Origin of the sequence: Candidatus Nitrotoga arctica (assembly GCF_918378365.1) — a bacterium.
Taxonomy (GTDB): Bacteria; Pseudomonadota; Gammaproteobacteria; order Burkholderiales; family Gallionellaceae; genus Nitrotoga; species Nitrotoga arctica.
On record NZ_OU912926.1, the window covers coordinates 1,323,031 to 1,380,701 of the forward strand.

Below are 57,671 nucleotides of genomic sequence, written 5' to 3' on the forward strand. Positions count from 1 at the left end.
TTTAATTTCAGGATCCAATGGTGCGGGGTTATATAATCAAGTTACTGGAGGTGCTAACCTTACAATCCCTGAAGGTGGAACTCCTCCGCCTAAATGGGGTTTCCTTGTTGATGTTCAATTTTCTTGTTATGTCAAGATACAGAACGATTTAAACTTTTCTTTAGTGGGCACACTCTATGGAGGCAATGGAACGACACCCCTTCCACCTATCAACTCAAAAGACCCCAACAACAACCCGAAAGCCAGCTGTCAAGCAGCAGGTACCGATGCCAATGCTCCGGGCATATACCCCGCTCCGAGCAGTGCATCTAAAGACCCGGTGGATTTAGCGACTGGCAACTTTTACGACACCCTTAACCTCCTGGAAGTCGCTGCGGCAGGCACGCCATTAAATATGGCCCTGAGCTACAGCTCAATAAACCCATTAGCGGGTACCACCGGGTTTGGCTGGGCACACCCCTACCAACATAGCCTCGTCGATCTCACCAGTTCCGTCAAAGTCATTTGGCCCGACCGACATGTTTCCACTTACAACTCGAATTACAACCCGAGTGGTTTGGGATATACCAATCCTGCCGCCGATATCTCAGACATCTTGGTCAAGAACGTGAACGGCACCTACACCCTCACCGACCGTAGACAAAAGACCTACACCTTCAGCGCAACGGGCCAACTGCTCAGCACCAAAGATCGTTTTGGTTTTATTAAGAACCTCTTAAGAAACACCTCCCAACCAACTGATTTTAAAAAGCGGAATTAAGCGGGCTGTTCGTTGACGACGAGCTTCATTCCCATTTTTTCAGCACGCTGGGCTAGTTGCCGCAACACTCTTTCGCGATAACGTTCTTCGTAGTAGCCCTGTCCCTGATCGGTATACTCTTCACCTTTGGTAAGCATGGTGTAGATCAGGCGCGCCAACTTGTGCGCGGCGGCGGTTACGGCTTTAGGTTTGTCCATGCGCCCGCACATCCTGCGGAAATACGCGCCCAGCGCCGATTGGCTGCTGCGCAATGCTGCCGCGGCCAATCTCAAGGCTTGGGCCGCCCGGTTGGCTACGCGCTTGGTCTTGCCGCTCATCACTTTGCCTCCGGTAATCTTGGTACCGGGGCATAGCCCCAGCCAACTCGCGAAGTGCCCTGCCGTGGGGAAGCGTGACATGTCCGCCCCGGTCTCGGAGATCACCGCGAGCGCGGTGGTGACGTCAATGCCGTCGATGCGCGTAAGATCAACTCCGCACATCCTGAACAATTGCGTGCGCAGATCAAACTTCGGCGCGTTGCGGGCGCGACCACGCTTCTTCCCCTTCGCTGGTTCGCCGTCATGAACTTGCAGGCTTTGCAATTGCCCATCGATCTCACAGTCGCACTCGGCGAGCTGTGTGCCGATGAAATCGAACATATCCAGTGCTTGCTTGAGCGCAAACAGATGCTCTGCGCGCCAGTTGCCTTGCAGGCTTTTTGCGATCTCGTCAGCGGTAGCGCGAATGCGCACATTCTTCATCGCGGCCAGCACTTGACCATTGCGCTCCCCGGCGACAATGGCGCGCAGAATTTTCTGCCCCGTCTCGCCGACCACGTCCGAGATGACGTTGGTGAGCTGGATGTTCATCTGCGTGAGCGCCTTTTGCATGCGCTGCACATGCGTGCCCTGACTTCTCAAAAGCATCCCGCGCTGGCGCCACAGTGAGCGCAATACGCACACGGCTTCGATAGGGCGAAATGCGCCGCGAAGCAAACCGTAGGTCATGAGTTGCTGCAACCATTGGCAGTCCAGCACATCAGACTTGCGGCCCGAGACATTTTTAACGTGGCGCGCATTGACCAGAAATACGTTGAAACCGCGCGATTCCAGAAGCTCGAACAAAGGAATCCAGTACACGCCCGTGGATTCCATCGCGACCGTGTCCACGCCGCAAGCGTCAAGCCAATCGGCCAAGGCGTTGAGGTCAACCGTAAAGCTCGAAAACTCCCGGACAGGCTCGTCGTCCCTGTCCGGCGGCACAGATACGTAATGGGACGAACTACCGATATCGACTCCAGCCGCATGGGGATGGGTGATCGTTAAAGGCTCTCTGGATTTGCCGGGTTTGATACTGATTTTTTGCTTGCGTTGCACCATGATTATCTCCATCATTCGTTTTGGAATGTGGTGCCACATCGGGTACGTCGTCAAGCTCACTCTCTTAAACGGGATATCGGCCAAGCGTCCCAACAACGCCAAGCCAATTCATCAATGTCGATGACGTCACCCATGACCACGCTAACCCTCGGGCAATATGCACCATTGCTATTCCGGTCTTCCGTGGCACCTCATTCCACTTTGCCACATTCGGAGAGCGACGTGTTTCTTCGGCGCGATTTGCGGCACGGGGCCGATTACTACGCTAACCTATCTTGCCAATGGTAATCTGGACAAAGTGACGGATGCGTTATCGGGTCGGTTTCTGCAATTTACCTACGACGCCCAGAACCGGGTAGCGAGTGTAAGCAGCGCCAGCGCTGGCGCCGTGACGCTGGCTTATAGCGCGGCAGGTGACCTGGCCTCGGTCACCGATGCACTGGGTCATGCAACCACCTTCACCTACGATTCAAATCATCGCCTGCTGACCAAGGTCAATGCACTGGGTGCGACCGTGGTAACCAATACCTATGGTGCTGCGACCGGAAAGGTAGTCAACCAGGATGACGGCTTGTCCACCACACCACTGGAACTCTTTACCTATGCTACCGATACAACAACAGGAAATCCCTATACCACCTATAAAAACCGCACTGGCAACACCCTCCGTCATAACTTTGATGCAAGTTTCAATCTCCTGTCCACCATCGACCCGCTTGGCAATGCGGTAGTACATACCTATGTACCCGGCACTAACATTCAGAATGCCGAGACGGATGCGTTAAATAACAAGACCCAATTTACCTACGACGCATCCGGCTACGTCCTTTCCCGCACCGATGCGCTGGGCCATGTCGCCAGCTACAGCTACGACGCCGCGCACAACATCAGCAGAATTACGGATGAGGCCGGCAAGGTCACTACCATGGGCTACGATGCCAACCATCATTTGCTGACCCAGACCGACCCTGCCGGCAAGATCAAGACCTACACCTACAATGCTCAGGGGTTGCCGGCGACCGTCACTACCCCCAATGGAGGCGTGACGAGTTTTACCTACGACGTAAAAGGCCAACTTGCTACGCTCACCGACCCGGTCGGGCTGGTAACCAGCTTTACCTATGATGCTGCGGGTCGGGTCTTGACCATCACGGACAGCGCGGGGAAAGTGTGGACGAGAACTTATGATTTGATGGGGCATGTACTCACAGCGGCTGACCCGCTGGGCAACACAACCCACTATACCTACGATGCGTTAGGCAGGCTCGCGACAAAGACCGCAGCGGCAGGCGGCATTACCCAATATGCCTACGACATTCATGACAATCTGGTCGGCATAACCAACCCCTTGGGCGGAATAACCGGCTTTGCCTACGACGCGGATGATCAATTGATCAGCATGACCGATGCGTTGGGTCGGGTGAACACGCTGACCCGCGATGCCAAAGGCCGGATAACCAGCACGACCAATGCGCTCGGTAACGTCAATACACTGGGTTACGATGCCGTGGACAACGTCATCACCTCGAAGGACGCCCTGAACAATGTCACCACGCTGGCCTATGACAAGCTGCATCGGTTAACCAGCATCACCGATCCGCTCAGCAACCGCAATGCAGCCAGCTTTGATGCGGTGAGCCGCGTGGTCAGCAATACCGATGGCAAGGCGGGCGTAACCAGCTTTGCCTACGACGCATTAAGTCGTTTGATCAGCACCACGGATGCACGTGGTGGTGTCGCAGCACAAACCTTCGATGCAAACGGCAATCGGCTGAGCTTTACCGATACCATAGGCAACAAGACTTCCTTTACTTATGATGCGGCCAACCGCATCACGCGTGTTGTGACCGCTGATGGCGGAGCGGTCAACTATACTTACAATACCCAGAACCGCGTCGCCACAGCAACCAATGGACGGGGGCAAGTCGCAACTTACACCTACAACGCTGCAGGCTGGCCGGTTTCAATGTCGGATCCTTCGGCGACGATTAGTATTACTTACGATGCCAACGGCAATATGCTGACCGTAATCGACGCTGTTGGCACCTCTACCAACACCTACGACGTGGCGAATCGAATAACCAGCCATACCGACGTGTTCGGCAAGGTAATGGCTTATGGCTATGATGCAGTCGGCAACCTGATTACCTTGACCTATCCCGGCAACAAGGTGGTGACCTACACCTATAACGCCGCCAATCGCATGACCTCGGTGAAAGACTGGGCAAACCGTTTAACCAGCTACACCTACAATGCCAGGGGCAACATTACTGCGGTAACCCGTGCCAATGGAACCAGTGGTGCTTACACCTATGATTCAAAGGGACAGCTTGCCTCTCTCGCCGAGACGTTTCCGACTGCCGCAAACAATTATGGAATTGCCTACACCTATGATGCCAATGGCAATATCACCTCTGAGGTAAATACACCGCTTCGCACCGCTCCCACTTTAGTCGCCAACACCATGACCTATGGTGCCGACAATCGGCTGGCCACATTGAATGGGCAGGCCATAACGTTTGATGCGGATGGCAATATGACGTCCGGCCGATTAAACGGAGCGGCTTCAACCTTCACCTATGACGCACGGTCAAATCTCACGGGTGTAGGAAGCAGTAGCTATGTTTACGACGCGCAAGGCAACCGGGTTTCCGCAACGAATGCAGGCGTTACCACCCGCTATGTCGTGGATCCGAACGCAGCTCTTTCCCACATGCTGATAGAGACAACGGCTGCTGGGACACCTGTTGCCTACTATGTCTATGGCGCAGCAGGCTTGATCAGCCGGGAGAGTGCGGCTGGCGTCTATCAGACCTATCACTACGACCTGCGCGGCAGCACGGTGAAGCTGGCGAATACCACCGGAACTGTTACCGACAGCTATGGTTACGGCCCATTTGGCGAGCTGGTATCCAACACCGGTACCACCACCAACCCATTCAAATATAACGGGCGTGACGGCGTGATGACAGAGGCCAATGGACTCTACTACATGCGGGCACGATATTACTCGCCTGAAGCCAAACGGTTCGTGAACAGGGATGTGCTGTTGGGAAGTGTGGATCGGGCGCTGACACTGAACCGGTTTGGCTATGTGAATGGAAATCCGATAACCAAAGTAGACCCGTCTGGGTTGTTTGGTATGTATGGAAACTGGGGTGGGGGAAACTGGAGCGGAGGGCACGCAGGGCCGGATATTCCAACAAACCCTGCAGGTCCAATAGATGCGTTGGATGCTGCTTATATGGGCCATGACTATGGTTATGTCAGCGCAGAATCTGGAAATTTCCAGTCAACTTATAATCCTGAGTCTGGACTTTATAGCACAAAACCTAGCCATCGGAGTTGCGACGTAAAACTTGCCAAAGAGGTTAAGGATGTTGATTACTGGAAGATTTTAATGTCGTCGGGAGGGAAGTCTCCTTCTCCTTTATCGCTGTGGGGATTGTTTTTTGGACCTGGCTCAGCGATATGGGCTGTACTCAACTCGCAACTCAACTTGGAAAGGTAGTGGAATAAGGAAATAGGAGATACAGTTTTTCTGATGCGATATTCAAATCGATAGAAAGCAACAAGGTCAGTGTCACTGCTGTCCAAAATGAATCAAGGGCCAGGATCAGATTGAAATATAAAATGATGAAAAATTTAATTGGCTTACTCGTCGTATTCCTGTTGTCGCTCAGCCAACCCTGTGCTGCGGACAGCTTTACCTATGATGCGCTGAATCGCCTCACCAGGGTGGCTTTTGCCAGCGGCACGGCAATTGATTACGTTTACGATGCAATGGGTAACCTGCTGTCTACGACTAACACCATTTTATCTTCTCCTCCGAGTGCACCGACCGCTGTCACTGTCACCACCGGTAACGGTAATGCCGTTATTACCTTCACCGCGCCTGTCAATATTGGAAGCTCGCCCATTACCAGCTACACCGCCACCAGCTCGCCCGGTGGATTCACGGGCTTTTGCACAGCGCCCTGTTCGTCAATCACCGTCAATGGGCTGACTAATGGCACGGCTTACACCTTCACTATTACAGCCACTAACAATGCAGGTCCAGGTGCACCATCCGTTGCCTTGAGCAGCGTGACACCAACAGCGCAAGGCATAGACCATGTCCCGCGCTTCCAACGTGCCTTTGTAGCGTCTCATGGATTAGACGCCAATATCGCCTTTAACTGCGATATCACCCATCCTTGCCGCACCTTTTACACAGCGGTGGCCGGGGTCAATTCAAATGGCGAAGTTGTAGCGGTAAATTCCGCCGGCTATGGCTCTGTCACGCCCATCCGGTCAATTTCCTTGATAGCCGCCCCAGGCATCTATGCTGGCCTGTCCGTCTTTTCCGGTACAAGCGGAGTAACGATTGCCACACCCGCCATAAATGTTGTGCTGCGCGGCCTGACAATTAATGGTCAAGGTGGTGATTCAGGCGTTTTAATGACCGCTGGTGCCAAGCTTTCAATCGAAAACTGTGTCATTTCCAATTTCAAGGGTATCAACCAGCGCGGTATTTTTGTTAACACAGCAGCTACGGTGCGGATGGTTGACACCCTTGTTCGCGATAATAGCGTTGGCATTGGAGTTCAGGGAGGTGCGACGGCCGCAATTTCGAAATCCAAATTTCTCGGAAATGACAGCGGCGTCCTGGCGCAAAGCTCTGCCGGCACGACAACGACCGTTGCTATCAGCAATACTGTCGTGTCTGGAGGCGGTACTGGTTTAGAGGCATTTTCGGATACTTCCGGAAACTCCCGAATAGACATAACCCGTTCAACGGTCACAAATAATACTGTCAAAGGCATCGTGGCATCTGCCACTGCTGGAACTGCCTCGATCACCCTCAACAAAAGCATGGTAGCGGGAAATGCGATTGGGTTTCATAAGGGCACCGGCGGAACGTTGAGTTCGCTGGGTAATAACACCATAACGGATAATGGCTCTAATACGGGCACGCTTACTTTGATAACTCCCAAGTAATTACCAGTCGAACCGGGTATATCCAAAGCCCCCGGACAAGACCGTTAACGATCAGGAAGTGGCTGTCATCTGCGACACAAACAAGCGATGAACAAGTGTTGGCGGCGTAATTGCCTCGACTCGGCGCGCGTATTGAGGAGGAGCATGACCTACATGGCCGATATAGAAGCGGCCGCTATATTCCCGGCCGCCATTTTCGAGGAACGCCTGGCACGCAATAAAGAAGGGCAGGTGATGTTAACGCTGAAAACGCTTTATCGGGATGGCACGATCCATATCGTCTTATCACCATTGGAATTCATGCAACGTTTGGCTGCGTTGGTTCCCCGGCCAAAGTTTAACCTCATTCGTTTCCATGGCGTGCATGCGCCGAACGCCAACCTCCGCAACGAATTATTCCTGGCAGTAAGAAAAAAAGTAATGTATCCGATACGTATGACGATGTGTCGCAATCCTCGAATTTCGTGCAAATCAGTTGGGCGCGTTTCCTAAAACGGTTATTCCATATAACCATCTAACACCGCCCGAATTGCGGCAGAGCCATTCGAAAAAAATGCCGCTTTCGGGGAGGTCGGCGGCATAAGGGAAGCAGTTTAAATATTTGCTATTGCAAATAATTTGTTAACACATCAGGCATTACTTTTTGAGGCATTGTTGGTTTAAATATATTATTTAAGCCAACATCTTACTTAGATTCCATGATTCTAATATCACTGTGGACTGTAACTACTCCTTTTGTATCGCGAGCAATTGAAACAGCCTTGTCCACTTCTGCTTGACTGTGTGCCATGCCGCTCAAAAATACGGCGCCATTTTTATCTGTATCAACTTTAATATCTTTCAAGCTGCCCAAATGGGTTTCAGCGGCCAGTTTGGTCTTTATTTTTGTTGTTATAACGGAGTCCTTGACGAATGTTATGGGGCTTGAGCGATCCGTATCTGAATCTGCGGTAAAACCTACGACAGGTGTCAGCATCATGCCGATAGCAAGACAAGTTGTAGCAAATTTTATTTTCATGATTCAAGTCCTTTCATTAAATGGAGTTCAATGATAATGCTCTCATGCAAATCCATCAGTTCGCTACCGCTCATAAGGCGGAATTTGTGTAAAAAACCATATCAGGATGGTCTATCCAATAATTTTGCACGGCGCAGCATTGCAAAAGAAAGGCACCAGTTTTAGCAAATTCGTTAATTTTATAAATTTAATCTTTATGCCTTCGCCAGCATTAAATTAATTTAGATCAACAAATACATTGATTCAATTAATTGAATATACATAAGTAAAAGCAAATTTTTTTGCATGTTTTATATTAATATAAACTGTTTATATTTTTATCATGTAATATGAGTAGGTGAATCTTCACAGGTAACTATTTTTTTAAATTCTCATTTAATTTGGACCGAGCCATGACGACTAAAGCAAAAAATGCTGTGAATGCTAAACCTGCTGTGAATGCCAAACCTGCTCCTAAATCTAAAACTGCTACGAGATCATTGCCAACTAAAGTGGTAGCAAGTAAAAAACCTGAGCCTGCTCCAACGGTTAAAGCCATGGCTCCCACAAAGGTGGCTGCCAAAGTGGCAAACAAAAATCCTGACGTAAAATCTGAGGTAACAACTTCTAGAGTAGTTAAAGCGAGAAAGATAAAGGCAGATAAGCCTAAAAAAATTAAAATGGTGCGTGATAGTTTCAGCATGCCTGAAAATGACTACTTGCAATTCGCCGCATTAAAGAGAAAGTGTCTGCTGGCTGGTGTTCATGTGAAGAAAAGTGAATTGCTGCGAGCGGGGTTGCTTTGCTTGTCAAAGCTGTCTGATTCTGAATTGGTTAATGTTGTAGGGCAAGTGGAAGTACTCAAAACAGGCCGGCCAACTAAGCATTGAGGGGTTGTTACGATGTTCTTTTGTCCCAAGCGAGATGTCGTTGTTTAGCGTGTTTTGCGCTTTATCGCAGAGTGACTATGCCATTCAGATGCTGCCGTTGGAAAAGCCTATGGACGCGAGGAACTATTATTGTAAATGACGAAAAAAGTGTAGGCGATGGCAAAATTGATTGCAATCCTCCGTGCCGAAATATACTAAAACTTTGATAAGCTATCTATACCCACCGAGTAAGTGGCTACCCTTGTATTGATAGGTAATTACTATGCAAGTATACGATACCATTGCCGCAGTGGATTTGGGTTCCAATAGTTTCCGGCTCCAAGTCGCGCGAGTGGTGGAAGATCAGATATATCCCCTAGATTCCTTGAAGGAAACGGTACGCCTGGCTGCAGGGCTAACGGCGGATAAATTTCTGGATGACGAGTCCCAATTACGTGCCCTTGCATGCCTCAAGCGATTTGGCGAGCGCTTACGTGGTTTGCCAAACCATGCTGTAAGGGTGGTCGGTACAAATACTTTCAGGCTGGCTAAAAACGCATCCGCTTTTCTTGAAAAAGCAGAAGATGCATTGGGTTTTCCGATCGAAGTAATCGCTGGTCGAGAGGAGGCGCGGCTAATTTATCTGGGTGTGGCACATGGCCTGCCATCATCGCAAAATCATAGGTTGGTGGTTGATATCGGCGGTGGCTCTACCGAATGCGTGATTGGCGAGGGATTGGAGCCGCTTCGAATGGAAAGCTTGTATATGGGGTGTGTCAGCTATAGCAAGCGTTTTTTTGGCGACGGTAAAATTACTAAAGATGCCATGCAGCAAGCGGAACTCGCGGCACGCATGGAGCTGCAAACAATTCGTTTTGAGTTTTCCGGCGGAAATTGGCAAGAAGCGATCGGGTCATCTGGTACAGCACGTGCATTGGCAGATTTATTAAAGCAAAACGATTGGAGTAATGAAGGTATAACGGCAGAGGGACTGGCAAAACTGCGTTCCATGTTACTGAAAGCAGGAGAATGCAAGCGGCTGGATACGCTTGGGTTGAAACCGGATCGCATTCCCGTCCTGCCTGGTGGATTCGCCATTATGTCGGCAGTTTTCACTGAATTGAATATTCAGCATATGAGCGTAGCGGGTGCCGCCCTCAAAGAAGGGGTCTTGTATGACCTGTTGGGTCGTTTGCATCATCAGGATATGCGCGATATCACTGTGAGCCAATTTATGCGACGTTATCATATTGATCCATTACAAGCCAAACGTGTGGAGGACTTATCGTTGTCGCTTTTCAAGCAAGTGGCGCAGCGTTCTGACGTTGATGTTGACGCTGCGCAGCAACAGTTGCAATGGGTGGCCAGGTTGCATGAAATAGGTGTTTCTATCGCACATAGTGGTTATCACAAACATGCAGCTTACATTCTAGAAAACGCTGATATGCCGGGTTTTTCTAAAATGGAACAATTTCAGCTGGGGTTGCAAGTAAGAGCGCAACGTGGGTCGCTTTCCAAAGTGCCAAGATTGTCGGGAATAATACAGGATTGGACCGCAATATTAGCATTGCGTCTGGCAGTTTTGTTTTGTCGTAGTCGTACGGACTTGACCTTGCCTAGAATGCAATTGAAAAGAAGCGGCAATGACTATCGCATTAAACTTGATAAAAAATGGATTGAGCAAAATCCGCTCACAGAAAATGCGTTACAAGCAGAGATCAAAGAATGGAAAGCAGTGGGAGTCAATTTTTCCGTAAATAATTAATTATTAATTATAAATAATGTTTTGATAGAGCCTTAAAACTACAGATCCTTGTGACTTAAAATGTTTTGTACTATCTGCTGATGCATACTGAAATTGAATTGAAGCTACTCATTGATAGCTCAAACATTCCCCAGCTATTGCAGCACCCATTGCTTAACTCAGCGTGCAAATCCGGGTCGCAGAGACAAAAGCTTCATAGCATTTACTTTGATACTCCGAAGCTGGAGCTTATGCGCCAGCAAATTGCTCTGCGTTTGCGTCAGGTTGGTGGGCACTGGATTCAGACCGTGAAAGGCGGCGGTAAGGTGGAGGAAGGGCTGCATCAGCGTTCGGAATGGGAAGTGCCTGTTATTGGCGGCATACTGGATTTAGACAAGCTATCCGCATCACCATGGCATAGTTTTTTTACGTTGGATATCCAAAATAGTTTAATACCAATATTTGTAATGGACTTCTGGCGCACGATCTGGCTGATGGAGCTTCCCAATTGTTTAATTGAGCTCGCATTGGATGAAGGCGAAATACAGGCAAAAAATAAGCAGGTTTCGATTTGCGAAGTTGAATTGGAATTGAAGTCAGGAGCCCCTGAGTCATTGTTTGATCTGGCCCGAGAATTGCGAAAATCAATTGTTTTGCAGCCTGAAGATAGAAGTAAAGCTGACCGAGGCTATATGCTCTATAGCGCTCAGGCTCATGCAAAATAAAGTCCAATAAAAATCGGGCTGATGTTCGACATTACCTTGCTGGTAATAGTATTCAAAGCAGCAGAGAATTACATGCTTTTGACATATTGCAATCTATCATCTGAGTTCTGGATACCCACTCCTCTTTAGCCATATAAATGATCAAAAACGACCAACATTCGAAGAAAGTCATGTCCATACAAAGGGTGAACGCCACAATTCATCGGATGAGTTTTGTCGTGCCGGTCGACACAAAAATATCGGACATTAAAAATAAACTTTCTACATGCATGCATTGTGAAGAGTTGCATATTCACGCGTTGCAACGTACCTACTTTGATAGTTTTGACTGGCGAATTTTTTGTGCCGGTGGCGTTATTGAAGAGGAATCCGGAAATGGTGGTTTTACATTGCGCTGGCGTAACTTTGTGTCCAATGAAATTTATGGCAACACCTCAATTAATAACACGGTCCGTTTCGCCTGGGATCTGCCTGATTGTGTTTTGCGCGAACGTCTGGAGCCTATATTGGAAATGCGCGCCATGTTGCCCCTTCTTCACATGAACTGTAAGGTTCATGGCCTGATAGTGTTGAATAAAGAAAATAAAACGGTCGCCAGGCTGGGTATCGAAGAAAATCGAATTTTGGGATTGACCAAATCCAAGCCACGCAAGCTTCCTGCCATATTGTACGTAGAATCAGTGAAAGGTTACGACGCCGTTTTTAAAGAAGTTTTACAAGTAATCAATCAACAGTTGGCTCTTAAAGTTGATAATCAGGGTATGGTACAGAGGGCAATGACAGCAGTTGAATTACGGCCTGGGGCATATTCTTTCAATTTGAATTTGAAGCTGAGTTCGGAGACACCTATCGCGGTAGTGATTCGCAACATTTTGTTGCGCCTGCTCGAGATTATGAAAGCTAATGAGTGGGGCATAAGAACTGATTTGGACACAGAGTTTCTCCATGACTTCCGCGTCGCTATACGACGGAGTCGTTCGGCTTTAGGGCAAATCAGAGGTGTTTTGCCACATTCAATATGGGACCAATTTAGTCGAAAATTTGCATGGCTAGGAGAAATCACCGGCCCCACTCGTGACCTCGATGTCTATCTATTGAATTTCGGAGCTTATAAAAATAGCCTTCCGTTACCTGTCAGGGATGATCTTGACCCACTTTATTATTTTCTGAGAAAACATCGGATAATCGAACATAAAAAGTTAGTTACCTATCTAGAGTCAACGCGTTATAGAAAAATGATGGCTGCTTCGCTAGCTTACTTGAAAGCTCCATTGCCAGCGCGATCTATACTTCCCAATGCTAACCGCCCAGTGCTTGATGTAGCAAATCAGCGAATATGGCGCATGGTTCGACGAGTCATTAGAGAAGGTGAGGCTATCAATGCGAGCAGCCCTCCTGAAGATTTACATGAACTACGCAAGTCATGCAAAAAACTGCGTTACTTGATGGAATTTTTTCAAAGTCTCTATCCATCGGATGAGATCAAGCAGTTAATAAAATCGCTGAAGTTGCTTCAAAATCAACTCGGAGAATACCAGGATCTTCATGTTCAACTTGCTTCATTGGCAACATTCAGGAATCAGATGAAATCCGAAAGCGGAGCGACTGACCGTACGTTGGTGGCAATTGATATTATTCTCCAGACGCTCGAACAACGTCAAAGCCAGGTACGCAAAATGTTTAAGGCACGCTTTGCAATCTTTGCAGAAAATAAGAACCGTATAGCTTTCAGTAAACTATTTAAACCCAGGATTCAAAAGGAAGCGCGCGCTCATGAAGATCATTGCCTGCTACAACATTAAAGGGGGGGTGGGTAAAACCGCAACGGCTGTTAATCTGGCCTATCTGGCAAGTCGTGAGGGTGCCCGCACATTGGTTATGGACTTGGATCCACAAGGTGCGGCTTCTTTCTACTTTCGTGTTAAACCCAAGATAAAAGGAGGCTTAAAAACGCTGATGGATGGCAAGCAAGGTTTGGATGAGCTAATCAAGGGAACTGATTATGCCAATCTCGACCTTATTCCTGCGGACTTTTCCTTCCGCAATATGGATCTATTTTTGGAAGACGCAAAAAAACCAACGCGGCAATTACGAAAATTGCTCCAGAATCTTGATGACGATTATGACGTTGCTTTTCTGGATTGTCCGCCCAGTATTTCACTAGTATCAGAAAATGTATTTCAGGCGGCTGACGTCTTGTTAGTGCCGACCATTCCTTCTACTTTATCGTTGCGAACGTTAGACCAGATCCTGAAGTTTTGCAAAGAAAATAATCTGGATAATCTTCAGGTGCTGCCATTTTTTTCCATGGTGGACATGCGCAAACAGCTACACCGGCTTATCGTTGAAAAGCCACCGAAAACTTTAGCCGGGTGGCTTAATACTACTATTTCCTATGCCAGCGATATAGAACGGATGGGACTTAATCGTGCCCCCCTTGCCAGCTATGCTCCAAAGTGCCGGGCGGCTTTGGCTTATGAGTCGTTATGGGCAGAAATTAAAGAACGCCTGAGTTGAATTTTTCATTCTGTAGTGAGGATAAATTCGCGCAAAATTTAATCTTCAATCTCTTCATCCAGAATATTGTTGTGGTTATAGAAAAATAGCTTGTTCCTAGTGCAATTAGGAGTGGCGAATGATTACCCGAATCGGCCTGTAATGTAATCTTCAGTTTCCTTGCGCTTAGGATTGGTGAACACCGTTCTGGTATCGCCGAATTCGATCAGGTCGCCCAGATACATGTAGGCGGTGTAGTCTGATACGCGCGCTGCCTGCTGCATATTGTGGGTGACGATGATAATGGTGAATTCTTCTTTCAGCTCATCGATCAGCTTTTCGATGTGTGCGGTAGAAATTGGGTCTAGCGCAGAGGTAGGTTCGTCGAGTAACAATATTTGCGGTTTGACAGCGATGGCGCGCGCGATACACAAGCGCTGTTGCTGACCGCCGGAAAGTCCAGTGCCGCTTTGTTTCAGTTTATCTTTCGCCTCTGTCCATAGCGCTGCTTTCTTCAATGCCCATTCCACGCGTTCGTCCATGTCATGGCGGCTAAGGTTTTCATAGAGTTTCGCACCGAAAGCAATGTTGTCATAAATTGACATTGGAAACGGAGTAGGTTTCTGGAATACCATGCCGATCTTGGCACGGAGTGTGTTGAGATCCTGTTTTTTGTCTAGAATATTTTCACCATCCAGCAGAACTTCACCAGTAGCTTTTTGCTTCGGATAGAGCTGGTACATGCGGTTGAAGGTGCGCAGCATGGTGGACTTGCCGCAGCCTGAGGGACCAATAAAGGCGGTCACCATTTTTTCCGGAATGGTAAGGTTGATGTCCTTGAGGGCGCGCTCAGTCCCGTAGTAAAAATTCAGGTCACGTACGACCAGCTTCGGACTAACAGTTTTTTCAGCACTCATCTGCCTGCATCCTTAATAAGTTGTTGATTTTTGGCGGAATAAGACTCGCGCCAATATATTGAGCGAGAGCACGCTGAAAGTGATGAGTAGCGCGCCAGCCCAGGCGAGACTCTGCCAGTCCTGGTAAGGACTCATGGCAAATTGGAAAATTACTACCGGCAAGTTGGCCATGGGCTGATTCATATCGCTGCTCCAGAATTGATTATTTAGCGAGGTAAACAATAGCGGTGCGGTTTCACCGCTAATGCGCGCCACCGCTAGCAGCACCCCGGTAATGATGCCAGCTCGTGCAGCGCGTAACGTCACCAGGTTAATCACCTTCCATTGTGGTGCCCCCAGCGCTGCCGCCGCTTCGCGCAAGGTATTCGGCACCAAGCGCAACATATTTTCGGTGGTGCGAATGACGATCGGGATGACTAAAATGGATAATGCCAATGCACCGGCCCAGCCGGAGAAGTGCCCAATTTTAATGACATACATTTCATATATGAACAGACCGATTACGATAGATGGTGCAGAAAGCAGCACGTCGTTAATAAAGCGCGTGGTCGGCGCCAACCAGCCGCGCTGGCCGAATTCCGCCAGATAGGTGCCCGCGAGTATGCCGATAGGAGTGCCAATCAGTGCGGCGAGAAAGGTCATCATCAGACTGCCGGCAATGGCGTTGAGCAAGCCGCCCGCGCTGTTGGGTGGTGGTGTCATCTGGGTAAGTACTGCGATGGACAGTTGAGGCAGACCGTTTGCCAGTAGCGTCCATAAAATCCAGCCCAACCAGATCAGACCGAACAGCATGGCCAGGGCCGAAATTCCCAGACATATGGCATTAATCAGGCGGCGGCGTGCGTAGAGTGTCAGCATAATCAGGTCGTGGATCCTTCGCGTTTCGTCAGCATATACAGCATATAACGTGCCAGCGACAACACGATGAAAGTGATTAAGAACAGAATTAGTCCAAGTTCGACCAGCGCTGAGGTGTATAACTTGCCCACTGCCTCATTGAATTCGTTGGCCAGCGCGGAGGAGATGCTATTGCCAGGCATTAATAGCGAGGCACTTAATTTATGTGCATTGCCGATGACGAAGGTGACCGCCATAGTTTCGCCCAACGCACGTCCCAGGCCCAGCATAATACCGCCAGCCACACCGATCTTGGTATAGGGCAACACCACATGCCACATGACTTCCCAAGTGGTTGCGCCCAAGCCATAGGCAGATTCCTTGAGCAGGGTGGGAACAACCTCGAATACATCACGCATCACCGAGGCAATAAAGGGAATAACCATGATGGCCAGAATGATACCGGCGGTGAGCACCCCGATGCCCATGGGAATGCCCTGAAACAAAGGCCCCAATATCGGGAGCGGCCCCAGTTTTTCTATGAGCCAAGGCTGAACATAGTCAGCAAACAGCGGCGCAAATACGAACAAACCCCACATGCCGTAAATAATGCTGGGGATGCCGGCCAGCAGTTCGATGGCAATGCCCAGCGGACGACGTAACCAGCGCGGCGACAGTTCAGTGAGGAAAAGGGCAATACCGAAACTGACCGGGATGGCGATCAGCAAGGCGATGGCCGAGGTTACCAGCGTGCCAACGATCGGCACGAGTGCGCCAAACTGTTCAGTGACCGGATCCCATTCCGCGCTGGTTAAAAATGAGAAACCGAACGCCTTAATGGAGGGCAAGCTGCCGATTATCAGCGAAACGATGATGGCAATGAGTAAAACGAGCACGGCGAATGCAGACAAGCGGGTGACATTGCGGAACAGAATGTCCAGCAAATTATGGCGCTTCATATGTACTTCACGTAAAAACGTCGGCATGATTTTTAAAAGTGCTCAAAATTTGAGGGAGCCTGGCCCCCTCAAATTTTATCCGGCAAAAATTATATCTTGCAAATACATGTTGCCAGAGCTTCTAAATAGACTGTTACTTCCAGATCGCCGTGCCCTTGTTATCCTTGACCTCTGTTTTCCAGGCGGCGCGCACCAGTTGCTGAACTTTTTCCGGCATGGGGACATAATCCAGAGCCTCAGCCATCTTGCCCCCATTGATGTAAGCCCAATCAAAGAATTTTAGTACTTCTTTGGCTGTTTCAGGTTTATCTTGTGTCTTGTGCATCAGGATGAAAGTGGCGCCGGTGATGGGCCAGCTTTCTTTGCCGGGTTCATTGGTCAGCAGCTCATAAAAGCCTGGCGCTTTTTCCCAGGCAGCGTTGGCCGCGGCGGCCTTGAATGAGGTGTCATCGGGTTTGACAAACTGACCGTCATGATTCTTGAGTTGTGCGTAAGTCATTTTATTCTGCAGCGCATAAGCATATTCCACATAACCGATGGAATTTTTTATACGCTGTACATAAGAAGCGACGCCTTCATTACCTTTGCCACCCGTGCCCGCTTTCCAGGAGACGGCTGTGCCTTCGCCGACTGCAGATTTCCATTCCGGGCTAGTCTTGGACAGGTAGTTGGTGAAGATGAAGGTGGTGCCGGAACCGTCAGAGCGATGTACGACGGTGATGGTTTCATTGGGCAGTTTAGTGCCCACATTCAGCGCCATGAGCGCTGGATCATTCCACTTGGTGATCTTGCCGAGAAAAATATCGGCCAGCACCTTGCCGTCCAGTTTGAGCTGCCCGGCTGCAACGCCGGCGACGTTGATGACAGGTACTACACCGCCCATGACTGCCGGGAATTGCATCAGGCCGTTCTTTTCCAGCTCTTCGGGTTTCAAAGGCATATCTGAGGCGCCAAAATCGACTGTCCGGGCGATAATTTGTTTGATGCCCCCGCCGGAACCAATGGATTGATAGTTCAGGCTGATACCGGTTTGGGTTTTATACGTATCGGCCCATTTGGCGTAAATCGGATAGGGGAAGGTGGCGCCCGCACCAGTGAGGTTAACGGCCGAAGCATGGGTTGCTAACGACCACGAGGCGGCAAGGCCAAATATATAAAGAAAACGATTTAGTTTGGTCATATTTTTCTCCAAAAATTAAGTTCGCTACAGCGTAGCTAACTATAGCCATTTTCTATTACATAATTATTACACAGACTAGCAGTGTGTCGGATATCCCCTCATTAAAAAATAAAAAACAACAATTTGCTTTTACGAAATTTCATATTAAAGCTTTATAAATAATTTTTGGACGGGCAGATATTTTTTAAATACGGTTGGAAAGTATGACGGTGGAAATATGATTGGTATACGTAAACCAAGCCACGAGTACAAAGCTTAATCAAAACTATCATCAACCGTGGAATTGGCTATGCAGTGTGATAAAGCTCAGCGCACATGCCATGCGGCATTAACTAGATTGGGATATTCCGGTTTGCCTAGGCTGCCGTTGTAGCGTCCTAGAGCACGGTAGAGGTCACCCTTTTCCATATCCAGGTAGTGGCGAAGAATGATACAACCATATCGCAGGTTGGTGCGCAGGTGGAACAAATTGCCCTTACGTTGGCCGATGAGATTCAACCAAAACGGCATTACTTGCATATACCCTCTCGCTCCGGCGCTGGATACGGCATATTTTTTGAAACCGCTTTCCACTTGAATAAGCCCCAATACCAATTGCGGATCTAATCCGGCGCGCGTGGCTTCGTAATACACAGTCTTGAGGAAGTCCACGCGATAGCCCGCGTCCGGGATGCGTCTTTCCAAGCGGCGCGATGTGTCATTCAACCAAGTGTGGTACTCCTGTTGCGATGCAAATGTCAGCTTGGGTGGCGCTTGATCTGAAACGGAGTGATTTAACGAGATCTGCACGCTGGCAGATAGGGGTTGATAGGTTTGTGCGCCGCCATGGGCTGCGTGGGCAAATAGCAAACCCGCTGCCAGCAAGGATGACAAAATGTAATTTGAATGACATTCTTGAATCGGACGCATAGTTTTAAGGGGGGCTCTAGAAACCCGCCTTCGCACCTCATGCTCTTTAAGATAGTTGTTTTACGGCAGGTTACTGAAATACTTTAAGGTGATGTTTATATTCAAGTGACTAGTACATCGATCACAAAACCATTTACACAATAGTCAGTTTGTCATGATGCTGGGTTTCAGAGGCACAGTAGGTCATGCACGTAAAACGGAACGAGCAGTATTGATGTTGACGGAAACGAATGAACTGTGCTTATCTGTTTTACGGATACAGGTGTGTATAAGGCGCATTGACGGCTAATGCAGTCGTATGTCGCTTCGATCCGCTGCTTGACATCAATTCAGTCTAGGACGTTGGATGTGCTAACCGAAAAGCACAGAATGAATTAAATTTAAAGTATGAGATCCGCTCTTGCTTCATGCGTTAAAATGTATTTATTACAGTAGGACTGCATTTCAATGAGAATTTTATTGAAGTGAGGTTAATTGTATGAACTTAACAATATCTTGTAACGGGATTTGTTGCGCTTCTTCGTCGCGTCGTCCCTTGTACTCAACCATGGGCACTTCTTGGCTGAGACCGCGATCCCCGATTACGATACGATGTGGGATGCCGATGAGCTCTAAATCAGCAAACATTACGCCTGGACGTTCGTTACGGTCATCAAGCAATACTTCAATTCCTGCCGCGCCAATGTCAGTGTAAAGCTGTTCTGTCGCTAGGCGCACGGCTTCGCTCTTATTGATGCCGATTGGGGCAAGTGCCACTTGGAACGGAGCCATGGTAGCAGGCAGGGTAATGCCGCGCTCGTCATAATTCTGCTCTATTGCGGCAGCGACGATGCGTGAAACACCGATGCCATAACAACCCATTTCAATGAATTGAGATTTGCCGTTTTCATCGAGGTAATTAGCATTGAGCGTTTCGGAATACTTGGTGCGCAACTGGAAAATGTGGCCAACTTCGATACCGCGACAGAGTTCCAGCGTGCCTTTCCTATCAGGACTGGGATCACCGGCGACCACGTTGCGGAGGTCATACACATTTGTTTCGTCCAAGCTGATGTCGCGTCCAAAGTTTGCGTGAGTGTAGTGAAAGCCGTCATCATTGGCTCCGCAGACAAAGTTACTCATGGCAGCAGCAGCATGATCAGTCAAGATGCGCACAATGGTATTGACCGGGCCAATGTAGCCGGTACGACAGCCCATGTTCTGATGGATTTCATCGTCGCTGGCGAAACGGAATTCGCCCAGGATCTTGGTTGCTTTGATTTCGTTCAGCATATGATCTCCGCGCAGCAGAAGCAGAGTGAAGTTATCACCGGCATCCATTACGGCGATTGCTTTTAGTACTTGTTGCGGCGTCACATTCAAGAAAGTGGCGACGCTTTCGATGGATTTTTGTCCGGGCGTAATGACTTTTTGCAATTTTTCGCTGGCACTCGCGCGTAAGACGTTTGGTGCGATGGCCTCAGCCAGTTCCACATTGGCGGCATAATTGGAAGTGGGACAGAATGCTAACCCGTCTTCGCCGGAATCGGCTAGTACATGGAATTCATGCGAGCCACTACCGCCAATGGCGCCTGTATCCGCCGCAACGGCTCGAAATTGGAGGCCAAGACGGGTGAAAATGCGGCTGTAGGTGTCATACATCACCTGGTAGGTTTGTTCTAGGCTGCTGAAGCTGGCATGGAATGAATAAGCATCTTTCATTACAAATTCGCGTGCACGCATCACACCAAAACGGGGACGCACCTCATCCCGGAACTTGGTCTGGATTTGGTAGAAATTAACTGGTAACTGACGATAGCTTTTTATCTCACGGCGCGCGATGTCAGTAATAACTTCTTCGTGAGTGGGGCCAAAACAAAATAGATTGTCATGGCGATCTTTAATTTTGAGCATTTGTGGTCCAAATACTTCCCAGCGCCCGGTTTCTTGCCAAAGTTCGGCTGGCTGTATGGCGGGCATTAGCAGCTCAATGCCGCCCCCATTATTCATTTCCTCGCGTACCACGGCTTCCACTTTTCGCAACACGCGTAGTCCCAACGGCATCCAGGTGTACAGGCCGCTGGCTAGTTTCTTGATGTAGCCGGCGCGTAACATTAAACGATGACTGACTAGTTCGGCTTCGGAGGGAGCTTCTTTCTGGGTGGAGATGAAAAATTGTGAAACGCGCATGATGGTATGTTTGCCAAATCGAATTATCAGAATGCTAATTTTACAGCGAACGAAGTAAGCATGCTGTACCGATTGTGATAAGTCGGCTTTCAATATGGTGTGAAATGTGAAAAAATCCACCTTATCTAAATTAATTAAACAGGTGACGAAGATGATTGATCGGGATGGTTACCGCCCCAACGTCGGCATCATTCTGTCTAACGCTAAGAATCAGGTATTCTGGGGCAAGCGCATCAGGCAGCATGCGTGGCAATTCCCGCAAGGTGGCATTCAGTGTGGTGAAACACCGGAACAAGCGATGTATCGCGAATTGCAGGAAGAGGTAGGTTTGCAGTCTTGTCATGTCCAAATATTGGGCCGCACGCGTGAGTGGATACGTTATGAAGTGCCGCAACATTGGGTTAAACGTGAGTGGCGTGGCAGTTACAAGGGGCAGAAGCAGATATGGTTTTTACTGCGACTGGTTGGACGCGACTGTGATGTCTGTTTGCGTGCTTCCGTTCATCCCGAGTTTGATGCTTGGCGTTGGAACGATTATTGGGTTGAGATGGAAAGTGTGATTGAGTTTAAACGGGATGTTTACCGTTTGGCATTGAATGAATTAGTACGCTATTTGCCACCAGCCAACAATTTTTCTGGCTGGGATACGTCCAAAAAAATTTCTAGTAATTTTTGAGTTGTCGCTATATTTTTGAATATTACATATTGATTAATGATGACTTGATAGATTAGAGAATATGTTTCATTGAATGTTCATTCCTTCAAATTTGGCACAAGCTTAATCTAGCCGATTCATGTGACGAGTTAGAAGTAAGAGTTTAGTCGGTGCTCAAGTAGCCAAGAGTTATGAATGCTGCTTTGAAATTAGCAGGGGGCACGCTAGTGGTAATGGTCGTTAGTGAGCTATTTTCCGAAACGTAGATTGCGCGTCAGTTAAGTTACAACTTCACCCAAATGGATATTTCATGAACTTGCGCCGAAATTAAGACAGTGCTCGTGAATATTGCCTGTCTTAAAAAAGGGCATGGCTACATGAAACTTGGATGTATACTTGGCTTTAGGTATGCTTTGAATGCGTTAATTTAGTCAAACGGTAGTATTTGCATTTAAATATGAATTGATCGTCGATAATCGATGATAATCGAAATTTAAAGGAGATAAATATGGCAGACAAATCATTTTTGACCGATATTAAAATCCTGCGTGAACGTGCCCGACAGCACATAGAGCAGGGGGCTATCACTGCTGGATATCGTGGTGACCGTGATACTGTTGTCGATCTGTTAAACGAGGCGCTGGCTACAGAGATTGTCTGCGTGTTGCGATATAAACGACATTACTATACTGCTACAGGCATCAATGCGCAAAGCGTAGCCGCCGAGTTCTTGCAACATGCCACTGAAGAACAGGTACATGCTGACCAGATTGCTCAGCGCATTGTGCAATTGGGGGGAAAACCGAACTTTTCTCCTGAGGGTCTGGCAATGCGTAGCCATTCCGAATATCACGATGGTGATGACTTGCTTGAAATGATTCGCGAAGACCTCATTGCTGAGCGCATTGCCATTGATAGCTACGGTGAAATGATAAGCTACTTGGGTAACGACGATCCTACAACGCGGCGTATGCTGGAATCCATCTTGGCGATGGAGGAAGAACATGCCGACGATTTGTCCAGTCTCTTGGCAGAGATGGGAGGGTGAAAGGTGGCGCTGTACTAGAAATGGGGATGCATCTGGTTTATAAGCGCTTCAATCAATCCTGAACTTGTTTTTTCCGCAAAAATAGTAATTCAAATTGACAAGCTGACTTGAGATCTCAGACAAGCCCGCGCGGAGCATTGTTAAATGGCTCAGTGCAGGCTTCATATCTTAGTTCAACTTCGAATCTTGCTTCGGTGTGGTTAACTATCGCCACATGACGGAGATGGTTTTTGCCTACCTTAAGGTTAGGCCTACGTAACGTAATTAGTCCCTTAGCCTTGCTGTGGCACGCGGTAAATTGGTGCAATATTATTGATCAAATCCGTAGGATAGTTGGATAAGTTAAGGTTATAAAAATCTTAAGTAGTAAATTACCTTATCTTGAACGATTGGTTTTAACTAAGTTTTGCTAAAGCTTCACGCTGTTTTAAGTGGCTGTCAATTATAGCGCTGGGATTCATAATTCCATTAGATATTTTTCGAAAAAGTGCACTACATTAAATATTCATTGGCTATTGCACGGTGAGATATAGTTGAAGAGGGAAAATATGCGCTATTTTAGAGTTTCATTTTTTATTGCTTTTGTGGGTATTGGGCTTGCGGCATGGTGGGGTTATAGCCGGGGTGGTTTTGTGGTCGCACTTGAAGCGCTTGGGATTGCTACTATTCTCTGTGTCATGGAGGTATCACTCTCCTTTGACAATGCTGTCGTCAATGCGTCTGTACTTAAAAGCTGGAACAAATTCTGGCAGGACATTTTCCTGACTATTGGAATGCTGATCGCTGTGTTTGGCATGCGATTGCTTTTTCCTCTTGTGATTGTTGCGCTCGCGGCTGACCTCGGGCTAATGGAGGTGTGGGATATGGGGCTACATAATCCTGATGAATATGCACTTCATTTGACTAATCATCATGCTGAAGTGGCCGCGTTTGGAGGGATTTTTTTATTGTTGGTGTTCCTTAATTTTCTGCTGGACTCTAAAAAAGAATTGCATTGGCTTGGTCATATTGAGGAAAAAATTGCCACATTTGGTAAAGTGGCATCAATCTCGGTAATGATCGCGCTGGGTACACTGTTGGCCAGTTTATCCATGGTCGAAGAGGGCAAGCAACTGGTTGTACTAGTTGCCGGCCTTTGGGGCGTGCTGTCCTACGTGGGCGTAGACGTGATTAGTAGTCTTCTTGAAAAGGAAGAAGATGATGCAAAAATCAGTGATGTTATTAAGCGCGGCGGGATAGGTGGTTTTCTTTATCTTGAAGTACTGGATGCTTCCTTCTCTTTCGATGGGGTGATCGGGGCATTTGCCATTACCAAGGATATTGTCATTATCATGATTGGCCTTGGTATTGGCGCGATATTTGTGCGTTCAATGACTGTATTTCTGGTACGTAAAGAAACCCTTGATACGTATGTGTACCTTGAGCATGGTGCGCATTATGCGATCGGAATTCTGGCTGTCATCATGCTTGCTAGTATGAAGTTCCATATCCCTGAGATTTTCACTGGTTTTGTAGGGGTGGCTTTTATTGCCGCCGCTTTATGGTCTTCATTGCGCTATAGGCGTCTCAAGCAACTAAATAAGTAACAAACCATCACAAAATAGTCCTTGGCTAAGGTATTTTTCTTACGTTGTGATCAGTTGCGCTTATCTAGCTCGTGATTCGTAGGCCGTCTTCGTTAAGACATCATCAATTTTTGCCGGTACTGCCGAAACCGTCACTTCCGCGCTGGCTCAAGGGAAAATCCGTGACAATATTGAGCTGCATTTGCAGTATTGGCACAATAACCATTTGCGCTATGCGTTCCAAAGGCATGAGAGTGAATGGGTTTTGTCCACGGTTCCAGATAGAAATGAATATCTGTCCTTGATAGTCGGAATCGATTAATCCGACCAAATTGCCCAGTACAATTCCCTGTTTGTGTCCAAGTCCAGAGCGCGGCAAGATCATCGCGGCGCACTGCGGATCGGCTAGGTGAATTGCAATGCCGCTCGGGATGAGTTCGCATTGGCCGGGCTGAATAATCATGCTCTGGTCAATACAGGCGCGCAAATCTATTCCCGCCGATCCAGTCGTGGCGTAAGCGGGCGGGTGCTTATGCAAGCGTGGGTCGAGAATTTTCACATCTACTGTTTTTTTCATAATTTATTTCCTTGCCGGTAAAGTTTGACTATATGCTGCAACAAAGCTCGCGCCAGTGTGAGCTTATCCGCGCGCGGTAAGACATGCTCGCCCGTATCGTCAAATAAAATCAGCTCGTTGTCATCTGCTCCAATTGCTTGTTGGGCTAAATTGGCTGCGAGTAGTGGAATTTTCTTGGTTTTGCGCTTCGTTGCAGCGTAGTCGTGCAGATTGTGGCTTTCGGCCGCGAAACCCACGCAGAATGGTGGCTTTGGAAGCCCGGCAACATATCCCAGAATATCTGGATTGGGAAATAGTTCCAGCGTTAGTCCGCCCGTACTCTTCTTGATTTTCTGTCCGGTCGGTTGTGCTACGCGATAATCGGCTACGGCTGCCACGCCAATGAAAATATTGGCATCTGCGACATGTTTTTGGACAGCCTCGAACATTTCCGCCGCGCTGGTGATATTCACCAGCGCGGCACCATGGGGGCTGGATAAGGCTGTAGGACCAGAAATCAATGTCACTTCTGCACCTAACTCCAGTGCGGCCTGCGTGATGGCATAGCCCATCTTGCCGGAGCTGCGATTGGTAATGCCGCGTACTGCGTCTATTGCTTCGTAGGTTGGCCCGGCAGTCAGCAGAACTTTTACGCCGGATAGTAATTTTGGCTGAAAAAAGGTGAGCAATGCGCGTGCCAACTCTGTGGGTTCCTGCATGCGTCCCATTCCTTCTTCGCCACATGCTTGCATACCGCTGACAGGGCCTAGAATAGTTACACCATCAGCAAGGAGTTGCTGGATATTGCGTTGCGTGGCTGGGCTTTCCCACATTTGTCGATTCATTGCAGGGGCAACCAGCAATGGACAATTGCGAGCCAAACACAACGCGGAAAGCAGGTCATCGGCCAAGCCGTGCGCCAGCTTGGCGATGAAATCAGCTGTGGCCGGCGCGATCATAATGGCATCGGTGGTACGGCTTAGATTGATGTGTGCCATATGATTAGCAGTGTGTTCGCCCCACTGATTGGTGAATACCGGCTTGCCGGATAGCGCCTGCATGGTGATCGGCGTGATGAAGTGACACGCAGCTTCAGTCATCGCAACCTGTACCTGCATGCCCTGATTGACCAATAGGCGAGTTAATTCGGCGCTTTTATAGGCGGCAATACCGCCGGTGAGACCAAGCACAATACGTTTTGTTTGAATTTGTTCCATAATGCTGTGCATCTTAGCAAAAACTGCTGTTCTTTATCAAAAAACCACCATGCTTAGGCAAGGGAGAGCAATGGGAATTAATAATTGGCCTGAGGGAGAACGGCCGCGCGAGAAGTTAATCCAGCGCGGTGCGGCCTCACTCTCTGATGCTGAACTGCTGGCCATATTTTTGCGCACCGGTGTAGTGGGCAAAAGTGCGGTGGATTTGGCACGTGATTTGCTTACTCAGTTTGGCACACTAACCCGTTTATTCGCCGCTAGCCAAGAAGAGTTTTGCACTATATATGGTATGGGGCAGGCCAAATATGCTCAGTTGCAGGCTGTGCTGGAAATGTCGCGGCGTGCCTTGCAAGAGGTAATGCGCATGGGCGATGCGCTGAACTCACCGAGCGCGGTACGCGATTATCTTCGATTGCTTTTAAGTGGCCGTGAACAGGAAGTGTTCCTGGTTGTCTTTCTTACCGCACAAAACCGTGTAGTTGCATCAGAGGAAATGTTCCACGGCTCGCTCACCCAAACCAGCGTGTATCCGCGCGAAGTGGTTAAACGTGCGTTGTATCACAACGCGGCTGGAGTCATCTTGGCGCATAATCACCCGTCAGGCGTGGCTGAACCCAGTCAGTCCGACCGCCTGCTCACAGACACGCTTAAACAGGCGCTCGCGTTGGTGGATGTGCGCGTGCTAGATCACTTCATCGTAGCAGGAAACGGGTGCTTGTCATTTGCAGAGCGAGGAATGATGTAGTGGATTGTGTTATAGATTGCTGAAAACCCTTCAGTTAGCGTCCTTTCCTCGCTCATGCGGATTATTTCTCAGTTAACTTTCACTTTTTAGTTTCAAAAAATGTCTCTTTATGAATGGGTGAGTTTTCCGCTTTCCCGTCTTGGTGCAAATTTATGGCGCACTACGCCCATAATCGTTTCCTCTTGACTAGGATGGGAAGTGGCTGTTGTTGAAAAGGAATAGCTGGTTCAATAATTTTTTGTCACGAGGCCGTAATTTACGCATCAGGCCAGTGTCTTTCATCCAGCCAAAAAATTCTTTGGTCTGTTTGCGCTCATGGTGCGGTTTCTACACATATGGAGATAGAGTAAGTCGTCTGGGCTATTTTTAGAAAACCATTATTGCGCTACTGTTTGGCCTGAAGTTTAAAACGAACTTTTTGTCAAAATGGGATCCAACTATCAGATTATTTTGATCAGCCAAAGCGAAATATAGGAGTAGTGATGGGTGAAGTGCCAATATGCAAGATAAATATCTTCGTAGCAAAGAAAAATATTTAGTGGCAAAGTAGATATACTTCTTGCAGTTTTCTTAGGCGAATATAACAATGCGTCCCAATTTTTTAGAATGGAGATTTCATGAAATCAATTTATATTTTGTTCCTGCTAATGATGTCTCTCGCGACATCTATTAACGTATATGCGGCCGGGTCCGTGTTGAGCGTTAATTGTCAAGGTGAGGATGTGGGGGCAGAAGTGTTGGTTAACGGCAAATTTAAAGGCGAATGCCCGTTAGACATAAAGGTACCTGTTGGCAAATTGAAGCTGAAGGTGCAAAAGAAAGTTGATTCCTTTAGTGATCGAATATTTGAACAAGAAATTCGTATGGGCGATGACGTAGTAAAAAAGGTCGATGTGATCTTGGGCGCGGCGCAGCTTAACGCCAAAGGCAAACGGCAAAAACCTAAGATTTCAGCCATGGAAGGTAAGGCAAAAACATTACAGGAAGAAAAGAAGAAATGTGTCGAATGTCCCGAGATGATGCCGATTCCAGGCACCAATTTCGCTATGGCAAAATACACGGTCACGTTCCAAGACTGGGATGCCTGCGTGGTTGACGGCGGTTGTAACGGTTACCGCCCCTCGGATAAGGAATGGGGGCGTGATAAACGTCCTGTGATTAATGTGAGTTGGAATGATGCTCAAGCTTATATTCAATGGCTATCGAACAAAACCGGTAAACCTTACCGTCTGCCTACTGAACAGGAATGGGAAATCGCCGCGCGAGCTGGCACTACTACCGAATATTATTGGGGCATTTTTCCTTTTGGAGATTCGGCCTCTAGCGCTAATGCTAACTGTAATGCTTGTGGAAGCAAGTGGGACAACAGGACAACCGCACCAGTTGGCAGTTTCAAGCCAAACGGTTTTGGCTTATACGACATGTCTGGTAATGTTTGGCAATGGACAGACAGTTGTTGGGAAGGGGACTGTAAGAAGCGAGTGCTTCGTGGCGGTTCTTGGAATGACACCACGTCAAACATTCGCATAGCTACCCGTTTCAAGGATGATGTGACTGAACGTTATCATATCAGCGGATTTAGACTTGCTATGACGCTGAAATAAGAAATATGGGTTAGCGTTTGAGCCTAACGTTTTTATAAGTTTCATGACAGATACATGGGTATATAAAAAGGTAATTGTTGAATGGGAATAGTATGGGAAACTAGAATAAATCTGAGTTTGGATCCTTATTAAAAATCTTATGCACTAATGAAGGAAACCTTATTAAAATAGGTCAAGAGTGCTTTAAAAGTCCGCCCATTTTTTATTTTTTAACGGAGATTTCATGAAATCAACTTATTTTTTGTTCTTGTTAGTTCTGGCTGCATTATCCGCCAATGCTTATGCGGCTGGCTCCACGCTAAGTATTGTCTGTAAAGGTGATGACGTGGGTGCCGAAGTTTTGGTTAATGGAAAATTTAAGGGCGAATGTCCATTGGATATAAAAGTGCCTATTGGCGCGCTGAAGTTGAAGGTGCACAAGAAAGTCGATGCCTTTAGTGATCGCATATTTGAGCAAGAAATCCGTGTGGGCGATGGCGTAGTAAAAAGGGTCGAAGTTTTATTGGGCGCACCGAAACTCAACGCTGAAGGCAAACGGGTCAAATCTGAGCACTTGAAAACTGCTAAGACTGAGGAGAAGAAAGTAGAAGATAAGCTTAAGGCATGTACCGTCTGTCCTGAAATGGTGCCGATTCCAGGCGCAGATTTTGAGATTGGCAAATATGCTGTCACATTCGATGAATGGGATGCATGCGTGGCAGAAGGTGGTTGTAATGGTTATAAACCATTAGATGAAGAATGGGGGCGTGGCAAGCAACCTGTGGTTAGCGTGAACTGGAATGATGTTCAGAGCTATATTGAATGGCTATCGCACAAGACTGGTAAAACCTACCGTTTGCCGAGCGAACATGAATGGGAAATTGCCACGCGGGCAGGCACTACCACTCAGTATTACTGGGGAGATGAGCTCGGGTCTCAGAATGCCAATTGCCATGGTTGTGATAGCAAGAGCAAATTTGAGAAAAAAAAATCTGTTCCAATGCCAGTGGGAAGTTTCAAGCCTAATCCCTATGGTTTATATGACATGCTGGGCAACGTCTGGCAATGGACGGACGGTTGTCGGGAGGGCGATTGTGCGAAGCTGGTACTTCGAGGTGGATCTTTTGAATACGGTCCAGAGTATCTAAATGTAAGTTACCGCGAAGGAATCGAAGCGACGGAACGCATTAACAACCTTGGGTTTCGCGTTGCCAGAACACTGCCGTAAATGAGCATCTTATAGAGCTGGCCATCTAAATAGATCGATAGAACATCCGGAGTGTATCGCAGGAATGACGAGTTGCGCTATTTGGTGGCTGGATCTAGAGGGATCCTAAAAATGGATTTTGCTGACAATATCAATTCGATCATCAGCGATTTGTATGAAGGAATACTAGATCAGCAGTCGCAAAATAAAGCGCTACATCATTTGGCTCAACTGTTGGGTAGTAAGCATGTCGCATTAACTACCTGGAACAAGCACACTAATCTCACGCACATCATACAAAGCAGTGGCCTACCAGAGGCATGCACCAGCGCATTTCAAGAGCATTTCTATTTGCTTGATCCAGATCGAATTTTTGTCAAAAAAATTCCACCAGGTCAATGGTATATTGATTACCTCCATTTTGGAAAAAAGGCCATGGGCTGTTGTGAGTTTTATCAAGACTTTATGAAGCCTTTTGGTTTTGGTTCTCTTTCCGTCTCGCCAATTGCTAGCGATGAAGAATTAGACAGTTTTATTGCCATTCAATATAAAAATACCCCTCAGGCACAAAAGATCGATCAGCTCAAACAATTGTCTGGCTTACTCAGTCATTTACGACGTGTACTCAATATGCAATCTCATTTTGAGTCGATCAAAATTCAAAACGCTTTTTTTCAGGCAAGCCTAGAACAAATAAGATTACCTATTCTGATTGCTAGCGGTGATGGAAGAATTAGCCATGTGAGCCGGCTTGCCGATACATTTCTGTCGCATCGAACTGAAATAAAAATGGTCGCGAATAGCATTACCAGCTGCGATACATTTAACAGAAAATTGATCTATGCAATTCGACTTGCTTGTGGTCTCAATGGCCCTAAAATTGCCAGTGGTTTGAGGATCGGTGTGGATAGCAACACTGCTTTGCACCTATTAATAACACCGTTACCTATTGACCATCAATATTGCTATCAAACCCAACAAAATATGGCCTTGATCGTGATACAAGATCTCAGTTTTCCAATGCTACCGAAGAAAATTTTATTAAAGCAAATGTATGGAATAACGCTGGCTGAAGCACGGGTTGCTATCGATCTTCTTAAAGGTATGCCACCAAAAGAAATCGCACATGAAGCGGGTGTTGCGATCTCAACGGTACGTTCACAAATGAAAGCGATATTTAGTAAAACGGGTGCTTCGAGACAGGCGGATTTACAGCGTATTCTCTATCCTCTTTTGTCTATTGATACAAAATGAAGTGTGTAGTCCGGTTGGGCTGAATGAAATGAAATCCAACATCATTACCGAGGTGCCGATGCAGCGGGAGGTACATGTTGTTTCATTGTTAAAGTGGCCAAACGGCGCTCCGATGTATGGTGCGGCATATGGATGACTTGCGTGCGTCATGAAAACGGTGAAAGACTTATATTCGTGTCACCCGCTAAGCCAAGAGTCAGCTCCATGATGAACACGCGGTAAGAAGATAGTGTTTTCAATGTGAGTTATTTATGCCTACACGCTCACTCTTTAGGGTTAATGCGGGGGCCGATAAGCTCGGCCACACTCCAGTAATTACTGAATGGTCTGCATAACTACCTGGGTTTGCAATGCCAACGTTTTAAGCGCTTCAGCGTTTGTCAAATCTCCCGACGACATAGATTTTTCATTGCTTAGCTGTTCTGTGGCATGAGAGGATACCTGATCTGGCGCTAACTGAGAGTGCTGAGTTAAAGATGCTATCGTGCCGTCATTCAACCCTGTTTTTATGCCGCTTTTTGTTTCAATTCGGTTGGCATATCCATTTGAGGCTGAAAAGGAGTTAGTAGAGACCAAGGATAGCGCCACTCCATCTCCTTCGTCACCAGAAATCTTTAGTAAATATCCCCGTGATCCAGTTACTTGCGGAAAATTAAAACATGCAACCGCACCAGCAAACGTTCCTGAAATTTGATACTCACAAGTAAAGTTAGCGGTAGAATTGGTAACTATTCCATTACCAGTCGAAGTTGCCGTTCCAGTTTTAATGCTTAAATTGCGCACTTCAGAAAATGGAGTTTGTCCAACTACCATTGTAAATAGCCATGTTCCCAATAACCCATCAGGGCCTTCAGCATAACCAAATGGCCTTTTGGAAATAGCTCTTTGAGGTTCGCCGGGAAAGGTGATGAATCCATGCTTTCCGCTAGTAAAATTAATTGTGACATTACCAGCGGAGCCAGCTACAACCGCGTCTTGATGAACTCCTCCCATCGAAGTGCCGCCTTGTGTGTTAAGAAGTGCAGAGGTAAATGTATTGTTAATGATCGGGCCGGATGCATAGTGAAACGTGCCACTGCCATCTGGCCGATAGCCAAAATAAGTGAAAACCATTATTTCGTTTTCTGCCTCAATTTGAAATCCTCTGCCGGGAAGTCCATTGTCTTCACTGTCCACGCCCCACATGCCTGCAGCTGGCATGAATGCAAAGACTGAAGAGCTCGCTACAAGCATCAGGCATGCCAATGTGTTTTTTACGGTTGTCATCTCATTCTCCTAAGATGGATTAATTTATTTTCAGCTCTTATTCGCTTTCAACTTTAAGTTTTCGGTCCCTCTCCTTTTCTAATATATCAATTGAATCTCGCAGTCTGCCCTTGGTCAATACCTGTAAAAGGCATGGCAGGTCGGATAAAAATGTTAATTTACTGCAAAAATATAAAGGTCAAGTTCGAGCCTTGTGAGTAAGCATCATATTGATTTTTTTTGTTTTTTTATTGTAATTTCGAATATCTTTATGCCCTTGCCATTTTGTTTCCGCTTCAATAGCCGCTTTTTTGATGCTGAATATCTAAAGTTGAGTTTATTGATCCGGCACAAATTATTCATGAAGCCGCGTAGGCGACTTTTGGGTCGCCGAAATAACGGCGCACGCGTTCGGGGTTTTGCTCAAGCATGGTCATGTGATCAGTCGCAGCAGCTCTGAGTTTTGCCTTGGTGCGCACTGGCACCTTTGAAGTGATGACGTGCTTGAGATCCGCATTCAGTCTTTCTTCGGGGTTGAGTTCAGGGCTGTAGCTGGGCAAGTAGAACAACTCGATTTTCTGTGCGTTCTCGGCAGCCCAAGCCTTTACAGGTTTGCTGTGATGAACTCTCAAGTTGTCCAGTATCAGAAACACCTTGCGGTCTGTATCCTTGATGAGCGCCTCCAGAAATTCAATGAGCTTGTCGGAGTTAAATGCCTCATCAATAATCATCCAGCGCGTTTTACCCTGATTGGTTACCGTCGCAATCATCGATAGCTTGTGGCGCGTGCCGCCTACTGCGAACGTCACAGGTGTCTTGCCCACCGGCGCATAGCTCCTGCCTCTGACATCCGTGTTGACTAGCGCCGTCTCGTCGCCCCAGTGAATTTCCGCACCTTCTGTTTTTGCTCTGGCTTCAATGGCCGGATATTGTTCATCAAGCCAAGCCTGGACGGCTTCAGGCCGCTGCTCGTATGCTTTTTTAATGGGTTTTTGTGGTGTAAAACCCCAACGTGCCAAGTAGTTGCCTACTGCCCGAATAGACAGCTTGATACTGTGCGCCAGCTCAATGTGCTGGCGCACAGCGGGCCTGCTCCATAGCGCAAAATCCATCTTGAGTTGTTCGGGGCGTCTGTCGCAGATGGTTTGTTGAATCGCCAGCTCTTGGCTAATCGTCAAGCGACGTCCACTGCCAGGTTTTTTACCCCGAACGCCGGGCTTGAGTGCCCCCGAACCTTCAGCCTTATACAACCGCAGCGCCGTATTGACTGCCGTCCAGCTCAGTCCCGTTTGCACCACGATCTCCATCACCGCCACACCTTTGCGGTGCATACGAATGACTTGCTTGCGTCGTTCATGCAGTACTTCTCGCGACTGCTTGCGGGCATCTTCTTTTTCCATACTCCATAGACATCGAAAACCAATAAAAATTCATTTATAAATCGTGCCGGGTCTATAGTTAAAAAAGTATCATTTTTAGAATTTCAGCTTATGCCTTTAGACTATATAAAGCATCCTTCAAATGAAGGATAAATTGAGGTAATTTGGTTTTTTTAGAACGAAAAGAGGATGGTTAGTCACAAATGCTCAAGTCAGGCAACGGCGGTCATGCAGTTTGATTTGTTGCGCTTAATTGAAGAGTCGCGTATTGAATGCGGTAAGCGGCACTTCAAAAAATTTTGATGAAGTGCAATTCGAGGTGGTTAGTTCGCTGGCTGCGTTGGCGAAGTGATGATTACCGATTCAAAATATAAGCATATGCATGTCCTGCCGGTTACGCTGAGCTGACCTCTCTCTGGTTAGAGGGTTGTCCTCACGCTCGTGAAGTCAACGTGGATTGGCTAGCTGGCAGCGGGGAGGAAATCGGAATTGTTCTAGGGTAGAATTGACAGCGGGTCGAGTAGAAATAGTCATTTATTATGAAATTGTTTTTAGATAGCTAGAATCGCATCGAATTTACTATGCGCTATTATTATGAAAAATTTAGGATAGCAGGGATGTGTAATATTTCATTGATGCATCGAGCGAAATTCAAAATAGCCGCTGTTGGAAACTTCGTCCATCGGGCCATGTCCTTAACACTATGAAGTGTAATGAAAATCAGCAGTCATGGATATGCCAATTTATAGTTTTGTTTCATTGTGCATTGGATTATTAGTCGGTGCAGGTGTTGTTTGGTTGATTCTGCGTGCCCGCATTTCTGCTACCGAATTGCGCGCAAAAAGCGAAAGCCAGGTGGACATTGCCAGGTTCAATGAGCGTCTGATCGCCTCACAGGAAGATGCAAAGCGTCTCGCCACTCAACTTGCTGATCTGCAAAAGCAAGCAACGCTCTGGCGCGATCAGCTTGATGCAGCCGGAGATGAGCGTGCGCAATTGGCCGAACGTGCGGACCGTGTTCCTAAACTTGTGGTTAGTCTTGAAGGTGCAAATCAAGAGATAAGTACTCTTAAGCAATCCATCGCGGATATTCGTGAAAAGGTGGGTATGGTTAACTCGACCATTGAGTCACAGGCCGAGCATATTGTGCAACTTCAGCAGGAACGCGTCGCACTGATAGAGCGAAGCGATTTACTGACTCGGGATGTCAATCTATTGAATATGCAGGTATCCGAGCTCACTACGGCCTTGGAAGCTGAGCGCAAGCAGTCGGAAGAAAAATTGCAATTGTTGATTGATGCTCGCGAGCAGCTTTCAAATCAGTTCAAGTCCCTGGCCGGTGAAATTCTGGAAGACAAAAGTAAGCGTTTTACTGAACAGAATCAAACTAACATAGGCGCTTTACTTGGGCCACTGAAGACTCAAATTCATGAATTTAAAGCCAAGGTCGAAGATATTCACCTTAAGGATACCGAGCAGCAAGCAACCCTAAAGGCCGAGCTAAATCAGTTGAAAGATTTAAATCGGCAGATTACCGAGGAGGCTCATGGTCTGGCAACGGCACTTAAAGGCCAATCCAAGATGCAGGGAAACTGGGGGGAAATGGTATTGGAAAATATCCTGGATCGTTCAGGATTGAGATCCGGTAAAGAATATCGTCGCGAAGTCAGCTTCAACACCGAGACGGGCAAGAGCCGCCCAGACGTAATTGTTTATCTCCCACAAGTGAAACATCTTGTCATTGATTCCAAGGTATCCCTCAATGCCTATACTCGGTATGTAAATGCAGAAGGAGAAATTGAGCGGCAATTAGCGCTGAAAGAGCACGTTGCAGCTATTTCCAGCCGAATTAAGGAGCTGTCAGATCGCAACTATTTCGAGTTGCCCGGCCTAAACTCTCCTGAGATGGTCTTTATGTTTATTCCCATTGAATCTGCTTTTGTGGAAGCGTTGCGCGCAGACGAAACGTTATTCCAAAAAGCGATTGAACAGAATGTACTGGTTGCGACGCCGACTACTTTGCTTACCAGCCTCAACATCGTGCGCCAACTCTGGAGATTTGAAGTACAAAACGCTCAAACCGTGGAACTCGCGAAACGTGCAGTCATGGTACACAAAAAGCTTTGTACCTTCGTATGCTCTATGGAAGGAGTCGGCAATCAACTCGATAAGGCCAAGGATTCATATAAAATAGCAATGGATCAATTTACTCACGGGAAAGGTAATCTGATTCAGCAAGTCAACGATTTCAAAAGACTTGGCGTTGCAGTGCAAGGGAAATTCTCTGAGGATCTGCTGGCCAAGGCAGGGCTCGAATTAGAGTTCCTGCCCGAATTACCCGCACAAGAAAATGTACCATTGGAATAAGCATGATTAATAACCAAGTCAAAGGTGACATAGACCGACTCTGGCTGGATTTTGTTACGGGAGGAATTTCCAACTCGCTCATAATAATCGAACAGATATCCTTTCTGATGTTCGCTCGCATGCTGGATATGGAAGAATCGCAACATGAGCGAAATGCCTTACGCCCCGGCGAATCTTCGCATCATTTTTTTCGGGTTGACCAGCAAACACTGCGCTGGAAAAACTGGAGCCGGATGAGTGACGGCGAGGCCATGCTTAAGTTTGTGCGCGACGAGGTTTTCTCTCATCTGCGCATTCTCGGTGGTAAAAAATTCGCATTTTGCGAATACATGAAAAATATATCTCTCCAAATCTCAAAGGCCAGTCTGCTGGTCTCGGTGGTGGAGCAGCTCGGAAAGTTGCCGCTGGGTAATACCAATACCCAGGGTGACTTATATGAATATTTATTGAGCAAGCTTACCACGGCAGGCATACATGGCCAGTTTCGCACGCCGCACCATATCATCAAGCTCATGGTGGAGCTTATTGAACCGAAACCGTCTGAAATCATTGGTGACCCAGCTTGCGGCACGGCTGGTTTTTTGGTGGCAGTAAAGGAATACCTGCGTAAGACTTACTCTGCACCGGAGTTCGTTGAAACACTGGAAGGTGACAGTAAAAGTTATTCCGGTGACCAGCTTGAACTTTATCAGGAGCGCATTCAGCACGGCATGTTCCACGGTTTTGATTTCGATGCCACTATGCTGCGCTTGGCTGCCATGAATCTGATGCTGCATGGGGTGGAAAATCCAGAACTCCACTACATGGATACGCTTTCAAAAATATTTCCAGAAAAATTCCCGGCCATTGCTGATGGCGACAAAGGTGGACTGGATATTATTCTCTCCAACCCGCCATTTAAGGGCACACTGGCGGAGGATGTGCATCCTTCGTTACTTAAAATTGTCCAGACTAGAAAATCTGAGTTGCTTTTCGTCGTTCTAATTCTGCGCATGCTCAAGCATGGTGGCCGTTCCGCTACCATTGTGCCCGATGGAGTTTTGTTTGGCTCAAGTAAAGCCCATTTGGCCGTACGTGAATATTTGCTTGATCGAAACCAGTTGGAAGCGGTGATCTCGCTGCCATCCGGTGTTTTCAGATCTTTTGCAGGGCTTTCTACCGCTATTTTGGTATTCACTAAGGGTGGACGCACTCAGGATGTACTTTTTTACGATGCGCAAGCCGATGGATTCTCGCATGAAGAAAAATGTCTAGAAAATGCTGATAAGGATCTGTCCGACGTATTGATCCAATATCGTCGTTGGCGTAATGGCGAGAGCGAATTTTCTGATCGAACTGCAAAAGCTTTCAAGGTGTCTGCCGCGGACATTCGAGCCCATAATTTTGAACTGTCAATAAACCGTTACAGGGAAACCCGACATCAGGAAGTGAAGTTCGAGGAGCCCAAGGTGATTCTGGCGCGGATGCGAATGCTTGAGGTCGAGATTCAATGCGACATGGCTGAGTTGCAGGCTATGCTTCGATGAAGTTTGTCAGATTGGGAGATGTGGCGCGAATCGTTTGTGGAGGGTCGCTTGACCGATCAAACTCTTCCTGCTGGAATGGCACGATTCCTTGGATTACTGCGAAGGATATTCGCGACGCACGCATCAGTGATTCGTTGGAAAGAATTACAGAATTTGGCCTGAAAGAGTCAGCATCTAATTTATTGCCAGTCGGAAGCATACTTGTGCCAGCGAGCATGATTCTCGAAAATGTTGTTATTAACGATGTGCCGGTTGCTATCAATAAAGATTTAAAGGCAATTATTGTTGAATCCCCTGATCTTGACAGGAATTACATACAGCAATTTTTGCTCTCTAAGGCGAATAGTTTTGAGTTGAGTGGCAAAGAAGGGATGAAAAATGGGTATGCAACCGAAATGCTGGCTGATATTGATATCCCGCTTCTGCCCCTTGAAGAGCAACGGCGTATCGCCTTAATCCTCGACAAAGCTGATGCTATTTGTAAAAAACGCCGTGCCACACTCAAACTGGCAGACAGTTTTTTGCATTCTATTTTTTTGGATATGTTTGGCGATCCGGTGACAAATCCGAAAGAATGGTTAACTCCTTCAATTGCTGTTCAAGAGCGTTACTTGCAAATTCATAATAAGATGGTTTCCATTAAGGAAAAGCTTGCAAATGAACTGGTTCAATCAAATTTTCTTTTCAACAGTCTTGCCGCATCTGTCTTTACCTCGTCTGAGGCAGCCTGAGCAATGAGGATAAATAAAATATGAGTGCACCGACCGCTATCAGTCAGACGGGCCTGACCAAAATTTATATTGAGAATTTTAAAGGCATCAGTTCCGAAGTGCAGATTGACCTAAAACCGATTACTTTGCTTTTCGGTGCAAACAGCGTTGGTAAAAGCACCATCATGCAAGCGTTGCAGTATGCGCGTGAAGTACTGGAGCGCAACAATGCCAACCCCGACCGCACTCTGCAGGGTGGAAATTTTGTTGATCTGGGAGGGTTTCGTAATCTCGTTCATCTACGTGATACGACCCGCCATATTGCCATTCAGATCGAGCTGTCTTTAGGTGGCAAAGGGCTGCCCGACTTGGTGCCGGAAGCCTTTGATGATTGGCAAACAGATGATTCCAAGGTATGGGCTTTTTACAACCTGTTGCATGAAACACGGAATCGCGTTGAGTCGGTAAGCGTGAAGTTGGTGATTGCCTGGAGTCATCTACGTGATAAAGCTGTGGTGATCGGCTATCAAGTGGGCGCCAATGGTGAATGGCTGGCGGAAATAAATGCCACCGATGATGGTCGGGATGTCAGCATCAGTATTAACGAGATCAATCCCATTTTTATGCGCAAGTTTACGCAGGAAGATCTGAGCAATAATCTGGAATATTTTTTACGATTGAATGCGAATTCAATTGCATCCAGTGATTCTGTAGCCCCCAAAATTGAAACTCACTATACGATATGGCCGCACATTATCGAGACGGTAACGGATGCTGGCATGGAAAAGACCGGTGAGGGTTTGCGCGAGTGGCTTTCCGGTTTTGATAGCGCGTTGCCTCGATTGGGCGAACTGTTGCATATCCCAGCACCCGATGTAATCGGTGCGGAGAATGTTTATATCGCCCGAGAGTTTACCGCCTTTATTTCGTCTTTGATTGTCGGACCTGGTGTGCTGGTGCGCGATGAATTGCGCAAAATGCGCTATGTCGGACCCATTCGCCATGTGCCCGCACGCGATTTCGATGCCAGCCTGACCAAGGATGAAGCAGGATGGGCAGACGGTTTGGCTGGCTGGGAAGCTTTGCTGACTGGGCAGCAAAGCCTGATCGATGATGTCAGTCGCTGGATGGCGGACGAAGACAAGCTCAACACCGGTTATGCAATCGAGCGCCGCTGGGTGCGCGAAGTGCGCTCGGAGTGGTTGGATCTGGTTGGCTCTGAAGAATTGAATCCCCAGCGTAAGTGGATGTTGAATAAAGCAATTGAAGCCTTACTGACCAAGCCTCGCATCGGTTTGATCGACACTAAATCCGGTCTGGAAATGCAGTCACGAGATGTCGGAATCGGCATCTCGCAAGTGCTGCCAGTGGTGGTGGCTGCGTTGGAGCCTTCTGCAAGCCTGGTGACTATCGAGCAGCCGGAGCTTCATATTCACCCTTCGGTACAAGTGGGTCTGGGTGACCTGTTAATCCACAGTGTACTCCGCCACGATATGAAATTTTTGATTGAAACGCACAGCGAGCATCTGATTCTGCGCTTGCTGCGTCGGATTCGCGAAACATCGGAAGGGAATTTACCGTCGGGCTTTCCATCTGTTTCTCCAGAAATGATTGGGGTTTATTATGTAGGTCGCGGAGAAAATGGGGTTCAGATCAAATCTTTGCCCGTTGATGAGGCAGGTGAATTCACGGAAAGCTGGCCTAAAGGATTTTTTGATGAACGAGCCGGAGAGCTGTTCTAATGATCAAAGAATTTGCATTAGATCCGGATGCTATCACTTCGTCTTATCGCGAGTTCTGCTACTTCACAGAGAAGTTTGGCGTGAGCCAGGGGCGAGTTATTTCCGCATTTCCAAAGAAGTGGAGAAAGCTGGTTTGTGATTCGGCTTTGCGGGAACATAAGGGTAAAGTCGAGTTTTCTAAAATTGTCGAACGTCTTAATAAATTTGGTAATGATATCGTTTTTGATACGAGTCGACCGAGTGGCGAAGGTTCTCAGACGTGGATAGATCGGGCATTAGTGGAGCATGCACGCAAACCCTTTGCGGCGATTATCTCAGCAACTGCTGTAAATCACCCGGATGTGTTGCTAAAAGATGAAATTGATGAAGAAAATCCGCGCTTCAAAGCCGCGCGACAGTGTGCTATTCCTCGAACCGCCCAAGCCCTGATAGGCTGTGCTGAGTTTTTGATTCGGCACGCTAAAATAATTAAGCTGGTTGATCCACATTTTGATCCTACCAAGCCTCGCTATCAGCGACCGTTAGAGCAGATATGTTCGTTATTGCCCGTTAGCAAAGCCATTGTGGAAATACATCGCAGCGATGAAATCGCCAACGACGAGCTGATTCGACGTTTCCAGCAGAGCGTTTCCATGTTGCCTTCAGGCGTGAAGATGCAATTGCATATTTACGAAAAAGCACAAATGCACAACCGCTTTATCATTACCGAGAGTGGCGGACTGATTTATGGGGTTGGCCTGAGTGATAATGAGGATGGTGGTGGCGCGCCGGATGAAGAGGTTACCTTGATGGAAACAGCAGTCAAAAATACTCGCTGGAATGATTACAGCAAAACTTCGCCTGTAGCTATATGGCCATGATAAAAGCATTTGTGCAGGTGAGTTCAGTTGAAAAAATGAACATACGCAGCCTATTGACTAATACTATTAACACCATCTGATTGTTTACTTTGCAATGACTGTATTATTTATTTTGACATGACATATCAAAAATTTATTGATCTTCCTCCCATGCTGAGCGCCCAAGGGACTGTGCGTTTACCTGGTTCAAAAAGCATTTCCAATCGCATGCTGTTGCTCGCTACGTTGTCTCATGGGGTAACAGAAATCCGTGATCTTTTGCATTCGGATGATACAGAGCACATGCTGAAAGGATTGCGCACTTTGGGCGTAGCAGTGGAAGCATTGGGGGACCATGCTTATCGTGTGCAAGGGTGTGCTGGCGATTTTCCTGTTAAGGATGCCAAGCTGTTTCTCGGTAATGCGGGCACAGCTTTTCGCCCCTTGACAGCTGTACTGGCATTGGCGGGTGGGCATTATGAATTGTCGGGCGTGCCGCGTATGCACGAGCGCCCCATCGCTGATTTGGTGGATGCATTGCGCGGGCTGGGTGCGAATATTCGTTATCTGGGTACGGAAGGTTTTCCGCCGCTCGAAATACATCCTGCTGCGCTACTTAGTGGCAGCCGTATTGCGGTGCGCGGTGATGTTTCCAGTCAGTTTCTCAGTGCTTTACTGATGGCGCTGCCATTGATGCGTAGTTCAACTACGGTGGAGGTGAAAGGCGAGCTAATTTCCAAGCCCTATGTCGAAATTACACTGGCAATGATGGCGCTTTTTGGTGTGCAGGTTGTGCGAGACGGCTGGAATTCGTTTACGGTTCCTGCCGGTAGCCACTATGTCGCGCCGGGTTTGATTCATGTCGAGGGTGATGCTTCATCTGCTTCGTATTTTTTAGCTGCGGGTGCTATCGGTGGCGGCCCAGTGCGAGTTGAGGGTGCGGGTCACGATAGTATTCAGGGTGATGTGCGCTTTGCCGAAGCATTACAGCTGATGGGCGCGCGCATCGCAATGGGGCCGAACTGGATGGAAGCGCGTGCACCGGAAAATGGCAGAATGAAAGGCATAGAATTGGATTGCAATCACATCCCCGATGCGGCAATGACGCTGGCGGTGTGTGCGTTGTTTGCCGATGGCGTAACCACGCTGCGGAATATCGCCAGCTGGCGTGTTAAGGAAACCGATCGCATCGCAGCGATGGCCGCTGAATTGCGCAAATTTGGCGCAACGGTGGAAGAGGGCGCGGATTTCATTCACATCATGCCTCCTCAATCCTTGATCTTGGCTTCGCAATCCTCGATCGATACTTACGATGATCATCGCATGGCAATGTGTTTCTCGCTTGCCGCATTTAGTCAGACGGGCGTGCGTATCAACGATCCTCAATGCGTAGCCAAAACCTTTCCAGGTTACTTTGAAAGTTTTGCCAGTGTGGTTAAGGCTGTGCCAGTCATTGCCATTGATGGCCCTTCTGCTTCCGGTAAGGGCACCGTGGCGCAGCTGGTTGCAGCACAACTTGGGTTTCATTATCTTGATAGCGGTGCGTTGTATCGCCTGTTGGCACTAGCTGCACAACAGCAGGGAGTAGCGTTGAATGAGGAGGATCAATTGGTTGATCTAGCGGCATGCATGGGTATATGCTTTGAGGGTATAGATTCTTGGTTGGATGGTGTGCAGGTGACTGATGAGTTGCGTTCTGAGCAATCAGCAGCTGCGGCGTCCAGAGTGGCGGCATTCCCAGCGGTACGTACCGCATTATTGGGCAAGCAACATGCTTTCCGTCGGGCACCAGGGTTGGTTGCAGATGGTCGTGATATGGCCTCAGTGGTGTTTCCTGATGCTTCTTTAAAAATATTTCTGACTGCCAGTGTAAAGGTGCGTGCCGAACGGCGTTATAAACAGTTGATGGAAAAAGGAATGAGTGCTAATATTCCAGACCTTTTGGAAAAAATTCGCGCGCGCGATGAGAGTGATAGCCAGCGTAGCGTGGCTCCATTGCAACAGATGCCCGGAGCCAGTTTGCTCGACACCACCGGCTTAACTATCGAGCAGGCGGTGCAGGAAGTGCTGACACGTTACCATTCCATGCATTGAGTACGCGCATGAGTTCGATATAAAAGTTGTATTGATGTACGTTTGATAGCCCCGCAATGAACCTATCGTTCGGGTTTTTTAACCAGCCCCGCCAGAAGCGGGTTTGTCTTGGATATCTTTATAAATGAATGCTAACGCTGCCGTAGTTGAAAACGATCTGGAAAGTTTTGCCTCCCTGTTTGAAGAAAGCTTGACGCGCAAGGAAATGCGCGCGGGTGAGTTGGTCACTGCGCATGTTGTGCGCATCGATCATAATGTGGTGGTGGTGAATGCCGGTCTGAAGTCCGAAAGCTTTATCCCCGTCGAGGAATTCTTCAATGCCGCAGGCGAGATTGAAGTAAAGGCTGGTGATTTCGTCACTGTGGCTATTGAATCGCTGGAAAATGGTTACGGTGAAACCAAGCTGTCGCGCGAGAAGGCCAAGCGCCTCGCGGCATGGATCGAGCTGGAAGAAGCGATGAAAGAAGGCAGAATCGTTGAGGGTTATGTCAGTGGTAAAGTTAAAGGTGGTCTGACTGCTATGGTGAATGGCATACGCGCATTTTTGCCTGGTTCGCTGGTGGATATCCGTCCGGTTAAGGACACCGCGCCTTATGAAAACAAGACCATGGAACTCAAAATTATCAAGCTTGATCGTAAGCGTAATAATGTGGTTGTTTCGCGCCGGGCGGTGCTGGAAGCAAGCCATGGAGCAGATCGTCAGGCTATGATGGAAAACCTGAAGGAAGGCGCAATCGTTAAAGGTATTGTAAAGAACATTACCGACTATGGCGCGTTTGTGGATCTGGGTGGTATTGATGGCCTCCTTCATATTACCGACTTGGCGTGGCGTCGTGTCAAACATCCTTCTGAAGTGCTGGCGGTAGGTGATGAAGTAGAAGCCAAGATTCTTAAGTTTGATCAAGAGAAAAACCGTGTTTCTCTCGGTATCAAGCAGATGGGCGATGATCCATGGACCGGCTTGGAACGCCGATATCCACAAGGTACCCGGCTGTTTGGCAAAGTGACCAACCTGACTGATTATGGCGCGTTCGTGGAAATTGAACAGGGCATTGAAGGTTTGGTACACGTGTCTGAAATGGATTGGACTAACAAGAACGTGCATCCTTCCAAGGTGGTACAACTAGGTGATGAAGTTGAGGTCATCATTCTGGAAATTGATGAGCAGCGCCGACGTATCTCTCTTGGTATGAAACAGTGCAAATCCAATCCATGGGACGATTTTGCCTTGAATCATAAAAAAGGCGATAAGGTAAAAGGCCAGATCAAGTCGATTACTGATTTTGGTATTTTCATCGGCTTGGAAGGTGGAATTGATGGTTTGGTACATTTGTCTGACCTTTCCTGGTCTGTGCCTGGCGAAGAAGCTGTACGCAATTACAAAAAAGGTGATGAACTCGAGGCCGTGGTGCTGGCAATTGATGTGGAGCGCGAGCGCATTTCGTTAGGCGTCAAACAAATGGATGGTGACCTCTTTAATGGTTATATCGCAACACATGACAAGGGTAGTGTAGTAAACGGGGTGGTTAAGGCAATTGATGCCAAAGGCGCAACAATTACCCTGGATGGTGATGTTGAGGGCTTCCTCAAGGCTTCTGAGGTATCTGCTGACCGTGTCGAGGACATGCGTAATCATTTGAAGGAAGGCGATGCAGTGAAGGCTGTGATTATTCACGTTGATCGCAAGAACCGCGGCATTAATTTGTCAATCAAGGCGTTGGACAAAGCTGATGAATCTGTAGTAATACAAAAAGCTGCCTCACCTGCTGTAGATAATACATCTACGGCTGGAACGACCAACTTGGGTGCCTTGCTCAAGGCTAAGATGGACACCAGCAAGATTGACGCACAATAAGGAGTGATAAGGATGACCCGTTCTGATCTTATCGCAAAGTTGGCGGAGCGTTATCCGCAACTATTGGCCAAGGATGCCGATCTGGCAGTTAAAGTGATCCTTGATGCCATGGCGGAAACCTTGGCGCGGGGAGGACGTATTGAAATCCGCGGCTTCGGCAGCTTTGCGCTGAACTACCGTCCACCGCGGATAGGACGTAATCCAAAATCGGGTGATAAGGTGCAGGTTCCGGCCAAGTATGTGCCGCATTTCAAGGCAGGTAAGGAATTACGTGAGCGGGTTGATTACACATCTTCTTGAAGTCTGTTCTGAACTTTTTTAGAGCTCCGGACAGTTTAGTCGTAAGCATTATTTGCAGAAAAAATTGACGGCCTGTCGCAAGATAGTGCCGTCAATTTTTTGCTCATTCATGTTATTGTCGCAACGAAAAATTATTGCAGGTGAATATATGCGCTATATGATTTGGCTGTTGCGTGCAGTATTGTTTCTAATTCTTCTTGGTTTTGCCATGAAGAATGATCAGCCTGTGGTGTTGCACTATTTTTTTGGCTATGAATGGCAATCATCATTGATACTCATTTTGTTGTTGTTTTTTGCCGTGGGCGTAAGTGTAGGTGTACTCGCTGTGCTGGGCAATATTTTTCGGCAGCGTAGAGAAATTGCCATTCTAAAACGCGAATTGCGTTTGAAAAATAAACTGGTCAGTGTTGGCGAAAATAACCCAGATATTCCATGAATTGATGTGTGCTAAGACAGTTTAGCATTGACTTCAGGCGATAGGAATTGCGCAGTTTTTTTATTGATAGATTATTTTTGTTTACTATGCAAGATCTAGGTTTTTCCGGGCGAGGTATGTATTACCTCTCCCTTCTAAATTTCCCAGTCAAACAAAATTCTGTGTAATTATCACTTGATTCATGAAATACTTAGGCTTATTAATTACATATAACCTTTTTAATCTGATGTGTCGTTTATGGAATTTGAGCTGTGGATGCTGCTGGTTTTTCCGCTGTTTTTCGGGATGGGCTGGCTGGCAGCGCGCATAGATATCAAGCAAATGTTGTTTGAATCTAGTGCTCTGCCGCGCTCCTATTTCCAGGGACTGAACTTTTTGCTCAATGAGCAACAGGATAAAGCTATCGAGGCATTTATTGAGGTAGTTAAGGTTGACCCACAGACGATAGAACTGCACTTTGCGCTAGGTAGTTTGTTTCGCCGTCGCGGCGAGGTAGACCGCGCCATTCGCATGCATCTGAATTTGATTGAGCGCGTCGACCTGGATGAAGACAAGAAACAACAGGCGTTATTTGAACTGGCGCAAGATTACCTCAATGCCGGAATATTAAATCGAGCCGAAGAGCTGTTTCTTAAATTACAAGCTACATCGTATGCCAATGCCGCGCTAAATTTTCTACTTGAGTTGTACCAAAAGGAAAAGGATTGGTTCAAGGCGATTGACGTGACACACCGTCTGACTGTGTTAAGCGGTCAATCGCATGGTAAGGAAGCTGCTTTTTTTTATTGCGAATTGGCTGCAGCAGAATTGACACAGCATCGAATCGATGCTGCACGTATCCATTTAGACCAAGCGCTGGAAGCCAATCCTCAGTCGGTGCGCGCTACCATGATGTTGGGCGACATAGAAAATTTAGCGCAGCATTTTGCAAATGCCATTGAAATCTGGCAGCGCATCGAAAAACAGAACCAGCAGTACCTGCCCTTGGTGGCTGAACGTCTACTACAGGCTTATCGTCAGGCTGGATATGTAGATCAAGGCATAGAGATGTTGCAGGGCTATCTGATCAAGTACCCCTCGTTGGATTTGATGAACGTGCTGTTTGATGCCATTCTGCAACGTGATGGTGCTGAAGCGGCCTATAGGCTGGTACGTGATGAACTGCAGCGCAACCCTACACTACTTGGTCTAGATAAGCTGCTGGAGGCGCGGTTGCTGGAAGTATCAATCGAACATCGTGCTGATGTGGCGATGGTGAAAAATTTGGTGCATCAACGCACGCGTACGTTAGCAATGTACCGTTGTGCCAATTGCGGTTTTAAGGCGCGCCAGTTTTACTGGCATTGTCCGGCATGTCATGGTTGGGAAACCTATTCTCCACGCAGAAGTGAAGAAAATGGACAAAAAATATGAGCGATCCTAAAATTATTGTCGCGCTTGATTACTCTGATGCACAACTTGCACTAGAGCTGGTGGCACGGCTGGAGCCTACGTTGTGTCGCCTTAAGGTGGGCATCGAATTGTTCACCACAGCTAAGTCACGATTGATCGAACAGCTCATGCAACGTGGTTTTGAAGTATTCCTTGATCTGAAATTTCATGATATTCCTAATACTACGGCACAGGCATGCAAAGCTGCCGCTGAATTAGGCGTGTGGATGGTCAACGTGCATGCTCTGGGTGGACGCAAGATGATGGAAGCGGCGCGCGAGGCAATGAGTTTATATACCCAATCGCCTAAGCTGATTGCCGTGACATTACTTACTAGTATGGCACAGGAAGATTTGACCGACTTGGGGATTGAAGCTACCCCCGCCGATATGGTGCTGCGTTTGGCTAGGCTTGCGCGCGATAGCGGGTTAGACGGGGTCGTATGTTCTGCGCGGGAGGCTGCTTTGCTGCGCCAGCACTGTGGAAGAAAATTCTGTTTGGTTACACCGGGTATTCGTTCGGCTGATGCTGTTGCCGATGATCAATCGCGCATCATGACACCCCGCGCCGCGCTGAATCAAGGTGCAGATTATCTGGTAATTGGCCGTCCCATCACCCGCGCCGTCGATCCGTTGCAGGCATTACAGAGCTTTGTTAAACAGATCGCGGAGGTGGAATGAAGGTACGTAGATCATTCGTCAGGCTTGTTTGCTTGGCGCAGCTGCTGTCCCAGCAGGGGAATGATGGCATTGTTACATTTGAAATTTGAACCAAAGTATCTATGAAAATATGAATTCTGTATTCCGGCGTAATGTATTACCTCAAACAATTCTATCTATTCTGCCACTGACGCTATTTTTTCCAGTTGGAATAATTTACACAGGTATTTTGTTGTTTCTGTTCAGTTTATTATGTTCAGGAGATTTTCGGACGAAATGGCTGACAGTTAAAGCGAGTCCACTTTTTTGGCCTATTTTAGGTTTATCAGCAATAACATGCTGTGCCGCAATTTTTTTGGAGCGGTCTCAAGATTTCTTCTGGTCGGGATTTGTACACTATCAAATTTATATTGTCTTATTGTTTTTTATTAGTGTTGGATCAGGAGATTGGCAAAGGCGGGCAGTCACAGTTTTTTTTGTGGGTGCGCTCTATGCAGCTACGTTGTATTACCTTAACTTATTACAGATACTTCCAAAGATAGAAATCTTTGCAAATTACCTGGTTTATCGCGGAAATAAGTCTATTTTGCTTGCTATTTTGTTGGCAATAGCTGCTGGGTGGATGCTTTACGAAATGACATCACTCGTTGATCGCCGATGGCTTTGGTTGAGGGTGGCAGCATTTTTATATGTTGTAATCGCGTTGCTGTTTCTCGCTAAATCGCGCACTGCCAGTTTGATTTTTGTATTGTTGTGTTTATTGTTTTTTTTGAAATATCTCACAATGTCTTGGCGTAGTGTGCTTTGGATGTTAGGTTTTGTATTGATGTTTGCGGTTGCCTGGATATCTGCATCGGATTTACGTCTGCGCGCTATCGGTACGATAAATGATATTCATGCCTTTTCGCAAGGTCAACAAATAAGTGATGATGGCATTCGATTGGAAATGTATAGCGTCACCACCAAGATGATTGCTGAGAAGCCATGGACGGGGCACGGAATAGCGACTTGGCCTTCCCAGTATCAGAAACATGCAAAAGGTTTACTTAGTGAAAAGACGCGTACCCCGCACAATGATTATCTGTTTTACGCTGCCGAAATTGGGTTTATCGGACTTGCTGCCTTATTGTGGATATGGCTGACCCAATTGACTGTTGCCTGGAAAATTGGTGGTGCCCATGGGATCTGGCTGGGCATGTTGGGGGTGGCAATCATGGTGGGTGGTATGTTTAATGCTATCTTGCGAGATGCGGTATTTGGCATGCCATTTATGATTTTGCTTGCCATTCCGCTGGCTGGTGTGACGCGTAACCACGTTCGAGCAGTATGACGCAAGAAATTGAAAAATCAGTACCCCAGCGTCATGCAGGCGCTGACGAGCGCGTCATTTTGTGTATGAAATGGGGCGTTAAGTATGGCCCTGAATACGTCAACAGGTTATATGCGATGGTGACACGGCATTTACATGGGCCATTTCGTTTCGTTTGTTTAACTGATCGAAGCGAAGGTGTGCGCGCCGAAGTGCAGTGCTTGTCCATTCCTGATTTAGCTTTGCCAGAAGGTATTCCTGAGCGCGGTTGGAAAAAACTGACTACCTTTGAGTCTAGCCTACACGGATTACAGGGCACCGCGCTGTTTCTTGACCTTGATGTAGTGATTGTCGATGACATTGACTGTTTCTTCGAGCAACCGGGCGAGTTTCTGATTATTCATGATTGGAAGCGACGTTGGCGCATCACCGGCAATTCGTCAGTTTATCGTTTTCGCCTCGGTGCACATGCTGATTTGCTGGCCGAATTCCGGGCCAAACAGACTGATATTCGACGTAATTTTAGGAATGAACAGGCATTTCTTTCTGACTGGTTACATCGCCAAGGAAAGTTGAGCTATTGGCCTGATGCTTGGTGCCGTAGTTTCAAATATCACTGCATTCCCCGTTGGCCTTGTAACTATTGGTCTGCCCCAATTATCCCAGAGAGTGCGCGCATTCTGATTTTTCATGGCGAAGTCAACCCACCCGATGCGCTAGCCGGACGGCGTAACCGAAGGTTCCGATATGTGGAGGCCGCACCCTGGGTATCTGAGCATTGGACTGAATGAAATCTCCATAAAACGTGCATGCATTTTCTTTGACTGCAAAACTGCGTTTATCACGCTCGATTCCATAAAACTCGTGTGCGGAATTTTTATTTGAATTCATGTTTGCTCTCTTTTGTCCAAACTTTTTCAAATTCACGCCGTGACCGAATGGAATTGACATGAGTAACCCGACTGCAACACAGCCCACTATCGTGCGTACTGAAGTAATCGTTTCAACTTACAACAATCCAATGGCACTGAACTATGTGTTGTTAGCACTGGCCGGTCAGCGCAACGCCGACTTCATGGTGTGTGTAGCAGACGATGGATCCGGCGAACCGACGCACGCGCTACTTGAGAGTTGGAGTCGCCGTCGTCTCAGCCCGATTCCGCTGCGCCATATTTGGCAGCCAGATGACGGTTTTCGTAAAAATACTATCTTGAACAAAGCAATCGACTCGTCGCAAGCGGATTACCTCATCTTTATCGACGGCGACTGCGTCGCTCGCCCCGATTTTATTGCCTGTCACATTGCGCGCCGCGCCGAGGGTGCCTTTCTTTCCGGCGGGATGATCCGACTGCCAGACAGGTCAACGTCGGCACTATCGGAGCAAGGCATCGGTAGTGGCGAGGTTTTTCGACTGAACTGGATCTTTGCGCAGATAGGACTGCGAAAGCTCAGCGTGCTGCTCAAGGCTGCAGTATTGCCGATGGTGTTAGCGAGCAAGCTTGAGTGGATCACGCCGGTCAAGCGTACTTGGAACGGCGCTAACAGTTCGGCCTGGCGGCGCGATCTGATTGCAGTTAATGGTTTCGACGAGTCGTTAAGATACGGTGCGGAAGATGTGGAGATGGGTGCGCGCCTGAGCAACCACGGTATTGTCGGGCAGCATATTCGTTACAGTACTTGTCTGCTGCATATCGAACATTTACGTGGTTATGCCGACGCTAATATTGTGCAGCGTAACAAGGCATATGTGCGCGAAGTGAGGCAGAGTGGTATCGACTGGACCGCTAATGGCATTGTCAAGCTCGCCGCACGACCAGTCGCAGAAATTGAATACGACCAATTACTTTCTTCTGAGAGATAAGCTGTGCATATCACTACAGAAATTGACAGCGCATGAAGCACGCATCAATTGTGGTTGGCAGGCATAAGCGGAACGATATTTTCAAGCCTGGCGCTGGCCCTAATGGAGGCGAGTTTCATTTACCGTACCGTTTGTTGCGTGAACTGTTTCTAGAAGCTGGGATCGAGCTTTCAACCGCCGATATGAACATCGGCCATGAAGTAATATTTGAACTGCATATTAACGCGCGGCGTCGCTTGCCAAAATGTCCAGCTTACGCATATCTATATGAAGACCCGATTATTCGACCACTCAACAGCGAGATGGCGCAGTTACGTCGTTACCGTAAGGTATTTACATCGAATGAAACACTAATCGATGGCAAACAAATCTTGTGCTTGGATTACCCCAACGATTTAAATTTGCGGCGAGTGCCGAGTTTTATCGAGCGTGATTTGTTTTGTGTGATGATTGCGTCAAATAAAGCGTTGTTACATCCTCATCCCCTTAGTTTGCATGGCAACCGTATTGAGATTATTCGTTTTTTTGAAACGCAAGCTCCTGAGTTGTTTGCGCTATATGGCAAGGGTTGGGACATCCCGGCGGTGGGTCCGGGCCTAACAGGACGTCTTATCAAGCGTATGAATGAATGGCGTGCCTGCATTGCTCCCAGCCGACCATTTCCGAGTTATCGCGGGACTGTGTATTCAAAATCAGAAGTTTTGGACCGCGCCAAATTCTCTATCTGTTATGAAAATTCACGCGGCAGCCCAGGCTATTTGACTGAGAAAATTTTCGATTGCTTTACCAGCGGCTGCATACCGATTTATATCGGTAGCACACATAGAACAGCGCTCGTTCCAGAAGATTGCTACATCGATGGCGATCGTTTTAATAGCTCTGCGGAGATGTTGCATTTTTTGCAATCAATCGACGCCGTCAGTCACGCGCGCTATCAGGCGGCAATCCAGCGCTTTCTAGCCGGATCAGACAGCGCACGCTTTACCAACGCGTATTTTTGTCAATCGCTGGTGAACGTTGTAATGGCTGATTTAAGGGGGAAAGGTGAATCTGCGCCAGCTTGAAACTCATGTCATTAAACTAATGTGATATACGAACAGTGTAACCGTCATTTAACAGCCATCAAGGCCATCAGCTCGCTTTCGCTAAATCCCGCCGCCCGTCTTGCTTCAATATTAAAAGGCCCGCGTAACGTTGGTGCCTTGTAAATTTCTGCTAGCGAGGCATAGGTCGCAACAGGCTCAAGGCCACGTGTCTCGCAAACCCAGTTAAACCAGCGATTGCCTATCAATACATGGCCAATCTCATCTGCAAGAATGATGTCGATAATTTCAGCTGCAACAATATCTCCTGCTTGCGCAAGCTTGGCTCGCAGAGGTGGGGAGGCATCCAGGCCGCGCGCTTCCATAGTGCGCGGAACCAGTGCCATGCGGGCAAGGATATCATCCGTGGTTTTTTCGACCATATCCCAAAGTCCGTTGTGTGCTGCAAAGTCGCCGTAGGCATAACCTTTTGTACCCAGATGGGCAGAAAGCAAAGAAAAATGTCGAGCTTCTTCTGCTGCGACCTTTAGCCAGTCAATATAATATTCGCGCGGCATTTCCGGGAAACGCCAGATAGCATCCAGGGCCAGATTGATCGCGTTAAATTCAATGTGTGTCAGCGCATGAATCAGCGCAGCGCGGCCTACTTCAGTACGCATAGATCTGCGTGGCACAGACAAGTATGAAACGAGCTCGGGAAGCAGCGGATGACCGGGGATAGATTGCAGCGTTGTCAGGGAAGCATTGACCTCCAAGCCAATTTCGCCTTTTTTCCATGCTTGAGCCAAAGCGATTACTCCAGCGGATTTCAGAACAGGATCCGGCTCTGCCAGCCAATGAAGCGCTGCCAAACGAAGCTCTTTAGGAACATCATGAAGCATGTGCTATGCCTGCGTCTTTTCAAACAGCGCGATGGATTCGACATGAGAGGTGTGCGGAAACATGTTCATCACGCCTGCAGTCTTTAGTATATAACCCTTCTGATGCACTAATATCTCGGCATCACGCGCCAGCGTTGCGGGGTTGCATGAGACATACACGATGCGACCCGGCGCATCAGCACCCAGTGCCTTGATCAGTTCAAACGCGCCGTCGCGTGGTGGGTCAATCAGCATTTTGTCGAAATGGCCTAACTGCACTAATGTCGCTTCGTCTATCTCAAACAAATTCATCACGCTGAATTGGGTGTTATCCGTTAAATCATTAAACGCGGCATTCTGCGCGGCACGCTGCACCAGCGCCGCGCTACCTTCGATGCCCACTGCCTGAGCACCACTGCGCGCAATGGGCAATGTGAAGTTGCCCAGTCCGCAGAATAAATCAGCGATACGTTCATTTGGCTGAGGATCCAGTAAACGCATGGCGCGACTTACCATGACGCGATTCATATCTGCGTTGACTTGGGTAAACTCAGTCGGTGCAAACGGCATGGTAATCCCGAACTCGGGCAGACTGTATGTCAACTGCGGTGCGTCCAGCGGGTAAAACGGTACTGCAGTTTCCGGCCCTTTTGTTTGCAGCCAAAATTGTACCGCATAGGTATCGGCGAACTGTTTGATTGCATCTTCATCAGCGGGCGAAAGCGCCTGTAAAATGCGTAGCACCAGCACATCCACATGTTCGCCGATTGCTACTTCGATTTGCGGCAACGCATCGCGAGTGGTAAAGCTTTCATTCAACTGTCCCAACAGCGGCAATAGCTTGGCAATTTTAGGTGTCAAGATTTCACAATGCTGCATGTCTGCCACATAGCCGCCACGTTTTTCGCGAAAGCCTACCAGTGTCTTGCCCTTCTTCAATACATGGCGCACTGAAAGCCGCGCCCGCTGCCGGTAGCCCCACGACTGCCCATAGATCGGCGGCAAAATAGTCTGGGCCTTGACCTTGCCGATGTGCCACAAGTTGTCTTCCAGAATGCGCTGCTTGGCGGCAACCTGTGCACGTGCATCCATATGCTGCATGGAACACCCTCCGCATACGCCGAAATGCTTACATTTCGGCTGGACGCGCATAAAAGTTGGCTTAATAATTTGGCCGAGTTGTGCTATCTCAAAGCTGGTTTTTTTACGATATGACGAATAGGTGACGCGCTCATCCGTTAGCGCACCTTCGATAAAAATTACTTTACCATTTGCATGCGCAATGCCGCGACCTTCGTAGTCAAGCGATTCAACAACAACGCTGTTTGCGTGTATGGATTTATCAGTCATTTCATTCTGCAATTTTAAAAATTTTAGTTTCCAGCATGACACCAATTTGCCCCAGACCTATGCTTATAAGAATCAAGCTCAATAGTACGCCCGCACCGTTTGCCAGCATGTCGGCATAATCAAAAATTCGGTAAACAGTTATGCGCTGCAAATATTCTATAGCGACACCCAAGGCGACCAGCAGCCCCGCTATAAGAATACGGGGCGCCCGTTGTTGATAGACCTGACAGAACCATAGCATCAGAAAACCGTATGCCAGTGCGTGCTCCAGTTTGTCAGCATTTAAAAAATGCATGGGTTCCGGTGGATGAGGTGTGAGCGAAAGGTAAATGATCGTGGCAATCCATAGCCCCCCCAGCGTAAGCCAGATCCGACGAAGCTTGTACATGGTTATGGTTTTACGATTGGCCAAGCAGCGAGATATTCCATCCAGTGCGATTCGGGGGATTTGCTTAAGGTATTGCGCACCAATTCACATTCCCGCTCGTAACGAGCATGTGTGAATTGACCACGCATCAACTGGAAGCGCGCATATACCAAATAAGTATTTACCACGTCAGTTTCACAGTAATTGCGGATTTCATGCAGCTTGCCCTGTTGATAAGCATCCCACACCTTGCTACCGTCCATACCCAGTTTGCCGGGAAAACCGATTAGCTTGGCCAGATCGTCCAGCGGAGCGTTGGCACGGCCTGTATACAATGCAAGCAAATCCATTAAATCGAGATGCCGAGAATGATAACGGCTGATGTAGTTATTCCATTTAAAATCCTTGTCATCCTCTCCCATATCCCAATAGCATGCGCATTGAACACCGTGAATCAGGCCACGATAGTGCAGCACGGGCAGGTCAAAGCCACCGCCGTTCCATGACACTAATTGCGGGGTATACTTATCGATGCCGTCAAAGAAACGTTGAATGAGAGCGCTCTCATCATCTTCCAGTCCACCCAGCGACCACACGCGGAAATTGTCGCCCTCACGCAACGCGCATGAAATGGCCACCACGCGATGCAGATGATGTTGCAAGAAATCACCGCCTGTTTTCTGGCGACGCATCTGAAAGGCCATCTCCGCTACATCCCCATCGCTCACCTGTGCATCGAGTCCATACAGGTTACGAAGACCGTCGACGTCGGGAATAGTTTCGATGTCAAAAACAAGAACAGGGGTCATCAACACCGAGGGTATTGTAAAGTTGGAATGAATGAAAACATTAACAAGCTCCTGGAATTATAAAATCAGTGAGTATTTACAAGGCAAATTGCCTTCTCGTATACCCGATACTACTATCGAGTAACGGAACTATCAGATTCGCTAGCTCTTGATAATTACTTTTTTGACCAACTGCCGCCACTTTGTACCCACCAACCCGCCTGGGCACGCTGTATCCAGCGTTGTGCAAATGTATTGCGGATATCACCTTCCCACTCGGGATGTGCGTTAGCGCGCGCAATCTCCGCATATAGCGCCTTACGGTCCTGATTCTCCGCTGCAACCAGCCCATTGGCTTTCTGACGTGCAGCCATTGGAACGGCATTGGCATCGCGTAAGGCAACCATACCATCAGAAGTCAAGCCGACCGCGCCACTGGCATAGAACTCTGCCAACTGTGCATGGCGCGCCTGCATTGACTGCTGCAAAGCGACAACACCAGGGGTATTAATCTCGATGTTTACCTGTGCAGATGCAGCGGCAGAAGCACACAGTACAAACAGCGCAAAATAAAATTTAATTAAGTTGTTCATATTGATTTCTCCTTTTTAATTTCAGGTGCAACAGACGGGGATTTATCAGATTTTGGGGCCGTAACAGATTTTTCGGTTTGCCAGACTTCGTCGATTATCTTGTCAGCTGCCTTTTCCGCTGCTGCTGCGGGAAAATAAATATTGATGGTGACGCAGGCGCTCAGTGCCATGCCTGCCAAAGGTAGTACGGTCCAAACTTTTTTCATCGTGCCCCTCCTTTATTTGATCACTGCCTTATTGTCCTGCGATACCCGCTTCAAGCGGTTTAATAGTTCACTCCAGCCTACTTTGCGATTGTAGCCGATCACAGTGATGGCGGGAATGCCGCCACCTTTTACGATCGTATAAACGTTACCCTTGTCTTCCACCCCGGCCATCGTGCATATGTCATTCTGCAGCATGCAACTCAGCCCGATGCGGTCATAACCGAAGTTTTCAAAGATGCGCAAAAAACTGCGCTGCAAGGCAGCAACCCCGCCTGCGCCCCCCAGCGAAGAAATATTTTCTACTGCCTTTTGGCTGATTCTCTTGCGATATTTTCCTGGGCTGCTCGCCAGCTTGGCATCAAAACGTACCGGAAGCCAGCTCACCAGTTCGAGATTGTTCACTCCCAAGTCAATACGTCCCTGAATATTGCCGAAAGAAAAGGTGCGTGTGAGGAGGTCGAGATCTAGTTCGCGCATGTCCAAATTACCCGACAAGCGAGGTGCGCGACCGAATGGATCAAATAACTCCAAGTTATTTGCCAGCACCGTGCCATCGAATACTCGAAATAATAAAGTGCCATCCACCTTGAGCAATTTGTCCAGATAACTTACTTTGGGAATAGAGCCTGATAGTGAACCGTGCATCTCAGGCCAATGCAATGCAGCACTGAGCTTCTGCATGGAAATTGATGTCAACGTGCTGGAAAAATTCCACTGCCACATGTCATTCACGTTATGCATATGAAAATCGTTCACCTCTAACTTGCCGTCAAGTAGGGGCAGGGTGGCTGTTGGAAGAATGAAATCCATCCCACGCATCTGGATTTGCCATTGTGTTGCACCCAGCGGCAATCCCATCAATTCGCCGTCGGCAAAAGCCACATGCGCTACATTCTGCAGTTGGGCGTGCCATGGAATATCCGCATTAATACCGTGTAGTGCAAAGCGTTTTTCACCGTCCACTACAGCTACATCGCGCAACTTTAGCAGCAGTACTTGGGTGGCGCCATTGCGGTATTGCCAGTCCACATCAGCACGTCCTTTCAGTTCTGTCGCCGACAAGGCGCTCTGTTCCAGAAATGGCTTGGCATAATTAGCAAAGCCATTAGCCAGCGAAAGATTCTCTCCAACCAAACGGCCTTCCAATAAGTTGCTCTTCTTAACATCCCACAGTGCATTCAGCTCAACCTTGCCTACCTCTGGCAGCTTAACCACAGCCTGCGTTATTTTTAGTTGTGCACCGTCCCACTGACCAGAGGCCCGAAGCGTATGTCCGCCGTGCAGATACAACGGTTGCCAGAATAGTTCACCACCCTGCCAATCGAGTGCGCTGCGCCAATTCCATTTTTGGCCTGTGCGATCTGCATTGACATGCAGCTCGCCTGTCAATTTTTCGGCGGCATGCAAACCACTTGCATCTGCAGCAGCCAAATCGGCCAACTGCAGATCAGCATTGATTTGGCTTACTCCCCCTTTATCGCCATGTACCACCAAGGTGCCATTCAGTGTGCCCTGTGTAGGCAATGGCCCATTCGGTGAAAGCAAGCCTGCCAGGCGTTTGCCTTGCGCATTGCGTAATAGTGCGGTGGCACGCCACGGTTTTGCGCGGAAATCAGCGCTCACCTGCCATAACTCATTAGCGTTAGCGGCAAGCTGCAACTCCAACCGTTGCGAAGCAAATTCGTAACTAAACGTGAATGGCATGTCTGGAATTGCATCCAGCTTACCTTTATGGCATGTCACGCGTGTTGAATTGAGCAAAAATTCCGTACAGTGTATGTATACCTTGCGCCATATTTTTTCTGCCATATGCAATTCGTCTATGCTAAATTCTGCCGAACCCTCTTGCGCTAATATCACTTTTATTCCGCGTGCGGTAAAGCTCGGCGCGGCAACGTCAGCCACATTTAATGTAATTTGAACGGCATAAAGCGGCGTAGACAAAAATAACAGGCAAAAAATCAATAAGCCGGATAGGCAG

50 protein-coding genes (2 of these 50 only partly in view) are annotated in these 57,671 nt (G+C 47.7%); 31 read left to right on the forward strand and 19 right to left on the reverse strand.

The genetic code is table 11. The features are described 5' to 3' along the window. Positions 1-760, forward strand: partial view of a DUF6531 domain-containing protein gene (locus MKZ32_RS05950; protein WP_239796425.1) — the 3' portion only. 545 nt of this gene lie to the left of the window's left edge; the window shows 760 of its 1,305 coding nt (coding positions 546-1,305); the start codon falls outside the window, past its left edge; it ends in the stop codon at positions 758-760. Here MKZ32_RS05950 and MKZ32_RS05955 read toward each other — a convergent pair. Continuing rightward, the gene (locus MKZ32_RS05955) at positions 757-2,118 is read right to left on the reverse strand and encodes an IS110 family RNA-guided transposase (RefSeq protein ID WP_239796426.1); all 1,362 of its coding nucleotides are present in this window, start codon (positions 2,116-2,118) and stop codon (positions 757-759) included. The genes MKZ32_RS05950 and MKZ32_RS05955 overlap by 4 nt on opposite strands. A gap of 157 nt (positions 2,119-2,275) precedes the next feature. Here MKZ32_RS05955 and MKZ32_RS05960 point away from each other — a divergent pair, with 157 nt between their 5' ends. The 3 genes from MKZ32_RS05960 to MKZ32_RS05970 all read left to right on the forward strand — a co-directional run bounded on the left by MKZ32_RS05960 (position 2,276) and on the right by MKZ32_RS05970 (position 7,590). Then, entirely contained in the window at positions 2,276-5,629 is a 3,354-nt protein-coding gene (locus MKZ32_RS05960; protein WP_239796427.1) for an RHS repeat domain-containing protein, read from the forward strand. Positions 5,630-5,751: 122 nt separating this feature from the next. Beyond that, on the forward strand, positions 5,752-7,098 hold the full coding sequence (locus MKZ32_RS05965) for a fibronectin type III domain-containing protein (protein WP_239796428.1): 1,347 nt from the start codon (positions 5,752-5,754) through the stop codon (positions 7,096-7,098). Between the two features lie 153 nt (positions 7,099-7,251). After that, the gene (locus MKZ32_RS05970) at positions 7,252-7,590 is read left to right on the forward strand and encodes a transposase (protein ID WP_239796429.1); all 339 of its coding nucleotides are present in this window, start codon (positions 7,252-7,254) and stop codon (positions 7,588-7,590) included. A 193-nt stretch (positions 7,591-7,783) separates the two neighbouring features. Here the strand turns inward: MKZ32_RS05970 and MKZ32_RS05975 are convergent, their stop codons facing one another. After that, positions 7,784-8,116: a BON domain-containing protein gene (locus MKZ32_RS05975; protein WP_239796430.1), complete on the reverse strand. Its 333-nt coding sequence runs from the start codon at positions 8,114-8,116 to the stop codon at positions 7,784-7,786. 392 nt (positions 8,117-8,508) lie between these two features. Here MKZ32_RS05975 and MKZ32_RS05980 point away from each other — a divergent pair, with 392 nt between their 5' ends. The 5 genes from MKZ32_RS05980 (at position 8,509) to MKZ32_RS06000 (ending at position 13,950) form a co-directional block, all read left to right on the forward strand. Then, the gene (locus tag MKZ32_RS05980) at positions 8,509-8,985 is read left to right on the forward strand and encodes a hypothetical protein (RefSeq protein ID WP_239796431.1); all 477 of its coding nucleotides are present in this window, start codon (positions 8,509-8,511) and stop codon (positions 8,983-8,985) included. 262 nt (positions 8,986-9,247) lie between these two features. Further along, complete coding sequence (ppx, locus tag MKZ32_RS05985; RefSeq protein WP_239796432.1) at positions 9,248-10,729, forward strand: exopolyphosphatase; 1,482 nt, start codon at positions 9,248-9,250, stop codon at positions 10,727-10,729. An 80-nt stretch (positions 10,730-10,809) separates the two neighbouring features. Beyond that, entirely contained in the window at positions 10,810-11,433 is a 624-nt protein-coding gene (locus MKZ32_RS05990; protein WP_239796433.1) for a CYTH domain-containing protein, read from the forward strand. A gap of 137 nt (positions 11,434-11,570) precedes the next feature. After that, a complete protein-coding gene (locus MKZ32_RS05995) occupies positions 11,571-13,235 on the forward strand; it encodes a CHAD domain-containing protein (protein WP_239796434.1) in 1,665 nt (554 codons plus the stop codon). After that, entirely contained in the window at positions 13,207-13,950 is a 744-nt protein-coding gene (locus MKZ32_RS06000; RefSeq protein ID WP_239796435.1) for a ParA family protein, read from the forward strand. The genes MKZ32_RS05995 and MKZ32_RS06000 overlap by 29 nt, the downstream gene beginning before the upstream one ends. Positions 13,951-14,072: 122 nt before the next feature. Here MKZ32_RS06000 and pstB read toward each other — a convergent pair whose 3' ends face one another. The 6 genes from pstB to MKZ32_RS06030 all read right to left on the reverse strand — a co-directional run bounded on the left by pstB (position 14,073) and on the right by MKZ32_RS06030 (position 20,900). Next, positions 14,073-14,846 carry a phosphate ABC transporter ATP-binding protein PstB gene (gene pstB / locus MKZ32_RS06005; protein WP_239796436.1) on the reverse strand — a complete coding sequence of 258 codons (774 nt, stop codon included), beginning with the start codon at positions 14,844-14,846 and terminating at the stop codon, positions 14,073-14,075. A 12-nt stretch (positions 14,847-14,858) separates the two neighbouring features. Further along, complete coding sequence (gene pstA / locus MKZ32_RS06010; protein WP_239796437.1) at positions 14,859-15,704, reverse strand: phosphate ABC transporter permease PstA; 846 nt, start codon at positions 15,702-15,704, stop codon at positions 14,859-14,861. Between the two features lie 2 nt (positions 15,705-15,706). Beyond that, positions 15,707-16,669 carry a phosphate ABC transporter permease subunit PstC gene (gene pstC / locus MKZ32_RS06015; protein ID WP_239796438.1) on the reverse strand — a complete coding sequence of 321 codons (963 nt, stop codon included), beginning with the start codon at positions 16,667-16,669 and terminating at the stop codon, positions 15,707-15,709. A 106-nt stretch (positions 16,670-16,775) separates the two neighbouring features. Further along, the gene (gene pstS / locus MKZ32_RS06020; RefSeq protein ID WP_239796439.1) at positions 16,776-17,822 is read right to left on the reverse strand and encodes a phosphate ABC transporter substrate-binding protein PstS; all 1,047 of its coding nucleotides are present in this window, start codon (positions 17,820-17,822) and stop codon (positions 16,776-16,778) included. 306 nt (positions 17,823-18,128) lie between these two features. After that, on the reverse strand, positions 18,129-18,731 hold the full coding sequence (locus MKZ32_RS06025) for a lytic transglycosylase domain-containing protein (RefSeq protein ID WP_239796440.1): 603 nt from the start codon (positions 18,729-18,731) through the stop codon (positions 18,129-18,131). Between the two features lie 456 nt (positions 18,732-19,187). Continuing rightward, a complete protein-coding gene (locus MKZ32_RS06030; protein WP_239796441.1) occupies positions 19,188-20,900 on the reverse strand; it encodes a proline--tRNA ligase in 1,713 nt (570 codons plus the stop codon). A 151-nt stretch (positions 20,901-21,051) separates the two neighbouring features. On the opposite strand from MKZ32_RS06030, the gene MKZ32_RS06035 reads away from it, so the two are divergent. The 3 genes from MKZ32_RS06035 to MKZ32_RS06045 all read left to right on the forward strand — a co-directional run bounded on the left by MKZ32_RS06035 (position 21,052) and on the right by MKZ32_RS06045 (position 24,189). Continuing rightward, positions 21,052-21,576: an RNA pyrophosphohydrolase gene (locus MKZ32_RS06035; RefSeq protein WP_239798106.1), complete on the forward strand. Its 525-nt coding sequence runs from the start codon at positions 21,052-21,054 to the stop codon at positions 21,574-21,576. Positions 21,577-22,063: 487 nt separating this feature from the next. Next, entirely contained in the window at positions 22,064-22,603 is a 540-nt protein-coding gene (locus MKZ32_RS06040; RefSeq protein ID WP_239796442.1) for a ferritin-like domain-containing protein, read from the forward strand. 548 nt (positions 22,604-23,151) lie between these two features. Then, positions 23,152-24,189, forward strand: a complete 1,038-nt coding sequence (locus MKZ32_RS06045) for a DUF475 domain-containing protein (protein ID WP_239796443.1) — start codon at positions 23,152-23,154, stop codon at positions 24,187-24,189. A 103-nt stretch (positions 24,190-24,292) separates the two neighbouring features. Here MKZ32_RS06045 and dut read toward each other — a convergent pair whose 3' ends face one another. Together dut and coaBC are read right to left on the reverse strand one after the other, a co-directional pair. Beyond that, a complete protein-coding gene (dut, locus tag MKZ32_RS06050) occupies positions 24,293-24,745 on the reverse strand; it encodes a dUTP diphosphatase (RefSeq protein ID WP_239796444.1) in 453 nt (150 codons plus the stop codon). Continuing rightward, positions 24,742-25,941 carry a bifunctional phosphopantothenoylcysteine decarboxylase/phosphopantothenate--cysteine ligase CoaBC gene (gene coaBC / locus MKZ32_RS06055; protein WP_239796445.1) on the reverse strand — a complete coding sequence of 400 codons (1,200 nt, stop codon included), beginning with the start codon at positions 25,939-25,941 and terminating at the stop codon, positions 24,742-24,744. Before coaBC ends, dut begins: the two co-directional genes overlap by 4 nt. 70 nt (positions 25,942-26,011) lie before the next feature. On the opposite strand from coaBC, the gene radC reads away from it, so the two are divergent. The 4 genes from radC (at position 26,012) to MKZ32_RS06075 (ending at position 30,730) form a co-directional block, all read left to right on the forward strand. Continuing rightward, the gene (gene radC, locus MKZ32_RS06060; RefSeq protein ID WP_239796446.1) at positions 26,012-26,686 is read left to right on the forward strand and encodes a RadC family protein; all 675 of its coding nucleotides are present in this window, start codon (positions 26,012-26,014) and stop codon (positions 26,684-26,686) included. A 617-nt stretch (positions 26,687-27,303) separates the two neighbouring features. After that, entirely contained in the window at positions 27,304-28,290 is a 987-nt protein-coding gene (locus MKZ32_RS06065; protein ID WP_239796447.1) for a formylglycine-generating enzyme family protein, read from the forward strand. 223 nt (positions 28,291-28,513) lie between these two features. Then, a complete protein-coding gene (locus MKZ32_RS06070; RefSeq protein WP_239796448.1) occupies positions 28,514-29,497 on the forward strand; it encodes a formylglycine-generating enzyme family protein in 984 nt (327 codons plus the stop codon). Between the two features lie 111 nt (positions 29,498-29,608). Continuing rightward, complete coding sequence (locus tag MKZ32_RS06075; protein WP_239796449.1) at positions 29,609-30,730, forward strand: helix-turn-helix transcriptional regulator; 1,122 nt, start codon at positions 29,609-29,611, stop codon at positions 30,728-30,730. Between the two features lie 315 nt (positions 30,731-31,045). Here MKZ32_RS06075 and MKZ32_RS06080 read toward each other — a convergent pair whose 3' ends face one another. Together MKZ32_RS06080 and MKZ32_RS06085 are read right to left on the reverse strand one after the other, a co-directional pair. After that, positions 31,046-31,996 (reverse strand): hypothetical protein, encoded by a 951-nt coding sequence (locus MKZ32_RS06080; protein ID WP_239796450.1) that lies wholly within the window; start codon positions 31,994-31,996, stop codon positions 31,046-31,048. Between the two features lie 338 nt (positions 31,997-32,334). Further along, positions 32,335-33,375: an IS630 family transposase gene (locus MKZ32_RS06085; protein WP_239796451.1), complete on the reverse strand. Its 1,041-nt coding sequence runs from the start codon at positions 33,373-33,375 to the stop codon at positions 32,335-32,337. Between the two features lie 708 nt (positions 33,376-34,083). Here MKZ32_RS06085 and MKZ32_RS06090 point away from each other — a divergent pair. From MKZ32_RS06090 to MKZ32_RS06160, 15 genes are all read left to right on the forward strand, one after another. Further along, complete coding sequence (locus tag MKZ32_RS06090) at positions 34,084-35,721, forward strand: DNA recombination protein RmuC (RefSeq protein WP_239796452.1); 1,638 nt, start codon at positions 34,084-34,086, stop codon at positions 35,719-35,721. 2 nt (positions 35,722-35,723) lie between these two features. Then, positions 35,724-37,247 (forward strand): class I SAM-dependent DNA methyltransferase, encoded by a 1,524-nt coding sequence (locus MKZ32_RS06095; RefSeq protein ID WP_239796453.1) that lies wholly within the window; start codon positions 35,724-35,726, stop codon positions 37,245-37,247. Between the two features lie 20 nt (positions 37,248-37,267). Then, on the forward strand, positions 37,268-37,978 hold the full coding sequence (locus tag MKZ32_RS06100; protein WP_239796454.1) for a restriction endonuclease subunit S: 711 nt from the start codon (positions 37,268-37,270) through the stop codon (positions 37,976-37,978). Positions 37,979-37,998: 20 nt separating this feature from the next. After that, the gene (locus MKZ32_RS06105; RefSeq protein ID WP_239796455.1) at positions 37,999-39,699 is read left to right on the forward strand and encodes a DUF3696 domain-containing protein; all 1,701 of its coding nucleotides are present in this window, start codon (positions 37,999-38,001) and stop codon (positions 39,697-39,699) included. Next, positions 39,699-40,559, forward strand: coding sequence for a hypothetical protein (locus tag MKZ32_RS06110; protein WP_239796456.1), 861 nt, complete (start codon positions 39,699-39,701; stop codon positions 40,557-40,559). Before MKZ32_RS06105 ends, MKZ32_RS06110 begins: the two co-directional genes overlap by 1 nt. Positions 40,560-40,676: 117 nt before the next feature. Continuing rightward, positions 40,677-42,632: a bifunctional 3-phosphoshikimate 1-carboxyvinyltransferase/cytidylate kinase gene (locus tag MKZ32_RS06115; protein WP_275584261.1), complete on the forward strand. Its 1,956-nt coding sequence runs from the start codon at positions 40,677-40,679 to the stop codon at positions 42,630-42,632. Positions 42,633-42,756: 124 nt separating this feature from the next. Next, complete coding sequence (gene rpsA / locus MKZ32_RS06120) at positions 42,757-44,487, forward strand: 30S ribosomal protein S1 (RefSeq protein ID WP_239796457.1); 1,731 nt, start codon at positions 42,757-42,759, stop codon at positions 44,485-44,487. Positions 44,488-44,499: 12 nt separating this feature from the next. Further along, positions 44,500-44,787 carry an integration host factor subunit beta gene (locus MKZ32_RS06125; protein ID WP_239796458.1) on the forward strand — a complete coding sequence of 96 codons (288 nt, stop codon included), beginning with the start codon at positions 44,500-44,502 and terminating at the stop codon, positions 44,785-44,787. 148 nt (positions 44,788-44,935) lie between these two features. Beyond that, positions 44,936-45,223, forward strand: coding sequence for a LapA family protein (locus MKZ32_RS06130; protein WP_239796459.1), 288 nt, complete (start codon positions 44,936-44,938; stop codon positions 45,221-45,223). Between the two features lie 237 nt (positions 45,224-45,460). Further along, complete coding sequence (gene lapB, locus MKZ32_RS06135) at positions 45,461-46,636, forward strand: lipopolysaccharide assembly protein LapB (RefSeq protein WP_239796460.1); 1,176 nt, start codon at positions 45,461-45,463, stop codon at positions 46,634-46,636. Beyond that, complete coding sequence (gene pyrF / locus MKZ32_RS06140; RefSeq protein WP_239796461.1) at positions 46,633-47,334, forward strand: orotidine-5'-phosphate decarboxylase; 702 nt, start codon at positions 46,633-46,635, stop codon at positions 47,332-47,334. Before lapB ends, pyrF begins: the two co-directional genes overlap by 4 nt. Before the next feature lie 109 nt (positions 47,335-47,443). Beyond that, on the forward strand, positions 47,444-48,643 hold the full coding sequence (locus MKZ32_RS06145; RefSeq protein ID WP_239796462.1) for an O-antigen ligase family protein: 1,200 nt from the start codon (positions 47,444-47,446) through the stop codon (positions 48,641-48,643). Then, positions 48,640-49,413 (forward strand): hypothetical protein, encoded by a 774-nt coding sequence (locus MKZ32_RS06150; protein ID WP_239796463.1) that lies wholly within the window; start codon positions 48,640-48,642, stop codon positions 49,411-49,413. The genes MKZ32_RS06145 and MKZ32_RS06150 overlap by 4 nt, the downstream gene beginning before the upstream one ends. A 158-nt stretch (positions 49,414-49,571) precedes the next feature. After that, positions 49,572-50,483 (forward strand): glycosyltransferase, encoded by a 912-nt coding sequence (locus tag MKZ32_RS06155; RefSeq protein WP_239796464.1) that lies wholly within the window; start codon positions 49,572-49,574, stop codon positions 50,481-50,483. Positions 50,484-50,515: 32 nt separating this feature from the next. After that, positions 50,516-51,547: a glycosyltransferase family 10 domain-containing protein gene (locus MKZ32_RS06160; RefSeq protein ID WP_239796465.1), complete on the forward strand. Its 1,032-nt coding sequence runs from the start codon at positions 50,516-50,518 to the stop codon at positions 51,545-51,547. 44 nt (positions 51,548-51,591) lie between these two features. Here the strand turns inward: MKZ32_RS06160 and MKZ32_RS06165 are convergent, their stop codons facing one another. The 7 genes from MKZ32_RS06165 to MKZ32_RS06195 form a co-directional block, all read right to left on the reverse strand. Further along, a complete protein-coding gene (locus MKZ32_RS06165) occupies positions 51,592-52,407 on the reverse strand; it encodes a ferritin-like domain-containing protein (protein WP_239796466.1) in 816 nt (271 codons plus the stop codon). Between the two features lie 3 nt (positions 52,408-52,410). Continuing rightward, the gene (gene rlmD / locus MKZ32_RS06170; protein WP_239796467.1) at positions 52,411-53,736 is read right to left on the reverse strand and encodes a 23S rRNA (uracil(1939)-C(5))-methyltransferase RlmD; all 1,326 of its coding nucleotides are present in this window, start codon (positions 53,734-53,736) and stop codon (positions 52,411-52,413) included. Position 53,737: 1 nt separating this feature from the next. Then, a complete protein-coding gene (locus tag MKZ32_RS06175) occupies positions 53,738-54,124 on the reverse strand; it encodes a VanZ family protein (protein WP_239796468.1) in 387 nt (128 codons plus the stop codon). A gap of 2 nt (positions 54,125-54,126) precedes the next feature. Beyond that, entirely contained in the window at positions 54,127-54,912 is a 786-nt protein-coding gene (locus MKZ32_RS06180) for a 3'-5' exonuclease (protein WP_239796469.1), read from the reverse strand. A 155-nt stretch (positions 54,913-55,067) separates the two neighbouring features. Further along, the gene (locus MKZ32_RS06185) at positions 55,068-55,484 is read right to left on the reverse strand and encodes a YdbL family probable chaperone protein (protein ID WP_239796470.1); all 417 of its coding nucleotides are present in this window, start codon (positions 55,482-55,484) and stop codon (positions 55,068-55,070) included. After that, positions 55,481-55,690: a hypothetical protein gene (locus MKZ32_RS06190; RefSeq protein ID WP_239796471.1), complete on the reverse strand. Its 210-nt coding sequence runs from the start codon at positions 55,688-55,690 to the stop codon at positions 55,481-55,483. The genes MKZ32_RS06185 and MKZ32_RS06190 overlap by 4 nt, the downstream gene beginning before the upstream one ends. A gap of 12 nt (positions 55,691-55,702) precedes the next feature. Further along, positions 55,703-57,671, reverse strand: partial view of an AsmA family protein gene (locus MKZ32_RS06195; protein WP_239796472.1) — the 3' portion only. Its footprint extends 47 nt past the window's final position; 1,969 of the gene's 2,016 nt are visible here — the last part of the coding sequence; its start codon lies off the right edge, out of view; it ends in the stop codon at positions 55,703-55,705.

Excerpts from the sequence above, each read along its gene's own strand:
- MKZ32_RS06095 (WP_239796453.1), top strand. The coding sequence starts at position 35,724 with ATGATTAATAACCAAGTCAAAGGTGACATAGACCGACTCTGGCTGGAT.
- MKZ32_RS06000 (WP_239796435.1), top strand. The coding sequence starts at position 13,207 with ATGAAGATCATTGCCTGCTACAACATTAAAGGGGGGGTGGGTAAAACC.
- pstB (WP_239796436.1), bottom strand. The coding sequence starts at position 14,846 with ATGAGTGCTGAAAAAACTGTTAGTCCGAAGCTGGTCGTACGTGACCTG.
- dut (WP_239796444.1), bottom strand. The coding sequence starts at position 24,745 with ATGAAAAAAACAGTAGATGTGAAAATTCTCGACCCACGCTTGCATAAG.
- MKZ32_RS06025 (WP_239796440.1), bottom strand. The coding sequence starts at position 18,731 with ATGCGTCCGATTCAAGAATGTCATTCAAATTACATTTTGTCATCCTTG.
- MKZ32_RS06150 (WP_239796463.1), top strand. The coding sequence starts at position 48,640 with ATGACGCAAGAAATTGAAAAATCAGTACCCCAGCGTCATGCAGGCGCT.
- rpsA (WP_239796457.1), top strand. The coding sequence starts at position 42,757 with ATGAATGCTAACGCTGCCGTAGTTGAAAACGATCTGGAAAGTTTTGCC.
- MKZ32_RS05955 (WP_239796426.1), bottom strand. The coding sequence starts at position 2,118 with ATGGTGCAACGCAAGCAAAAAATCAGTATCAAACCCGGCAAATCCAGA.
- pstS (WP_239796439.1), bottom strand. The coding sequence starts at position 17,822 with ATGACCAAACTAAATCGTTTTCTTTATATATTTGGCCTTGCCGCCTCG.
- MKZ32_RS06145 (WP_239796462.1), top strand. The coding sequence starts at position 47,444 with ATGAATTCTGTATTCCGGCGTAATGTATTACCTCAAACAATTCTATCT.
- MKZ32_RS06160 (WP_239796465.1), top strand. The coding sequence starts at position 50,516 with ATGAAGCACGCATCAATTGTGGTTGGCAGGCATAAGCGGAACGATATT.
- MKZ32_RS06080 (WP_239796450.1), bottom strand. The coding sequence starts at position 31,996 with ATGACAACCGTAAAAAACACATTGGCATGCCTGATGCTTGTAGCGAGC.
- MKZ32_RS06180 (WP_239796469.1), bottom strand. The coding sequence starts at position 54,912 with ATGACCCCTGTTCTTGTTTTTGACATCGAAACTATTCCCGACGTCGAC.
- MKZ32_RS06090 (WP_239796452.1), top strand. The coding sequence starts at position 34,084 with ATGGATATGCCAATTTATAGTTTTGTTTCATTGTGCATTGGATTATTA.
- pstA (WP_239796437.1), bottom strand. The coding sequence starts at position 15,704 with ATGCTGACACTCTACGCACGCCGCCGCCTGATTAATGCCATATGTCTG.
- MKZ32_RS06035 (WP_239798106.1), top strand. The coding sequence starts at position 21,052 with ATGATTGATCGGGATGGTTACCGCCCCAACGTCGGCATCATTCTGTCT.
- MKZ32_RS06165 (WP_239796466.1), bottom strand. The coding sequence starts at position 52,407 with ATGCTTCATGATGTTCCTAAAGAGCTTCGTTTGGCAGCGCTTCATTGG.
- MKZ32_RS06085 (WP_239796451.1), bottom strand. The coding sequence starts at position 33,375 with ATGGAAAAAGAAGATGCCCGCAAGCAGTCGCGAGAAGTACTGCATGAA.
- MKZ32_RS06070 (WP_239796448.1), top strand. The coding sequence starts at position 28,514 with ATGAAATCAACTTATTTTTTGTTCTTGTTAGTTCTGGCTGCATTATCC.
- MKZ32_RS05975 (WP_239796430.1), bottom strand. The coding sequence starts at position 8,116 with ATGAAAATAAAATTTGCTACAACTTGTCTTGCTATCGGCATGATGCTG.
- pstC (WP_239796438.1), bottom strand. The coding sequence starts at position 16,669 with ATGCCGACGTTTTTACGTGAAGTACATATGAAGCGCCATAATTTGCTG.
- MKZ32_RS06130 (WP_239796459.1), top strand. The coding sequence starts at position 44,936 with ATGCGCTATATGATTTGGCTGTTGCGTGCAGTATTGTTTCTAATTCTT.
- MKZ32_RS06075 (WP_239796449.1), top strand. The coding sequence starts at position 29,609 with ATGGATTTTGCTGACAATATCAATTCGATCATCAGCGATTTGTATGAA.
- MKZ32_RS05980 (WP_239796431.1), top strand. The coding sequence starts at position 8,509 with ATGACGACTAAAGCAAAAAATGCTGTGAATGCTAAACCTGCTGTGAAT.
- pyrF (WP_239796461.1), top strand. The coding sequence starts at position 46,633 with ATGAGCGATCCTAAAATTATTGTCGCGCTTGATTACTCTGATGCACAA.
- radC (WP_239796446.1), top strand. The coding sequence starts at position 26,012 with ATGGGAATTAATAATTGGCCTGAGGGAGAACGGCCGCGCGAGAAGTTA.
- MKZ32_RS06175 (WP_239796468.1), bottom strand. The coding sequence starts at position 54,124 with ATGTACAAGCTTCGTCGGATCTGGCTTACGCTGGGGGGGCTATGGATT.
- lapB (WP_239796460.1), top strand. The coding sequence starts at position 45,461 with ATGGAATTTGAGCTGTGGATGCTGCTGGTTTTTCCGCTGTTTTTCGGG.
- MKZ32_RS06105 (WP_239796455.1), top strand. The coding sequence starts at position 37,999 with ATGAGTGCACCGACCGCTATCAGTCAGACGGGCCTGACCAAAATTTAT.
- MKZ32_RS05965 (WP_239796428.1), top strand. The coding sequence starts at position 5,752 with ATGATGAAAAATTTAATTGGCTTACTCGTCGTATTCCTGTTGTCGCTC.
- MKZ32_RS06030 (WP_239796441.1), bottom strand. The coding sequence starts at position 20,900 with ATGCGCGTTTCACAATTTTTCATCTCCACCCAGAAAGAAGCTCCCTCC.
- MKZ32_RS06110 (WP_239796456.1), top strand. The coding sequence starts at position 39,699 with ATGATCAAAGAATTTGCATTAGATCCGGATGCTATCACTTCGTCTTAT.
- MKZ32_RS06185 (WP_239796470.1), bottom strand. The coding sequence starts at position 55,484 with ATGAACAACTTAATTAAATTTTATTTTGCGCTGTTTGTACTGTGTGCT.
- MKZ32_RS06155 (WP_239796464.1), top strand. The coding sequence starts at position 49,572 with ATGAGTAACCCGACTGCAACACAGCCCACTATCGTGCGTACTGAAGTA.
- MKZ32_RS05970 (WP_239796429.1), top strand. The coding sequence starts at position 7,252 with ATGGCCGATATAGAAGCGGCCGCTATATTCCCGGCCGCCATTTTCGAG.
- coaBC (WP_239796445.1), bottom strand. The coding sequence starts at position 25,941 with ATGGAACAAATTCAAACAAAACGTATTGTGCTTGGTCTCACCGGCGGT.
- MKZ32_RS06040 (WP_239796442.1), top strand. The coding sequence starts at position 22,064 with ATGGCAGACAAATCATTTTTGACCGATATTAAAATCCTGCGTGAACGT.
- MKZ32_RS06045 (WP_239796443.1), top strand. The coding sequence starts at position 23,152 with ATGCGCTATTTTAGAGTTTCATTTTTTATTGCTTTTGTGGGTATTGGG.
- MKZ32_RS06115 (WP_275584261.1), top strand. The coding sequence starts at position 40,677 with ATGACATATCAAAAATTTATTGATCTTCCTCCCATGCTGAGCGCCCAA.
- MKZ32_RS06190 (WP_239796471.1), bottom strand. The coding sequence starts at position 55,690 with ATGAAAAAAGTTTGGACCGTACTACCTTTGGCAGGCATGGCACTGAGC.
- MKZ32_RS05995 (WP_239796434.1), top strand. The coding sequence starts at position 11,571 with ATGATCAAAAACGACCAACATTCGAAGAAAGTCATGTCCATACAAAGG.
- ppx (WP_239796432.1), top strand. The coding sequence starts at position 9,248 with ATGCAAGTATACGATACCATTGCCGCAGTGGATTTGGGTTCCAATAGT.
- MKZ32_RS06065 (WP_239796447.1), top strand. The coding sequence starts at position 27,304 with ATGAAATCAATTTATATTTTGTTCCTGCTAATGATGTCTCTCGCGACA.
- MKZ32_RS06125 (WP_239796458.1), top strand. The coding sequence starts at position 44,500 with ATGACCCGTTCTGATCTTATCGCAAAGTTGGCGGAGCGTTATCCGCAA.
- rlmD (WP_239796467.1), bottom strand. The coding sequence starts at position 53,736 with ATGACTGATAAATCCATACACGCAAACAGCGTTGTTGTTGAATCGCTT.
- MKZ32_RS05960 (WP_239796427.1), top strand. The coding sequence starts at position 2,276 with ATGCACCATTGCTATTCCGGTCTTCCGTGGCACCTCATTCCACTTTGC.
- MKZ32_RS05990 (WP_239796433.1), top strand. The coding sequence starts at position 10,810 with ATGCATACTGAAATTGAATTGAAGCTACTCATTGATAGCTCAAACATT.